Here is a 56,668-nt window from a genome sequence, read left to right as displayed (position 1 = left end):
GCAGGGCCGTCCCGTGCACCGCGCGCAGCTGGTCCGGGCGATCGATCCGCTCCGGCGGCGTACATCGGGGCCACGTCCACCGAGGTCAACGGGGGTCGTCTGGGCGGGACGCGAGGCGCGAACGGGCAGGTGGCGGAGGCTGACCACCACCTGCCCGCGGCGCCGGCGATGTCAGCGCCTGCCCGGCAGTTCCGGTGGGGCCGGATACGTGATGTCGAACGACGTGAAATGGGCTTGGTTGGTGGAGGGACGGCCGTTGGAGGTGGCGTAGAGGCCGAGCTGGATGCTGGTGAACAGCGGGGTCAGGAAGGTGGCTTCGACGGTGGTCAGGTCCTGCCAGGCTCCGTCGGGCGCCGCGTGGGCGAAGGCGTGGCTGAGCCCGCGGATGCGGACCCCCAGGCGAACGGGGCCCGGGGGGACCCGAACGCCGGCCAGGACCTCGGCCCCGCGGCGGAGGCTGAGTCCTTCCGCGGTGCGGAGGAAGAGGAGATGGGCGTCGTCGTCCAGGACCACGGCGAGGCCCGCCTGTTCCTCCGGTGCGGTGGGGGCGAAGCGCAGCTCGGTGGAGACGTCGCAGTCGGGCTGCTCCTGTGGGCGGACCAGGAGGGAAGGGGTGGTGCGCTCGCCCAGGCGTTCGGGGCGGAGCTGGAGGCGGAGCCCGTCGCCGGTGGTCCAGAACCGTTCCGGCGGCGTGCGCAGGCTGCTCCAGTCCGCGCCGAGCGTGGCGAAGTCGTCGTGGACGGGGCGGCGGAGGTCCGTGTGGGCGACGGGGGAGAAGACCGGCCAGCCCGCGTCCCAGGTGATCCGGCTGAGGAAGGTCTCGCGGCCGAGGGCGGAGCCGGGGCGGACGCCCAGGAGGACGGCCCGCCAGTCGCCGTTCGGGGTTTGGACGAGGTCGGCGTGCCCGGTGCAGGTGACCGGACCCTTGGCGGGCGGTAGCACCGGGTTGCCGGGGGCGCCCTCGTAGGGGCCGGTCACGCGGGTGGAGCGGGCGGCCACCACGCTGTGGTCCACATCGGTGCCGCCCTCGGCGGTGAGCAGAAGATAGCTGCCGTCGATCTTGTAGAGGTGCGGGGCTTCCGACCATCGGGCGCCGGGGTGGCTTCCCGACCACAGGACGTGCTCGGGTCCCGTCAGCCGCCGCTCCTGGGGAAGGTACTCGCGCATCCAGATCTCGGTGCGGCCCGCGGCTTCGTCCACGACTCGTGCGGCGGTGAACCAGGCCCGGCCGTCGCCGTCGCCGTCCCGGTCGCCGTCACCCTCCCCGTCCCCCTGCCCTTCGCCCTCGTCCGGTCCGTCGTCGAAGAAGAGCGAAGGGTCGAAGCCCTCGCCCTCCAACCATTGGGGTTCCGACCACGGCCCCGCCGGGTCGGTCGCCGTGACGACGAAATGTCCGGGGCCGTCCATCAGCGTGCAGACGAGGTGGAAGACCCCGTCATGGTGCCGGATCGTCGGCGCGAACAGACCCCGGGAGGGCTCGCACCCGTCGAGGTCGAGCTGGGAGGCCCGGTCGAGCGCGGAGCCGATGCGCCGCCAGTTCACGAGATCGTGGCTGTGGAACACGGGAAGGCCAGGGAACCATTCGAAGCTGGACGTCACCAGGTAGTAGTCCGCGCCCACTCGGCAGACGGACGGGTCGGGCCGGAACCCGGGCAGCACGGGATCACCGAAGACGGGATCATCGAACGACGTGGTCATGGAACCGGGACGATCTGGACCGGCACGGACAGCACCCGGTCGGCCGCCGGGTGACGTACGGGGCCCTCCAGAGTGAAGGAGCCCTTGAGCGGCAGATCGCCGCTGGACCGTCCGACGGCCACGCCGATCTCCCCGGGCTCCACTCTCCTGCGCAGGTCGAGCCCGGTGAAGGAGGTCCTGTCGGCATGGACGGAGAAGGTGATCCGGGCGGCCGCGTCCGGCCGCAGCTGGACCCGGCCGAATCCGGCGAGCCACCGCTGCGGCCGGACGACGGACGCCACGGGATCCGAGAGGTACAGCTGGACCACCTCGGTCCCCGCCACCTCGCCGACGTTGCGTACGGTGACCGAAACGGAGACGGCCCCGTCCGTCGCGGCAACGGGATCCACCGACAACTCCGAGTAGCTGAAGCTGGTCCAGCTCAGCCCGTGTCCGAAGGGGAACAGCGGGGTCGGGTCCACCGAACTCCAGTCGGTGTGCCCGCCGAGCCTGGCATGCAGGTAGGTGCCGGGCTGGCCGCCGACCTGGCGGGGGATGGAGACGGGCAGCCGCCCGGACGGTTCCGCGGCCCCGCTGATGATCCGGGCCAGCGCCGTCCCGCCCTCCTCGCCGGGGAAGAAGGCCTGCACCACGGCCGATGCGCGCTCGGCCAGTGTGCCGAGCGCGTAGGGCCGTCCGGAGACGAGGACCAGGACGGTCGGCACCCCGGAGTCCAGAACGGCGGAGGCGAGCGCGGCCTGGTCGCCGGGCAGGTCGAGGGTCTCGGCGTCGCAGCCCTCTCCGGAGGTGCCCCGGCCGAACATGCCGGCCCGGTCCCCGAGCACCGTGACGTTCACGTCCGGATCGTCCGCGGTGACCGTGAACCCGGCAGCGGTGAGCGCCTCGCCGAGCGTCGGGATGTGCAGTCCGAGATCGCCGGGCAGCGCGACGTGGTTGGGGAAGGAGTAGCAGCCGAGGAAGGACTGGGGGTCGTCGGCGTAGGGCCCGCTGATCGCCACGCGGCACGGCCGCAGCGGCAGGATGCCGTCGTTGGCGAGCAGCACGGTGGACCGTTCGGCCAGGAGCCTTGCCAGTGCCCGGTTCTCCGGCGGATCGAGGTCGACCGGCTCGGCCTTGACGGTTTCCCAGTCGGGGTCGAGAAGGCCGAGTTCGGCCTTCTGCAGCAGGACCCGTTCCGCGGCCCGGTCGATGAGCCCCTCGGACACGACGCCCGACCGGACGAGTTCGGTCAGCGGCTCGCCGTAGCAGCGGGCCGTGGGCAGCTCGACGTCGATTCCGGCGGTCAAGGCCAGCGCGCCGGCCGCGCCCCGCGATCCGGTGACGCCGTGCCGGGTCTCCAGAAAGGAGACGGCGTAGTAGTCGGCGACGACCACACCACCGAATCCGAGCTCACCCCTCAGCAGGTCGGTCAGCAGCCGCGCGTCGGCGGCCACCGGGACGCCGTCCACGTCGGTGTAACTGTTCATCACCGACCGGGCGCCTCCCTCGCGCAGTGCCCGTACGAAAGGCTCGACCAGTACGTCGGCGAACTCGCGCGGCCCCGAGGAGACGGGGGCCATGTTCCGGCCGCCGCGTGAGGCCGAGTACCCGGCGAAGTGCTTGAGCGTCGCCACGATTCCGGCGCCCTCCAAGCCCTGCACATAGGCGGTGCCGATGGCTCCGACGAGGTAGGGGTCCTCGGCGATGCACTCCTCGGTCCTGCCCCACCGGTAGTCGCGGACCACGTCGAGCACCGGAGCCAGCCCTTGGTGTACGCCGACCTGCCGCATCCCCGCGCCGATGGCGGCGGCCATCTGGCGCACGAGCCCGGGATCGAAGGAGGCGCCCCAGGCCAGCGGCCCGGGGAAGACCGTCGCCCCGAACGTCATGAACCCGGTCAGGCACTCCTCGTGAGCGACCGCCGGGATCCCGAACCGGCCGGATCCGGTCACTTGCCGCTGGAGCGAGGCGAGCCGCTCCATTCCGGCCTCCGCGGTGATCGGCGCGGTGCCGTACACCCGGGTGAGCTGGCCGAGGCCGTGGGCGACGATGTCGTCGAGGCCGGGCGCGGACTCGCCGGAATCGTCCTCCATCGGCGCGACCGGTGTCCCCGGATTCGAGGGCAGAGCCCAGAAGCCGGCGAGCTGACCCGCCTTCTCTTCCAGCGTCATCCGTTTCAGCAGATCGGCGACTCGTACGGATACGGGTATGAGGGGGTCACGCCAGGGCTCGGTCAAGGAGTTCTCCTAGGGACTTCGACGACACGACCTAGAGACGGGGCGGGGCGGTGGAGAGCCGGACCTTGAGCTCGGTCGAGAGCTCCATCCGGGGGCTGACCAGCGGCTGGCCGTCCAGGAGCTGGAAGAGCGTGCGGGCCGCGAGCCGGCCCATCTCCTCCAGCGGCTGGCGCACCGTCGTCAGCGGCGGTGACAGCCATTCGCACATCGGCAGGTCGTCGAAGCCGACCACGCTGAGGTCCTGCGGGATGCTCAGCCCACCCTGCCGGGCGGCCTCGTAGACGCCCATGGCCTGCTGGTCACTGCCGGCGAAGACGGCGGTCGGCGGATCGGGCAGGGCGAGCAGTTCCCGGGCGCGCTGGAACCCGCCCTCGTGCTGGAAGTCGCCGAACCGGATCAGGTCGCGGTCGACCTCGATCCCGGCCCGCTCCAGCGCGGCCCGGTACCCGTCGATGCGGGCCTGGCTGCAGAGCATCTCCTTGCGCCCGCCGATCGCGGCGATCCGGCGGTGCCCCAGCTCCAGCAGGTGCTCCGTGGCGGCGAGGCCGCCCGCCCAGTTGGTCGCGCCGATGCTCGGCACACCGTTGCCCGGCAGGTCGATCGGGTCGATGACCACCAGGGCCACCCCGGCCCGTTCGACCTGGGCACGCTGGGCTTGGGTGACCGACGCGGTGACGAGGATGACGCCGTCGCTGTGGTGCAGGACCGGCAGTGCGGCCCAGCTCGACGGCGTGGCCTCGCCCGGCGGGACGAGCGACACGACGGTGCCGACGCTCCGCTGGGCGCACTCGGCCTCGACGCCGCGCAGGATCTCCACCGCCCACGCGCTGTCCAGACCGCCGATGATCAGGTCGACCAGGCCTGACCTGCGGGCCCTGGCCTGCCCGCCGGGGTGGAGGTAGTTGTGGGAGCGCAGCAGGCCCTCGATCCGCTCGCGCGTCGAGGGTGCGACATCGGAGCGGCCGTTGACCACTTTCGACACGGTGGCCTGGGAAACCCCCGCCTCCGCGGCGATGAGGGCCAGGGTCGGACGCTGCTCGGTCAACTTCTCTCCTCTGTGCGGACGTTCTGGGTTGACGACGGGTATCGCAAACTTTCGAAGAGTTTCCGGTCGGCGCGACCAGGTTGTCAAGCTCCAAGTGCACTGAGGCAGAGGGGGATTCAGTAAGAAGACTTGACCGGGGAGCCGCGCGTTCCTAGTTTGTGGCAGCACCGAATCGAGAATGTTGCGAAACAGTTTCGAAACCGAACCGTATTCCCCACCCCGGAGGTCCCATGGCCAGCACACCCCCGAGCCGACGAAGCTTTTTGGCGCTCTCGGGCCTGACCGCTCTGTCCGTCGCGCTGACCGCGGCCTGCGGCGGCGGGGACACCGGCTCGGGGCCGGCGGCCGACGGCAAGGTGACCTTCGCGTGGTGGAACATCGCCACGACGGAGCCGGGCAAGTCCCTCTTCCCGCAGATCTCCTCGGCGTTCACGGCCACCCACCCGAACATCACTGTCAAGACGACCTCGTTGGAAAACGAGGCGTTCAAGTCCAAGCTGACCGCCACCACCTCTTCGGGAAAGCTCCCCGACGTCTTCCAGACCTGGGGCGGCGGCGTGCTGCAGCAGCAGGTCGACGCGGGACTGGTCGAGGACCTCACCGACGTGTTCGGCTGGTCGTCCGAGCTCACCCCGGTCTCGCTGCAGGCCTATCAGTTCGAGGGCCGGACCTACGGGGTGCCGTACGACGTCGGCATGGTCGGCTTCTGGTACAACAAGAAGCTCTTCGCCAAGGCCGGGATCACCGCTCCGCCGGCCACCTGGGCCGAGCTCCTCGAAGACGTCAAGAAGCTCAAGGCGGCGGGCGTCACTCCGATCGCCCTCGCGGGCAAGGAGAAATGGCCCGGCCACTACTACTGGGCCTACCTCGCGATGCGCGTCGCAGGCCTTCCCGCGCTGCAGCAGGCCGCGACCACCAAGGACTTCACCGGCGCCGGCTTCGTCCAAGCGGGCACCCACCTCAAGGAGCTGGTCGACCTCCAGCCGTTCCAGACGGGCTTCCTCGGCGCCGGCTACGCCACCCCCGGAGGCCAGGCCGCGACCATGGGCAACGGCAAGGCCGCCATGGAGCTGATGGGGCAGTGGGGGCCATCGGTGCAGAAGGACGCGGGCGCCGACCTCGGCGCGGACCTGGGCTTCTTCCCCTTCCCGACGGTCGACGGCGGGGTCGGTCAAGCCACCGACGTGTTCGGCGGTGGCGGTGGCTTCGCGCTGCGCAAGGGCGCGCCGAAGGAGGCGCTGGACTTCCTGAAGTTCTTCGTCCTGGATAACGAGTCCAAGCTGCTGGCCTCCAACGGCTACCTGCCTGTGGTCAAGGGTGCGGAGAGCCAGCTCACCGACCCCAACAGGAAGGTGGTGGCCGACAGCCTGGTCAAGGCGACGGGCTTCCAGCTCTTCCTCGACCAGGCCTACCCGCCGGCGGTCGGTCAGGAAGTCAACGACAGCGTCGCCGACCTCATCGCGGGCAAGAAGACGCCGGAGCAGGTCACCAAGTCGATAACCGAGGCTGCGAAGGGTGCCTAGCTCCGTGTCCACCCTGACCAAGGAGCGGACGCAGGCCGCCGGGCCGGTGGGCCCGCCCGCCCCGTCACGGTCGCGCCTGCGCGGTTTCGCGGGCTGGGCGTCGGTCGCCTGGTTCCTCGTCCCGGCTCTGGTCCTCTTCCTCGTCTTCGTCCTCGCCCCCATCGCGGTTGCCGTCTACACCGGCTTCTTCAAGTGGGGCGGGGTCGGCCCCCTGGAGGACTTCGTCGGTTTCGGGAACTACGCCAACCTCTTCCGGGACCAGGTCTTCCTCGGCGATCTGGAGCGCGGGCTGTACCTGATCACGCTGTCGATCACGGTGCAGTTGCCGTTCGCGCTGTTCACCGCCGTCCTGCTCAACCAGAGGCTGCGCGGCCGGGCCGTCTACCGGATGCTGTTCTTCGCGCCGTACATCCTGTCCGAAGTGGTCACGGCGGTCCTCTTCACGATGATCTTCCTTCCCGGTGGCGGCATGGCCGACCATCTCGCGGGCGCCCTCGGCCTGGAGGGGCTGCAGGGCAAATGGCTCGCGGACCCCTCGACGGTCATGCCGACCCTGTTCGTGGTCATGACCTGGAAGTACTTCGGGTTCCACATGATGCTCTTCCTCGCCGGGCTGCAAAGCATCCCGGGCGAGATCCTCGAGGCCGCCTCCATCGACGGCGCCGGCGCCTGGCAGCGCTTCCGGCACGTGACGCTGCCGTTGCTCGGCCCGACGATCCGGATCAGCGTCTTCCTTTCGGTCATCGGTGCCATCCAGCTCTTCGACCTCGTCTGGGTCATGACCTCGGGCGGGCCCAACCACTCCTCCGAGACGATGGCGATCTCGATGTTCCAGTTCGGGTTCAAGCGCTACCAGGTCGGCTACGCCAGTGCGATCAGCGTGGTGCTGTTCATGATCAGTCTGGTCTTCTCCCTCTTCTACCAGCGCTACGTACTGCGCCGTGACCTGAGCGGGGCCGTCACCTCGGGAGGTGGCCGATGAACGCACGCAGAACGGCACGCGGCCTGTCGCTGCACGCCGTGGTCTGGCTGATCGGCGCGTTCGTCGTCGTGCCGCTGGTCTACGCGGTGATCTCCGGGTTCAAGAGCACCGGCGAGCTGACGACCAACCCGTTCGGGCTGCCGGAGCACTGGAAGACCGGCAATTACGCCGGCATCCTCAGCGACGGAATGTTCTGGCGGCAGATCGCCAACAGCGCGGGCATCGCGATCGGCACGGCATGCTGCACGGTGATGGTCGCGGCGATGGCGGCGTTCGTACTGGCTCGCTACGCCTTCCGGGGCAGGGAGCTGTTCTACACGCTGTTCACGATCGGGCTGATGTTCCCGTTCGCGGTGGCCGTCCTGCCGCTGTTCCTGCTGCTGCGCAATTTCGACCTGCTCGACAACCCGCTCGGAGTGATCCTCCCGCAGGCGGCCTTCGGGCTCCCGATGACGATCATCATTCTGCGCGGCTTCTTCCGGACCATCCCGGCAGAGGTCGAGGAGGCGGCCGTCATGGACGGCTGCGGCAAGTTCCGCTTCTTCTGGAAGATCCTGCTGCCGATGGCACGTCCGGCGCTCGGCACGGTCTCGGTGCTCGCGATCGTCGCGAGCTGGAACAACTTCTTCCTGCCGCTGCTGGTGTTCAACGACCCCCAATGGCAGACGATCCCGGTCGGCGTCCAGCAGTTCCAGGGCCAGTACTCGACCGACTACGCGCTCGTCCTCGCCTACATCGTGCTCGCGATGGTCCCCGCCCTCGCCTTCTACGCCGTCGCCGAACGGCAGTTGATCGGCGGACTCACGGCGGGCGCCACCAAGGGCTGACCCGTCCCGCGCGACCTCCACCCCCGAGGAGACCCCCGTGAAACGCCTGGTCGCATCGACCGCAATATTGTTAGCGCTAACAACACAGGCGGTGGCCGCGCCCGCACCCCCGCTCGCGCGACCCGTCATCGATTTCCACGCCGAGCTCCAGCCCATAGACGGATTCGGCTTCTCGATGGCCTTCCAGCGGGCCGACCTGCTGCACGGCGCACGCGGCCTCAGCCCGGCCAAACAGCGCGAGGTGCTCGACCTGCTGCTCAGCAAGGACAAGGGCGCGGGCCTTTCGATCCTGCGCCTGGGCATCGGGTCGTCGACCGACAGGGTGTACGACCACATGCCGACGATCCTGCCGGCCGATCCCGGCGGGCCGCAGGCCACGCCGAAATACGTCTGGGACGGCTGGGACGGCGGCCAGGTCCGGCTCGCCAAGGAGGCCAAGGCCTACGGCGTCACGCGGTTCTTCGCCGACGCCTGGAGCGCCCCGGCCTTCATGAAGACCAACGGAAGCGAGAACGACGGCGGCGAGCTGCGGCCCGAATGGCGTCAGGCCTACGCGAACTACCTCGTGCAGTACGCGAAGTTCTACCGGCAGGAAGGCATCGGGATCACCGACCTCGGGTTCACCAACGAACCCGACTGGACGGCGACCTACGCCTCGATGCGGTTCACCCCGCAGCAGGCCGTCGACTTCCTCAAGGTGCTCGGGCCGACCGTCCGCGCGTCCGGACTGAAGACCGGGGTGGTCTGCTGCGACGTCGCGGGCTGGGACCGGCAGGTCGCCTACACCGAGGCCATCGAGGCGGACCCCGCGGCCGGCAAGGCCGTGCGGACCATCACCGGCCACCGCTACAGCGGTCCGACCGAGTTGGCACAGCCGACTGACAAGCACGTGTGGATGTCGGAGTGGTCGCCGGACGGCGCCACCTGGAACGAGAACTGGGACGACGGCAGCGGCTACGACGGTCTCACCGTCGCGGCCGACATCCAGAACACCCTGACCGTCGGCAACGCCAATGCCTACGTCTACTGGACCGGCGCGTCCCTCGGCGCGACCCGAGGGCTCATCCAGCTCGCCGACCCCGGTGACGACTACCGGGTGTCCAAGCGGTACTGGGCGCTGGCCGCCTTCAGCCGGTTCATCCGCCCCGGCGCCGTCCGCGTGCCGGTCACGAACGCCGGCCCGGCACTGCAGATCACGGCCTTCCGCAACACCGACGGCAGCCGCGTGATCGAGATCCTCAACACCGCGACCACCGAAAGCTCCGCCGAGTTCTCCCTCCGCGGCGGGCACGACCGTCGCCCCGACGGCTACGTCACCGACGGGACCCGCTCGATCACCCCGGCCGACATCGTCTCCACGCACGGCACGACCCTCAAGGCGACGCTCGCCCCACGCGCGCTGACCACGATCGTCCTCGACTGAACCGACCGTCACCGGAGGAGTAGTCCGTCATGCCCATTCCCAGGTCCACGTCCCGGATCCTCACCGCTCTGTCCGCCGCCGTCTGCCTCTCGGCCGGCCTCGCCACCGCACCCGCGGCCGCCGAGCCCCGTCCCAGCACGCTCGGCGAACTGGCCAAGAAGCACCACAAGTACTTCGGCTCCGCCACCGACAACCCCGAGTTCACCGACACCGCCTATCTGAAGCTCCTCGGCAGCGAATTCGGGCAAACCACCCCCGGCAACGCCATGAAGTGGTACGCCACCGAGCCCGAGCGCGGCGTCTTCGACTTCACCGACGCCGACGAGGTAGTCGCCTTCGCCAAGGCCCACCACCAGAAGGTCCGCGGCCACACCCTCATCTGGCACAACCAACTCCCCGCCTGGCTCACCGATCGCACCTGGACCGCCGACGAACTGCGCGCCGTCCTCAAGAACCACATCCAGACGGAAGTCCGGCACTTCAAGGGCCAGGTGATCCACTGGGACGTCGTCAACGAGGCCTTCAACGAGGACGGCACCTACCGCGAATCGCTCTTCTACAAGACGCTCGGCCCCGGCTACATCGCCGAGGCCCTGCGCTGGGCCCACGAGGCCGACCGGCACGCCAAGCTGTACCTCAACGACTACAACGTCGACGGGATCGGCCCCAAGAGCGATGCCTACTACGCCCTGATCAAGCAGTTGAAGGCCGACGGCGTCCCGGTGGAGGGCTTCGGCATCCAGGGTCATCTGGCGCTCCAGTACGGCTTCCCCACCGACGTCCGGCAGAACATGCAGCGCTTCGCCGACCTCGGGGTCGAGGTGGCGATCACCGAGCTCGACATCCGAATGGCCCTCCCCGCGACCCCTTCGATGCTCGCCACCCAGGCCACCTGGTACGCCGACTACGTCAAGGCCTGCCTGGCGGTCAAGAAGTGCGTCGGCGTCACCATCTGGGACTACACGGACAAGTACTCGTGGATCCCCTCCGTCTTCCCCGGCGAGGGCGCGGCGCTGCCCTACGACGAGAACCTGCTGCCCAAGCCCGCCTATCACTCGATCAGGAAGGTGCTGGGCGGATGATCAGGACGGCGATCGTCGGAACGGGCGGAATCGCGGGCATCTGCCACGTTCCCGCCCTGCGGGCACAGGAGCACCGGGCCGTGATCGTGGCCGCCGTCGACGTGGACGCCGCGCGCGCCGAGGCCTTCGCGGCCGAACACGGCATCCCCGCGGTCTACACCGATCTCCACACGATGCTCCGGGAGCAGAAGCCGGACCTCGTGCACCTGTGCACGCCTCCGTTCCTGCACGCCGACCAGGCCGTGGCCTGCCTGGAGTCGGGCGCGTGGGTCTGGTGCGAGAAGCCGGTGGCCCTGTCGCTGGCCGAGCTCGACCGCATCCGCGGCGCCGAGGGGCCCGCCGTCGCGGGCGCGGTGTTCCAGCACAGGTACGGCTCGGGGGCCCGGTACCTGCGCGACCGGATCGCGGCCGGGACGCTGGGTCGTCCGCTCGTCGCGCAGTGCGTCACGGCGTGGTACCGCGACGACGCCTACTACGACGTGCCCTGGCGCGGCACCTGGGAGGGCGAGGGCGGTGGCCCGACCCTGGGCCACGGCATCCACCAGATGGACCTGATGCTCGCTGTGCTCGGCGAGTGGGCCGAGGTGCGCGCGATGGCCGGCCGCCTCGAGCGCGACATTCAGACCGAGGACGTGTCCGCGGCCCTGGTCCGGTTCGACAACGGAGCCATCGCGACGGTCGTCAACAGCGTCCTTTCCCCGCGCGAGGAGAGCTACCTGCGGTTCGATCTCACCGACACCACGGTCGAGCTGCGGCATCTCTACGGCTACTCCAACGCGGACTGGACGTTCACCACCAGGTCGTCCGGCGCGAAGTGGGAGCCGCCGGACGACCTGCCCAGCTCGCACACCGCCCAGCTCGCGGCCTTCCTGGACGGCTACGAGGCGGGTACCCGGCCCGACCTCGGCAGGCTCACCATCGAGTTGGTCACCGCCTTGTACAAGGCCGCGATCACCGGCCTGCCGGTCCGGCGCGGAGAGATCGACGCAGCCGACCCGTTCTACGGTTCCCTCAACGGAGGGCGCCCGGGGGTGTTCCGATGACGTTCGAACTCCTCGAGAACGAGGACTCGCTGACCGTCCGGGCTCGCGACGTCGACCTCTTCCGGTACGTGCACCGGCCGGTCATGGCCCCCTTCGAGGCGCCGAAGCCCTACCTGCATCCGGTACGCACGCTCGCCGGCGACGTGGTCACCGGGTACCGGCCGCACGACCACCGCTGGCACAAGGGCATCCAGATCACGGCGTCGTGGGTGTCGGGGCAGAACTTCTGGGGCGGCGGCACGTACCTGCGCGGCCAGGGCTACGTGGACCTGCCGAACATCGGCACGATGCGCAGCCTCACCGTGTCCGCCGAAACGGGCCAAGGCCGCGCCGTGATCACCGAAGCCCTGGCCTGGCACACGCTGGCGGGGGAGCACTGGATCGACGAGCGTCGCACGCTGACCGGACACGACGTCGGGGCCGACTTCTGGACCCTGGACGTCACGACCTCGCTGACCAACGTCCGCGACACCGAGCTGGTGTTCGGCAGCCCCGGCACGCAGGGCAGAGAGCTCGCCGGATACTCCGGCCTGTTCTGGCGCGGCCCGCGCGAGTTCACCGGCGGCGAAGTGATCGGCCCCGCGATGGGCGAACAGGGCGACTGGCTGGCCTTCATCGGCGCGCACGACGAGGTCGACCGCTCCTCCACGCTCCTGTTCCTGGACGATCCCGAGGCCCCCTGCCACTGGTTCGTCCGCAGTGGACCCATCCCCGCCGTCAACCCGTCCCTGGCGTTCGACAAGGAACTGCCACTGGCCCCCGGCGACACCCTGTCGCGCCGCTACCGGATCGTCGTGGCCGACGGCGCATGGACCGCCGGGCGCCTGTCCCACCACATCGCGGAACACCCGTGGTGACCCCGCTCCCCGGCGGGGTGGGGATCTCCGGGTTGACCGTCTACGACTGGGAGGCCGCCGACGGGCTGTGCGGCGGCACGCCCCACATGCACCTCGTCTGCTCCGAGGCCTACGTCGTCACCGGCGGCGCGGGCAGCGTCCAGACCCTCACCACCTCCGGCTTCGCCGACACCCCGCTGCTCCCCGGCGACGTCGTCTGGTTCACCCCCGGCACGATCCACCGCCTCGTCAACGACGGTGGCCTGCGTCTCGTGGTGCTCATGCAGAACAGCGGACTCCCCGAGGCGGGCGACGCCGTCTTCACCTTCCCTGCTCCGGTGCTGGCCGATCCCCACGCCTACCGGAAGGCGGCCGCCCTGACCGGCGACCATTCCGCGGCAGCGCGCCGCCGCCGCGACCTGGCAGTCGAGGGTTTCCTGGCCTTGCGCGAAGGCGGGCTGCAGGAGTTCCACATCGCGGCCCACCGCCTGAAGAGCGCGCTCCTGGACGCCTGGTGGATCCGCTGGCGGGACGGCCCCCTGGCCGCAGCCGTCACGACAGGCCGTCAGCTGGAACGGCTGAAGGCCGGAGACCTCTCTCATCTGGACCACGGCGAAGTGTCACGCCTGGAGTGCCCGGAGCACCAACGCTTCGGCATGTGCGGCCGCCTTCACACCTATCCCGTCCCAGACCCCCTGACGCGGCCGCTCGGCGGTTCGCCGGGGTCGCCTCACCCCCGCCCCCCAAAGGAGCTCTTCTGATGTGGTTTCGCCATCCGCCTCGGGTCCTGAGACTCGTACTCGCGGTCCTTTCGTCCTTGCTGCTCGGGGCTGCTCTCCTCGGTACCCAGCCCGCCGTCGCCGCCGCCGCGGCGACCGTCGACCCCAACGCCTCGTACGCGCTGGTCAACCGCAGCAGCGGTAAGGCCCTGGACGTCTACAACCTGGCGACCAACGACGGCGCGCGCGTCACCCAGTGGACCAGGAACGACCAGAACCAGCAGCTGTGGCAGTTCGTCGACTCCGGAGACGGTTACTACCGCATCAAGTCCCGCCACTCCGGCAAGGTGCTGGACGTCTCCGGCCGGTCCACCGCCAACGGCGCCTCGATCGTCCAGTGGAGCGACGTGAACGGTACCAACCAGCAGTGGCGGCCGGCCGACAGCTCGGACGGCTACGTGAGGTTCATCGCGCGCCACAGCAACAAGGCCCTCGAAGTACAAGGCGCCTCCACCGCCGACAACGCGAACATCGTCCAGTACGACGACTGGGGCGGCGCCAACCAGCAGTGGCAGCTCGTCCCGGTCGGCGCCGGCAACCCCGGCACGTGCGATCTTCCGTCGACGTACCGCTGGACTTCCACGGGCGCGCTGGCGCAGCCCAAGGCCGGGTGGGCCTCGCTCAAGGACTTCACCGTCGCCCCCTACAACGGCAAGCACCTCGTCTATGGGACGACGCACGGCTCGGGACAGGACTCGGGCTGGGGCTCGATGAACTTCGGCCCGTTCACCAACTGGTCCGATATGGCCTCGGCCGGCCAGAACACGATGTCGAACTCCGCCGTCGCGCCCACGCTCTTCTACTTCGCGCCGAAGAACATCTGGGTGCTCGCCTACCAGTGGGGGGGTGGGGGCGCCTTCTCCTACCGGACGTCGAGCGACCCCTCCGACCCCAATGGCTGGTCATCGCAGCAGGTGCTCTTCTCCGGAAGCATCACCGGCTCCGGAACAGGTCCCATCGATCAGACGCTCATCGCTGACGGCACGAACATGTACCTGTTCTTCGCCGGTGACAACGGCAAGATCTACCGGGCCAGCATGCCGATCGGGAACTTCCCGGGCAGTTTCGGCTCGACCTACACAACGATCATGAGCGATACGACGAACAACCTGTTCGAAGCGCCTCAGGTCTACAAGCTCCAGGGCCAGGACCGCTACCTCATGATCGTAGAGGCGGTCGGGTCGCAGGGTCGCTACTTCCGCTCGTTCACGGCCACCAGTCTGAACGGCTCATGGACACCCCAGGCCGCGACCGAGAGCAACCCCTTCGCCGGCAAGGCCAACAGTGGCGCCACCTGGACCAACGACATCAGCCATGGCGAACTGATCCGCACCAGCGCCGATCAGACCTTCACCGTCGATCCCTGCAACCTGCAATTCCTCTACCAGGGACGCAACCCCAACATCGGCGGCGACTACGGCCAATGGCCCTACCGGCCGGCTCTGTTGACACGGCAGCGCTGACAACGTGACACCGCTCCGGCTCCGATGAGGAGCCGGCCCTGAGCACCGGGTTCACGGGGTGGCCGGCCCACCCCGTGAACCCGGTCTTCGATTCACCAAGGAGCGATCTTCATGCGCAGGAAACGCAACCGCACGCTGCTGACCAAGGCGGCCCTGGCCCTGGCCGTGGCCTCCACGCTCACCCCCGCCCCCCAGGCTCAAGCGCTCGACAACGGCGTGGGCCGCACCCCGCCGATGGGGTGGAACACCTGGAACACCTTCGGCTGCAACATCAACGAGACGCTGATCCGCCAGACTGCCGACTCGATGGTCAGCTCCGGCATGCGTGACCTCGGATATCAGTACGTCGTCGTCGACGACTGCTGGTTCGACCCCACTCGCGACTCCGCCGGCAACTTGCAGGCCAATCCGTCGAGATTCCCCAGCGGCATGAAGGCGCTCGGCGACTACCTGCACACCCGGGGCCTGAAGTTCGGCCTCTACCAAGCACCCCTGGACCGGACCTGCGCCCAGTACTTCGGCTCCTATCCGGGCGCCACCGGCAGTCTCAACCACGAGGTCCAGGACGCCCGGCAGTTCGCCGCCTGGGGCGTCGACTATCTCAAGTACGACTGGTGTTCCCCCACCGGCACCATCGACGACCAGGTCCGCACCTTCGCGAAGATGCGCGACGCGCTGGCGGCCACCGGCCGGCCGATCCTCTACAGCATCAACTCCAACAGCATCCACGAGAAGACCGGCCCGCAGCGCAACTGGGGCGACGTCGCCAACATCTGGCGCACGACCGAGGACATCACCAACGTCTGGAACTCAGGTCAGACCAACGGCTATCCGATGGGCGTCCAGAACATCGTCAACGTCAACGCGCCGCTGTCGGGCTACGCCAAGCCGGGGCAGTTCAACGACCCCGACATGATGGTGGTCGGCCGGGGCGGCATGACCGACACCGAGATGCGCAGCCACTTCGCCCTCTGGGCGATGATGGCCGCTCCACTGATCGCGGGCAACGACATGCGGAACATGGACGCCGCGACCGCCACGATCATGAAGAACCAGAACCTGATCGCCCTCAATCAGGACCCGCTCGGCCTCCAGGCCACCCAGGTCGGCAACGACGGCACCCGCCGCATCCTGGCCAAACGGCTGAGCAACGGCGACGTCGCGGTCGCGCTGTTCAACCAGGGCGGCAGCGCGACGACGATCAGCACCACCGCCTCGGCGATCGGCATGTCCGGAAACTCCTTCAGCCTGCGGGAGAGCTGGACGAACGCCGTCACCTCGACCACCGGAGCCATCTCGGCGAGCGTGCCGGCCCACGGCACCGTGGTGTTCCGGGTCAGCGGCGGAGCGCCCACCCCCGCGTCCACGATCCAGGGCGTGGGGTCGGGTAGATGCCTCGATGTCGCCGGAGCCTCCCAGGCGAACGGAACCCGGGTGGACATCTGGGACTGCCACGGTCAGAGCAACCAGCAGTGGACCTCCACGGCAGCCGGTGAATTGCGGGTCTACGGAAACAAATGCCTCGACGTGAACAACAAAGGCACCGCCGACGGCACCAGCGTGCTCCTTTGGGACTGCAACGGCCAGACCAACCAGAAGTGGCGTTTCAACACCGACGGAAGCATCACGGCCCTCGGTGCGAACAAGTGCCTGGACGTACCCAGCAACTCCACGGCCAACGGCGCCTACGTCCAGATCTGGACATGCAGCAATGCCGCCAACCAACGGTGGACGCGTCCGACCGTGGCGATCTCCTGAAGCGGGGGGTGGCTCAGATATCAGTCGTTGCGGCGTGCGGCGCGGCGTCGAGCGGCCCGGCCCAGCCCCGCAGCAGTGACAGCGGCCCGGGCGCGTACGCGCGGATCGCCGCCGCGGGGTCCTCCTGGTCCAGGGCCGCGGCGTGGGACACGACGGCCGGGTCGACCTGTGCGAGATCCGCGCCGCGCCGGACGGTGGCGAGCACTCTGGCCCCGCCCCAGCGAGCGAGCTGCGCGGCCAGGGAGCCGACCCCGCCCAGGACGCCGTGCACCAGCACGAGCTTGCCGTCGACCGGGCCGTCGGCGAACACGGCGCGGTGGGCGGTGATGCCGGGGATGCCCAGGGTTGCGCCGACCCGCCGTCCGACCCGGCGCTCGTCGACCCCCTCGCCCACGGCGTCGGCGACGCCGGCGGCGTCGCTGTGCGGGATCACCCGTGGGTAGGGCATCGACGAGCCGAGCCGGCCGCGCCGCTTCTTGGTGTCGCCGGGGGTGTATCCGTCACTGCCCGGTCCGGTTGGTGAGGGGCTGTTGAGAGGCGGTCGGTGGTGTGAACAGTGCCTGGACGGTTTCGGTGGCGAGGTCTCGCAGCCAGGTGTGGGCGCGGTCGTTGTCGTAGCGCTGGTGCCACAGCAGGTACAGGGGTACGTCGGGCAGCGGGAGCGGCGGCGGCAGTGTGGCCAGGCCGAGTTGGTCCCGGGCCGTGCGGGTGACCGCGTCGGGGAGGGTGACGACCAGGTCGGTGTCGTGGGCGAGTTGCAGGGCGAAGGCGGCGGTGGGTCCGGCGGCGACGACGCGTCGTTCGAGGCCGCGTGAGGTCAGGGCGTCGTCGATCGGGTCGCGCAGGCTTCCGCGCCGCGAAACGGTGAGGTGTTCGGCGGCTGCGTAGCGCTCCAGGCTCAGCGGGCCTTCGGTGAGCGGGTGGCCCGGACGGACGGCGACGATCAGCCGGTCCCTGCCGACGAGGCGGTGGCGGATGTCGGGGAGCGTCGGAGCGCTCGAGCTCGATTCGAGGTCGACCTCACCCCGGCGCAGCTCGGCGTCGTCCGTCCCGGGCTCGGCGGACAGGCGCAGCCGGACGCCGGGGGCCTGATGGTGGACGGCGGCGACCAAGGCCGTGCCGGAGGACGCGGTCAGGGCGTCGTGCCAGCGCACGGTGAACACCCGGTCCAGAGCAGCCAGGTCGAGTTCCTGCTGCGCGGACAGAAGCTGGTGGGCCTGCTGCACCAGAGCATGGACCTCGGCGCGCATGGCCAGCGCGCGGGTGGTGGGGACCATGCTGCGGCCGGTGCGGACCAGGATCTCGTCGCCGGTGGCCTTGCGGATGCGGCCCAGGGAGCGGCTCATCGCCGGTGAGGTGACGTGGAGACGTGCTGCCGCGCCGGCGACGCTCCCCTCTTCCAGCAGGGCGTCCAGGGCCGTGAGCAGGTTCAGATCCAGTTGCATGACAGTAACTCTACAAGTGCAAAGCATGCACTTGTTGTTAATGATCGGGCGGCCTACCTTCGAAGTGCGGGGGCGAGACAACCGCCCCGCTCAGACCGATCCCAGGGAGCCCGCCATGAGCACAGCCATGCCTTTCGCCGCCGGTACGACGCTCCTGTCCGAGGTGACCGCCGCGGTGCAGACCGCCGGCGCCACACTGCGCGACCGCTACACCTCGCACCCCCGGGGCGTGAGCCTGGACGAGGTCGTCGGCGAGATCCACGCCAACGACGACGCGGTGCTGGCCGTGCTGCGGGAACCACTGCTGCGGGCCCGGCCGGGGTCGCAGTGGGCCGAGGACGAGCTGGCCGGCGGCGCGCTCCCGCCCGGGGAGTGGTGGGTCGTCGACCCCGCCGAGGGCAACATCAACCACGTCCACGGCCTGGACGACTGGGCCGTCACCGCCACCCTCGTCCGCGACAACCAGCCCGTACTCACCGTCGTCCACCTGCCGCTGTCCGGCGACGCCTACACCGCGGTCGCCGGCGCCGGTGCCCACCTCAACGGCCGGCCCCTGAAGGTGTCCGCCAAGAACGACCTGGGCGCCGCGCTCATCGGCACCGGCCAGGCCAAGCCCGGCGAGGACGAGCGCACCTTCCGGCGGATCGGCGACTCCGTCACCGCCATGCTCATCAACGGCCTGGTCGTGCGCGTGTCCGTACCCGCCACCATGCAGCTCATCCACGTCGCCGCCGGACGCACGGACGCGTTCTGGCAGTACTCCGACGTCCGCTCCGGTCTGGTCGCCGGCGCCCTACTGGTCTCCGAAGCCGGCGGCACCGTCACCGACCTGACGGGCGAACCCTGGAACACCGCCAGCCGCGACTTCCTGGCCGCCGCCCCCGGCATCCACGCCGCCGCCCTCAAGGTCCTCTCGCCGATCGCCTGACCGGCAGCCCCCGCTCTTCCCCACCCGATACCCCGAGGAGCATCACCCCATGACCAGCATCGGCATCCTGGGCGCCGGCCGCGTCGGCACCCACCTCGCCCGCAAGCTCTCCGCAGCCGGACACCACATCACCCTCGGCAGCCAGAACCCCGAGGACACCGCCACCCGCACCATCGAGCTCGCCCCGCACGTCGCCTTCGCCGACCAGCGCACCACCGCCCGCACCACGGACATCGTGATCAACGCGACGCCCGGCGACAGCTCCCTGGACCGCCTCACCGACCTGCGCACCGAACTCGCCGGAAAGATCCTCATCGACGTCTCCAACGCCACCCGCGACACCGCTGACGGCCTGCCCGGCGACCTCTGCTATCCCGGCAGCAGCCTCGCCGAGAAGCTCCAGGCCGCGCTCCCCGAAACCCGGGTGGTCAAGACCCTCAACACCATGCTGTTCATGGTCATGACCGCTCCCGAAACCCTGACCACCCCACCGACCGCCTATCTCTCGGGCGACGACGCCCACGCGAAGAAGACCGTCACCGGCCTGCTCGGCGACTTGGGCTGGCAGCCCGAACGGATCGAGGACCTCGGCGACATCACCACAGCACGCGCCACCGAGGCCATGATCCTGGTCGTGCCCCACATCCTGCGCCGACACGGCTTCAAGCCCTTCGCCGTCTCCCTCGCCCGCTGACCCACCAAGACCGGGTTCAGACCAAAACCAGCCAGCGGGCTCGGGCTCGTGAGAGGCGGCCGGCTGCCGGCAGGGACAACGCCCACCGGGTTGTGTTCGCCCCGATGCCGACGTGGAGCTTCGATGGGTGACTACTCAGACGGGTTGTGGGGGTAGAGGATCCCGTGGACGGCGAGCGCCCGTGCCTTGAGGGGCTCGGGGAGGTTGCCGAAGGCGCAGTCGTCGTACGGGTAGTTGGCGAAGACTGCGGCGAGGACGACCTCGAGGGCGTCTTCCGCCCTCTCATCGGACCATCCGGTCCCGCTCGCCACCGATGTACCGACCTGATGCCAGACGCTCATCCGATCGCCTGCGGAGGGCTTGCTCCTGCCGTTCGTGACGATTCGGCCGCGCCAAATCGGTGCTGCAAGGCGCGACTGCATGGTGGCCGAGCGCATCACTGGGCCACGGGTCTGTAGGAACACGGTGGTGCACGTGGCTGCGCAGTTCATGGACGTAAAGTCGACTGCGGAATACCTCAATATGTCTGTTCAGTGGGTGTACCGGGAAGCGTCGAGGCTGGGTCTGACGGCTTGTCTCGGTCAGCTCGAGTTCTCGATGCGCGCGAGCCACTCGACGAGGAGAGCGCGCAGGAGTTCGGGCTTCTCGTGGGGAAGGGCGTGCCCCGCGTCGTCGACCACGGAGAGAGATGCGTGTGGGTAGTGGTCGACGAGGTCGGCTGCCGTGGCGTACCCGACCGTGGAGTCCAGCCGCCCCGCGACGACCAGGGTTGGACCCGCAAAGGCCGGCGCGCGAATGGGGGTGAGCACCCACCGTTCGCCGATTCGCTCGAGTGCTGACTCGTCGACGAGCGCCGCGGCGGGGGCGACGTAACGCTCGTACCGTTCGAGCATCTCCGGGGTCTGGACCACGAAGTAGCTCCGGAAGACGTCATCGCCGATCTCACCCGATCCGGTCGCGACGCGGTGTTCAGGCACGTCGCGAAGTCCAGGCAGCAACGGACACACGAGCGCCAGACCGGCGACCTGCGCCGGGCGCCTCGCGGCCATCGCCTGCGCGAAGTACGCGCCTGCCGAGTGACCGACGAGGAGGAACGCCGTCCCGCCGGTGACCTCTTCCGCGAACGCGAGCAGGGTGTCGAGGACGTCGTCGGCGCTGCGCAGCGATTCTGGAGCGATGGTCAGGCCCATGCCGGGGAGATCCGGATAGATCCGCCGCAGCCCCACCACACCGTTGAACACCGGCTCGAAGCAGGCCTCTGCCTCGTGGTGGTCGACGCCGGCGCCGTGAAGCACCAGCACGGGCCGACCGGTCCCGTGCTCGACGTAGTGGACCACGACCCTGCCCACACGGATTTCCATCCGCGCATGCTAACCGTGCCGGCGGCGCGACAAAGCAAACCTGACCGGGTAGGGCTGTTGGCCAACACGTTGGAGAGTCGCCACGTTGGCTACCGGCTGCGCAGCGGCCTTCAGCGTGAGGTGCCGACCGGTCCGAGCCGCGGGCCGTGAACAGCGCGGGCGGCCGAGCTGCGCAAGGCCTCGCTGCGACTGCTGAGGCGTCATGACCATCTTGCCCGTAGCCCCACAGCACGATCCGCTCCGTGCCGGCGGGGCCGGGGCGCCATCAGGAACTGCCGCGGCCAGAGCACCGAGGAGCCGGATCAATGCTGCGGGGACGACGCGCACCCCGGCGAACAGGCCGGCGGCCCCCCATAGCACCCCGCATGCGCAGAGTCCGGCCCGATTGCAGTCACCTGGCCGGGCTCAGTGGTGCCTTCAGCGCCGCACCGCGCGGGCAAGCGGTCCAAGGACCGGTGCAGGCCTTCGACCAGGCGGGCCCTGCCCTGTGCGTACGGGAGGACGCCGAGTCCCGATGACGTCACCGACAGGTGCCGGCCCGCTTCGGCCAGGGCGCATGCCAGCAGTTCGCCGAGCTCGGCCCCTGCCGACAGTCCGGCGGCCCGGGCCTGAAGCTCCTCCCGGATGACCCGGGCGTGGCCCGTCAGTTCGAGTGCTGCCAGGTCGATGTCTCGTACCGGCGGGGCTGTCGCCGAGGCCCAGGTGAGTACCTGGGCCGCCAGCGTCAGGTGCACCTCTCGGTCAAGGGGCAGGCCGTGACCCACCTTTCCGTCCGGATCCTCCACGAACCGCGCACCGGCCACGACAACGCCTCCTCGCATCCACACCCAACGCCTCATCCGAGCCCGGCCGACGGCACCACGCGCTGGGCTCGTGCATCCTTCGGATCAGGGCAGCCGAACGGATGCATCCGTGGTCCAGTGCGGCACCGTGGAGTGGTGGAGGACGGCGTGGGCGACCGCCGTGCCGGCCGCCATGCCGTCCCGTACCTCGGGGGCGACCAGCGCCGGGTCGAAGGTGAAGGCGGGCGGCACCGCGACGACCTTGCGTGACCTGGTGTTTCCTCCAGGACCGTGAATGACGGAGCGACACCTGGCCCGAACGGTAAGGACCGGCGGTCCCACTCCGTCGGAATCGGCCTCGCTTCGGCCGGCCTTCTCGGTCCGGCGTGGCGTTCAACGGCATTGCTTCGAGGGACGTTCGGCCGCGCGGTGCGGGCCGTTCGCCCCCGGGGCACACCGTCCTGCGGGCGGGGACAGTGGCGAAGGGCAGGTACACGGCCTGCCGTGAGGGAAGGCTTCGACGTCATGGCTCTCCACCAGCACCGCCAGCCCGGGACGTCCTTCGCGGGGTGGCGGAAGGTCACCTCGGCCACCACATCGTCCGACAGCACGACCGACGAGCTCGCCGCGCCTCTGGCCGTCGCGCGCATCGCGGCGACGACCCGCCTGTTGACCTCGCTCACGTTCCTCTGGGCTTTCGGTGACAAGGCGTTCGGCTGGGGGTACGCGACGCCGGCGGGCAAGGGGTGGATCGACGGCGGTTCTCCCACCAAGGGCTTCTTGAGCCATGTCGCCGCCGGGCCGCTGGAGGGTACCTTCCATGCCTGGGCCGGGGCAGCCTGGGTCGACTGGGCCTTCATGCTGGGGCTGCTCGGCATCGGCCTCGCTTTGGCCAGTGGCGTCGCCCTGCGGGCCGCGGCTGCCGCGGGCACCGTGATGATGGCGCTCATGTGGGCCGCCGAGTGGCCTCCGGCACGGCACCTCTCGGACGGCAGCCTCAGCATGTCGACGAATCCGCTGGTGGACTATCACGTCCTGTACGCGGCCGTCCTGGTGATGCTGGCGGTGATCGGTGCCGGTCGCGTCTGGGGGCTGGGCACCGTCTGGCGGAGCCTGCCCCTCGTCCGCCGCAACGGGTGGCTCCTGTAGCGGAAGCGTCGCGGCGTCTCTGTGACGGGCGACGACCTCGCTCGAGCCTTGCGATGACGACCACTGGACCACCGAGCAGGAATGAGGCGGCAGGCCTACCGGACTTCGAGGACGTCGGCCGCCGGACGGCGGGGCGTCTCGGGGCCCTGAGGGCCGTAGCCGAGGCGCAGGACCATGTGGACGTGGCCCATCGCGGCGACCGGGTCGCGGACGGCCCAGCGCAGTTCGGGCCATTCGAGGGGCTGCGATGTCATCGATGCGACGAGCCCGTCGGACGTGGCCTGGAGCAGCACGCGCTGCAGTGCCTGGCCGGCGATCAGCCAGTCCGCCGGGGTGTCTTCCGGCGTGCCCAGCAGCGCGATGCGGGGGTGCTCTTCGAACACGGCCGACTCACGCCCCGGAACGGGGCGCCAGCTGCCGAAGTCGCGTACCGGAGCGCGGGATCCCGTCTGGCTGGGGCCGAACGCGTACCCGGGGATGCCCGCGTCGCGCGGTCCGCCGGGCGCCGTATCGGAGTGCGTCCAGCGCGCGGTCTCCTCCCGTGCCGCAGGATCCACGGCCTCGCGGTGTTCGGAGTCGTGTACGAGGTCCAGTACGGCCTCGGTGTGCCAGGTGTCGGGCAGGACCAGCCTGGCTCCTTCGAGGAGGGCCGCCGCGCAGAGTCCGTCCTGCACGGCGGACGGGATCTCCTCGCCGGTGAAGGGGAAGCGGCTGGTGTGGCGGCGTCGGACAGCGGGGTGCAGGGCTGCGAGGTCGCGGTCCGCGGTCTGGGTCTCCCGTAGCACCACCTCTGCCAGGTACAACGGTCGTTCCTTCTCGGGCAGGAGCGTGACGGCCGTCGCCCAGCCGGCTGCCGCCGCGGCCACCCGGAGGGTGAACAGAGCCGCGGCGCACCCCAGATGGAGGGCCCGAAGGTCCGGGTCGGTGTGGGGCATGGCGCGTTCGGGGTCGCCGTGCAGCTCGATGGTGAGGTCGTCGGGCCGCAGGACGAAGCGCCACGGCTGGGCGTTGTGCATGGACGGGGCGGTGACGGCGTCCTCGACGAGGGCGAGGACGGTGCTGCGGTCGAGGCGGGCTGGGGACACGGTGTGATCCTGTCTGTGCGGGCGCGTCAGTCGTGCGCCACGACGGCTACCGGCACCGTGCAGTGGTGTACGACCGCGTGTGCGACCGATCCGATGTGGGCGCCGAAGGCAGAGCTGCGGATACGGCGGCCGATGACGACGAGCGCCGAGTCGTGGGCCGCCTCCAGGACGTGGACGGCTGCCTGGCCGACCGGTGTGCTCCTGTCGACTTCGACAGCGGGGTACTTGTCGCACCAGGGCGCGACCATGTCGTCCAGGGCGACGGCGACAGCGCGGCTCATTTCCTGGAGGAGGGCAGGGTCGAGGTCGGGGGCGTAGCTGAGGACCGGAGGAGGGGTCCAGGCGTGCACCACGCGCAAGCGGTGCCCACGTCGCGAGGCCGCGTCGAACGCGAAGCCCAGCAGCTCGCCGCACGGACGCCGGGCGTCCACGCCCGCGACGACCGCGCCGTCCGCCGCGATGACCGCGCTGTCCGCCGCGACGACGGCGCCGTCCGCCGTGATGACCGCGCCGTCCGCCGGGGCGTCGGCCGAAGCCCGGACGAGGACCACCGGGCGTCGAGCTCGGGCGACGGTTCCCGACGCGACCGATCCCATGACGAAGCCGGCCATGCCGCCGAGTCCGCGCGAGCCGAGGACGAGCATCGACGAGGTGTCGGCCGCCCGCGCGAGTGCCTCTGGGGGAAGGCCGCCCCGGCGGTGCGTGGTGATCTCCAGCCCGGGATGCAGCGCGAGGAGCGCGCCCGCGGTCTCCTCCAGCAGGGCGTCCGCCCACCGCCGGGTGATCTCGCCGGTCGAGGCCGTGTGCGGAGGGTGCTCCAGCCACTCCTCTACGTGGACGATCTCCAGCGGTACTCCTCGCAGGAGGGCTTCGCCGGCAGCCCACTGCGCGGCGGCGGTGCTCTCGGCGGAGCCGTCCAAGCCCACCGCGACATGGTCCGTCATGCAGCTCATCTCCCTCGGATGGGGTCGGGTGCCGCCTTTCAAGCGTCCACCTCCCGGACCCGCGGCGCAGGCGGTGACGCGCAGTAGCCGTCAGTCGTGAGCGAGCACGGCGACGGGGGCGGCCGTGCGGTGCAGCACGGCGTGGGTCACGGGGCCACGCTTCGTGCCCGACGGGGAGCGCCGTAGGCGCCTGCCCATGACGACCGGATCCGCGCTCGTCGTGGTGTGAACGCACGTTCGACATCGGGATCGAGGAAGGTTGTAGCCGAAGACCACCGCAGGCGGCTCGGACCCGGGCACTGGCGGGCTCAGTACGGCCAGGACCAGTCCGCGACCTCCGGCAGGTCGGTGCCGTGCTCGCGGATCCAGCTGTGGTGGCGGATGCGCTGGTCGGCCATGGTCTGGCGCAGCCCTTCCGCGCGGCCGGCGAGGCCGGGGACGCGGTCGAGGACGTCCATGACGAGCCGGTAGCGGTCGAGGTCGTTGCGCACGACCATGTCGAAGGGTGTGGTCGTGGTTCCGGACTCCTTGTAGCCGCGGACGTGCAGGTGGGCGTGGCCGGTCCGGCGGTAGGCGAGGCGGTGGATCAGCCACGGATAGCCGTGGTACGCGAAGACCACCGGCTTGTCGGTGGTGAAGAGGGCGTTGTACTCGGTGTCGGTCATGCCGTGCGGGTGTTCCTCGTGGGGCATCAGTCGGGCGATGTCGACGACGTTGACGACCCGGACGGCCAGCGAGGGGAGGTGCTCGCGGAGCAGGGCCGAGGCGGCCAAGACCTCCATGGTGGGCACGTCCCCGGCGCAGCCGAGCACGACGTCCGGCGTGCGGGAGCCGTGGTCGGTTCCCGCCCACTCCCAGATGCCGGCGCCCCGCGTGACGTGGACACGGGCCTCTTCGATGGACAGCCAGTCGAAGGAGGGCTGTTTCCCGGCGACGATCACGTTGACCTGGTCGCGGCTGCGCAGGGCGTGATCGGCCACGGCGAGGAGGGTGTTGGCGTCCGGCGGGAAGTAGGCGCGTACGACTTCGGGGCTCTTGTTGAGGACGTGGTCGACGAACCCGGGGTCCTGGTGGGAGAAGCCGTTGTTGTCCTGGCGCCAGACGTGCGAGGTGAGCAGGTAGTTGAGGGAGGCGATGGGTGCGCGCCACGGCAGGTCGCGCGAGGTCTTCAGCCATTTGATGTGCTGGCCGACCATGGAGTCGACGATGTGGGCGAAGGCCTCGTAGGTGGAGAAGAGTCCGTGGCGGCCGGTGAGGAGGTACCCCTCCAGCCAACCCTGGCAGACGTGTTCGGACAGGATCTCCATGACGCGGCCGTCCCGGGACAGGTTCCTGTCCGTGGCCTCCGTCAGCCCCTGCCAGGCCTTGCCGGTGACGTCGTACAGGTCGTCCAGCCGGTTGGAGGCGGTCTCGTCCGGACCGACGACCCGGAAGTCCCGCCGCTCAACCGTGTCTCGCATGATCCGGGTGAGGAGGTGGCCGAGGACCCGGGTCGGTTCGTGGAGGCTGCTGCCCGGCTTGCCGACGGGAACGGCATACGCGTCGAGCGCGGGCAGCGGCAGCGGTCGCAGCAGCCGGCCGCCGTTCGCGTACGGGACGGCGCCCAGGCGGCGCCCGCCCTGCGGGACACAAGCGAGAACCTGCTCGGAGGGTCGCCCGTCGGCATCGAAGAGCTCCTCCGGCCGGTACGAGCGCAGCCAGTCCTCCAACTGCTCGAGGTGTGCAGGGTTCTCGCGCACCCCGGCGAGCGGGACCTGGTGCGCCCGCCAGGTGCCTTCGACCTGCCGGCCGTCGACGGTCGCGGGTCCGGTCCAGCCCTTCGGGGTGCGTAGGACGATCATCGGCCAGCGTGCGTACTCCCGGCCCGGATCGGTGCCCGCCGCGCGCGCCTCCTGCTGGATGGCGGAGATGCGGTCCACGGCGTGATCCATCGCGCGAGCCATGGCCCGGTGCACCAGGGCGGGGTCGCTGCCGGTCACGTACAGCGGCTCGTGCCCGTATCCCCTGAGCAGCGAGTCGAGTTCGGCTTCGGGGATGCGTGACAGCACGGTCGGGTTGGCGATCTTGTACCCGTTGAGGTGCAGGATCGGCAGGACCGCGCCGTCGTGGACCGGGTCGAGGAACTTGTTGGAGTGCCAGGACGCGGCCAGCGGCCCGGTTTCGGCCTCGCCGTCGCCGATGACGCAGGCGACCAGCAGGCCGGGGTGGTCGAAGGCGGCTCCGTAGGCGTGGGCGAGGGAGTACCCGAGCTCGCCGCCTTCGTGGATGGAGCCGGGTGTCTCGGGCGCCACGTGGCTCGGCACGCCTCCGGGGAACGAGAACTGCCGGAACAGCATGTCCATGCCGGCCGCGTCGCGCGTGATGTCCGGGTAGGTCTCGGTGTACGTGCCCTCCAGCCAGGAGTTGGCGAGCACGGCGGGACCTCCGTGGCCCGGACCCCAGACGCACAGGGCGTTCAGCGACCGGTCCTTGATCACGCGGTTGAGATGGGTGTGGACGAGGTTCAGGCCGGGGGAGGTGCCCCAGTGGCCGAGCAGCCGCGGCTTGATGTGCTCCGGCCGCAGCGGCTCGGTGAGCAGGGGGTTGTCCATGAGGTAGATCTGGCCGACTGTCAGGTAGTTGGCGGCGCGCCAGTGCGCGTCGAGGTCCGAGATGGGGTGCGCGGTCATGCCCGCTCCTGCATACGACGGTCCGGGACGTTCGTCGACTGAGCCGATACCGACACTTTGCGCGCCTTCGGCGGTCGCCGGGAGGGGAGGACCGGCCCTCGGAGAGGGACTGTCGGCCCCTGTGTGCCGAGGCGCCCGGCGGCGAAGGTGAGTTCAGCGGCGCCGGTCCCCCCGGCCGGTGCCGCTCCCCTGCCGACCGACCCCGATGCTCCGGCATCAGTACGGAGGACAGACTCGTGAAGCGCACCCTGGTGGTCGGAGTGGACGGATCCCCCCAGAGCCGGGCCGCGGCGGACTGGGCAGCACGAGAGGCCGTACGGCGTGACGTTCCCCTGCACGTGGTCCACGCCTGGCTGTGGCAGCCGCTCGCAGTCCCGATCGTCCAGGACCGCGACACCGAAGCCCACCCACCGCGCCGATGACGTCCTGAAGGAGGTCGAGGGCGAGCTCACCCACCGGTACCCGGAGCTGGCCCTCACCGCGGAAGTGCTCTCCGACGCGCCCGTGCCGGCCCTCCTGCACGCCGCCAAGGGCGCGGAGTTGCTGGTGCTCGGCACGCGCGGGCACGGAGCCCTGGTCGGGTTCCTGCTGGGCTCCTACGGTCGGCAGGTGATCGCCGCCGCCGGGTGCCCCGTCGTCTCCGTACGCTCCGCGCACGGCAGGCCGTTGGCCGTACCGGAGGAGGGTGAGGTCGTGGTCGGGCAGCAGGGCGGCGTGGCGGAGTCCGCGGAGGTGCTGCGCGTCGCCTTCGAGGCTGCCGCGGCAAGGAAGGTACCGCTCCGTGCGGTCCGCGCCTGGAGTCTGCCCCCGGTCTACGGCTACAGCCCCGGGTCGATGTGGATCGCCGACCAGTTCGGTGGCCTGGAGCCGTACGAGAAGGCCGCGCTGGAGCAGGCACTGGAGCCGTGGCGGCTGAAGTACCCGGAAGTCGAGGTCGTCGCCCAGGTGGAGCAAGGCAGTGGCGGCCACGTGTTGCTGAGCGCAGCGTCGGACGCTCAGCTGCTCGTCGTCGGCCGCCGGGTCCGCGAATCGGCGGTGGGGGCGCACATCGGGTCCGTGGCCCATGCCGTCCTGCACCACGCGGTCTGTCCTGTCGCCGTGGTCCCGCACGCCTGACCCGGCCCGGGTCAGGAGGAGGCCGGGTGCCCGGCCGTCGCGTGCCCGGCCGTCGCGTGCCCGGTCGCCGACTATTCGGCGGACGGGAAGGGGTGCCGGCTCGGCGGGATCAGCGTGTGGCTGGCGATCACCGCTGCCTGGACGCGACGCTCCACCCCCAGCTTGGTGAACAGGCGGGAGATGATGTTCTTGACGGTCTTTTCGGCGAGGTACAGCCGCTTGCCGATCTCCCGGTTGGTGAGTCCCTCGCTGACCATGACGAGGATCTCCTTCTCCCGGTCGGTGAAGCCCGGAAGACCGGGGACCTGGTCCTCCTTGGGCACGTCGCCGCGCATGCGAGCCATCAGCCGGGTCGTGGCTCCGGGATCGAGCATGGACTGGCCGGCCGCGACCGTACGGACGGCGGTGACCAGGTCGGTGCCGGTGATCTGCTTCAGCACATAACCGGAGGCGCCCGCCATCACCGCGTCCAGCAGGGCCTCCTCGTCGTCGAACGAGGTGAGCATCAGGCAGGCCAGCTCGGGCATCCGCGAGCGCAGCTCGCGGCACACGCTCACGCCGTCGCCGTCCTGGAGCCGTACGTCGAGGATCGCCACCTGGGGGCGCAGTGCGGGGATGCGGATCAGGGCCTGCTCCGCCGTGCCCGCCTCGCCGATCACGTTCAGGTCCGGTTCCGCGTCCAGCAGATCGTGCACGCCGCGGCGTACGACTTCGTGGTCGTCGAGGAGGAAGACCGTGATCGGCGACTTGACGGGGGAGGGGGCACCGCTGTCGGTCATGAGGCAACTCCTTCGCCTGGTTTCGTCCGGTGCGCCCGAACTCCAGCATCCTGCCCGCCGAAGGGGCCGAACGGACAGGGCCGATGGGCCCTCATCCACCCGGTTCTCCGCGGGGTGGGCACCACGGGAAAGGGACCTTCGGCCCCTCGCGGGGGGCACATGGGCCTTCCCGGGGCCGGTCTGCGTCCGGTGAGCTGGTGCCGCACGGGGAAGGGCGCGGCTCGACCGCCGAGCCGCACACAGTGTGGAGGTTCCATGACGACCACCCTGATCGACCTGAAGGCCGCGGTGAGGAACGACGGCGACGTGCGCGTCACGTTGGCCGGAGAACTCGACGTCCACACGGCGGGGCAGGTGGAGCCCCGCCTCACCGATCTCGCCGCATCGGGTCACCGCAGCCTCGTCCTGGACCTCTCCGGGATTTCCTTCTGCGACAGCTCTGGAATCGACCTCTTCATGCGTGTGCACCACCGCTGCCGCTTGGCCGGAACCCGGCTCCGGCTGTGCGGCGTGCCGCCCCTGGTGGCCAAGTCGATGCGGGTGCTCGGCGCCGACCGCGTGCTGCGGCTCGCGGCGGCCTGATCAGGGCGGCAGTCGAAACCGGTCCCCGGGTCGGGACCATTCGGCCCTGGTTCGTGTGGTGGTCCCGAGGGAGGCTGATGGCCCGGAAGCCACAAGGACCGATCGATACCGGATGAAGGCGCGCAGCATGGACGAGGACGGCGGCATACGGCGCACCGATGGCCAGGATGGCGATGTGACGGCCACTCGGCGCATGCGGGAGCTCGACAGGGCAGAGGCGCTCGGACTGGTGGCGACGGTGTCCCTGGGGCGCATCGTCTTCACGCAGCACGCTCTGCCGGCAGTCCGTCCGGTCAACCACCTCGTCGAGGGCGAGGACATCATCGTGCGTGTCCACGACGACGGGGTGCTCGCCTCCCTGGTGGCCCCGGCCGATGTCCCCGGCGTGGTGGTCGCCTACGAAGCGGACGCCATCGATCCCGTCACCCACCTCGGCTGGAGCGTCGTCGTCACCGGCTACGCGTGCCCGGTGACCGATGCCGATGAGGCGGCCCGGTTCGCTTCCCTGCTGCGGCCCTGGGTGGGACACCCCATGACCGGAGCCCTGAGGATCCGCCCCGACCTCGTCACCGGATTCCGGCTGGAGGCGGAGCGGACGCTGCCGGAGCCGACCGGCTTGGGGTGATCGCGTCGGGGTCGTCAGCTCCCGGTGGGGAGCGGAGCCCGCCAGACGAGTCGGCTGCCCCCCTCGTCGGGGGTGTCCACGGTGAAGGATCCGCCGAGGCTCCGCGCCCGGTCGTCGAGGTTGCGCAGACCGCTTCTGCGGCCCTGGGCCGGGATGCCCCTGCCGTTGTCGGAGACCGTCAGCACGATCTCGCCCGGTTCGGCCTTGAGGGCCACGGCCACCCTGGTCGCTCCCGCGTGGCGCGCGGCGTTGCTCAGGAGCTCGCCCAGCGCCGCCATGGCGTGGTCGGCCACCTCGGACGGGACGTCCGTGTCGAGGAGTCCCTCCATGCTCAGGCGGGGCGGATGGCCGAGGGTGGTGGCCGCTTCGCCGACGGCCCGGGCCGCGCGGGCCCGTAGACCCGGTCCGCTCTCGCGGTCCTTGGTGCGCAGACCGAAGATCGTCGAGCGGATGATCTTGATCGTTTCGTCCAGGTCTTCGACGGCGCGGCTGACGCGTTCGGCGGCCCCTTCGTGCTCGACGAGCCGTGCCGCGCTCTGGAGGGTCATTCCGGTGGCGAAGAGCCGCTGGATGGCCAGGTCGTGCAGGTCCCGTGCGATCCGGTCGCGCTCCTCCAGCAGTGCTATCTGTTCCGCGTCCCGGCGCCGCTCCGCCAGCTCCAAGGCGATCGCCGCCTGACCGGCGAAGGCTACGAGCGGCTCGAGCTCGTTCTCGCCGAAGACGGGCTCTCCGGCCGGGCGCGCGAGCAGCAGTACGCCCCTGCTCTCCCCGCCGGCGGTGCCCAGCGGGACCGCGACGGCGGGACCCAGACCGCCCTGTATCTGGGCATCGGCCGGGTAGCGGTCGTCGTCCGAGGCGTGCACGACCGTGACGGGTTGCCCGGTCCGGTGCGCGGTCCCCGAGAGGGTTCCCGCGAAGGGGACGACGAGTCCCTGCCTGGCCTTGCTGTCCGCACCGGCCGCGAACTCCACGAACAACCCCTCCGCACCGGGCACCGGCATGGAGATGTCCGCGATCCGGGCCCCCGTGATCTCCTGGGCCCGCTGGGCGATGAGCTCCAGCACCGTCGGACGGGAACTGCCCGACAGCAGGCTCTCGGTGATCTCCGCGTTGGCCTTCAGCCACCGCTGCTGACGCTGCGACCCCTCGTAGAGCCGGGCGTTGTCGATCGCCACGCCCGCCGCCACCGAGAGGGTGGAGATCACCGTCTCGTCCTCGGTGTCGAAATCGAAACCGCCCCGCTTGTCGGTCAGGTAGAGATTCCCGAACACCTCGTCCCGCACCCGGATCGGTACGCCGAGGAACGTGCGCATGGGCGGGTGGTGCGGCGGAAACCCGTACGACGAGGAGTGGGCACCGAGATCGGTGAGGCGCAAGGGCTCCGGGTGGTGGATGACCTCCCCGAGCAGGCCGTGACCGGCAGGCAGGGGACCGATCTCGGCGATGGCCTCCTCGTCGAGCCCCACGGTCAGGAACTGCGACAGGGTGCGGCCGTCGGGGCCGATGACCCCGAGCGCCCCGTAGTCGGCGTCGACGAGCTGGGCCGCGGCCTCCACGATCCGCCGCAGCACCTGGGCCAGATCCAGCTCCCGGCCCACCGAGACGACGGCCTCCAGCAGACTGTGCACCCGGTCCCGGGTGCCGCGCACGGCGTCGATGCGTGCTTGGAGCTCGTCGAGCAGCTCGTCCAGCCGCATCCGAGGCACTTGCGTCAACGGATCCCCCACACCCACGTGATTCCCCCCAGCCGCCCGCCCCGTCCGGAGCCAGCGTATCGGCACAGACGGGCCCGAAGGGGGCATCTGCTGCCGGCACTACGAACGGGGGAGCGAATATCTTCGAGGGCCGTGACGCCCGCGTTCGGCCTGACCGCCTCGGTGGGCGCCGAGCGGATCTACCCGGGGTCTCCTCACGGGCTTCCCGGATCACCCCCTCGACCATGGTCTCGCCGGGGTCGAGGTGCCCGGACGGGAGGCGCCACAGCCCCGTCGCGTACACCGGTCCGGCGCGGCGGGACAGCAGCACCTCGGGGCCGTTCTCGGCGTCGCGGCGCAGGATGAGGTGGACGTCGACCGGCACCGTGTGCCGGGCGCCGCCGCTCACCGCGCCGCCCCGGGCCGGCGGCCGGTTCTGGGGCGCGCCGCGGAGTTCACGAGTGCTCCTCCGCCCGGGTGTCAGCGGCGGGGGCACGCTGGGCGGGCACGGATTCCGCGAACGCGGACGCCTGGATCAGGTAGGAATCCCTGAAGTCCCCTGTGCCGGTGGCTTCGTCCATGAGCTCCGAGAACGTTCCGGACTCGGCGAGCCGGCCGTCTTTCATGACGTGGATGACGTCGGCGTGCCGGCCGTCTTTCATGACGTGGATGACGTCGGCGTGCCGCACCGAATGCAGTCGGTGGGTGATGAAGATGATCGTCTGGCCGGTCGCGGCGAGCGCGCGGATCTGATCGAAGATCAGCACGCGCAGGCCGCGCCCCTGGTTGGCGGGGTCGTTGGGCAGGGCTATCTCGGCCCGGTCGGGGAGGTCCGCGAGCTGCTTGTGCTTGCTGGAGTAGAGGCCGAGGGGGACCACCGTGGTCGCGGCGATGGAGGCGATGTCGGTCTTGTTCTCGGTGTTCGACTGGGCGAGGAAGACCAGGTGCTGGAAGGCGTTGAGCTCGATGTCGCCCGCGCTGAGGGCCTTGTTGGGCAGCGAGTAGTCGTCGAACACCACCGTCTGTTCAATTCACGAATTTGAGATGAATGGAAGGGAGGTGTGGACTCGCGCGAGCGCTCGTAGGTGGTCTGCTTCAGCTCGTCAAGAACTGCCCGCCGGGCGAGTCGGGCCCCTTCCCGTTCCGGAGGGGGCGGCAGCCAAGGGGCGCGCATCTTTCGGTCGTCGCGGGCCAGAAGGCATCCATGAAGCGAAGCTGCGGTTCCTCCGTGCGCGGTGTCAGACCGCTCCTGCTCCTTCCCGTGCAGGCGGCCCTGATGATCGGCCTGGGACGGCTGGTCACCGGACCGGCGGCCGGACACTGGCCGCTGTCGGCGGAGGCCTCGATCGAGAGGGACCTGGCGGAGGGCCGGGACCCGGCCGTGTCCGGAGTCACGGAGCTGTTCTCCGTACTTGCCGGCACGCGGGCCGTCGTCGGCGCGACCTTGGTCTGCATCGTCGTCCTGCTCGTCCTTCCCCGCGCCGCACTGCGCACCGAGGCGCTGTTCCTCGGCGTCTCGGTGGCCGCGCAGTCGGCGGTGTTCGTGGTGGTGACGGCCTTCGTGGACCGCCCGCGGCCCGCGGTCCTCCACGAGGACGCCGCGCCGCCCACGTCGAGCTTCCCCTCCGGACACGTCGGCGCTTCCCTCGCGCTCTACGGGGGACTGGCCGTCATCGCCGCGCTGCGCATGCGCGGGTCGTGGCGCTACGCGGTGACGGGCATCCTGCTGTTGATCCCGCCGGCCGTCGGACTGTCGCGGATGTACCGCGGCATGCACTATCCCAGCGATGTGGCAGGCGGCCTGCTGAACGGCACGTTGACCCTGCTGATCACCGGGTTCGCGCTGCTGTACGGGTGGCAGCCCGCTGCGGAGCCCGACCGGACGGAGCGATCCGACCGGGAGGTGCCGGCCCCGCGCAGCACCGGTGGTCCTGTCCTCGGTGTGCGCCACCCGCACGGCTGCCCGGACGAGCTCGCAGATCGGCTGGCGGCCGTCCTGCGCGAGCACGGCCACCGGGACCTCCGGTGGATCCTGACCTCCGCCGAGCTCCCCTGCGGCACCCTGGCGGAGGAGCTCCGCACCGTCCGCCCCGCCCTCGTGGTGGTCTGCGGGGGCGACGGTACCTTGCGCGCCTGCGCCGAAATCCTGGCGGGCACACGGATCCCGCTGGCCGTCGTACCCTGCGGCACCGGAAACCTCCTCGCCCGCAACCTCGGCCTCCCGATGGATCCGACCGCCGCCCTGGCCGAGGCCCTGTCCGGCGAGAGCTTCGGCATCGACGTCGGCCGGGTCCGCGGCGACGGGCTCGAGCCGATGCGGTTCACCGTCATGGCCGGCGCCGGATTCGACGCCGCGATGGTCCGGGACGCCTCTACGCGGCTCAAGTCACGGATGGGCTGGGCCGCGTACCTCCTGTCGGCCCTGCGGCACCTGCGCGATCCCGGCGTCCGCCTCACCGTCCGCGTCGACGGGGGCCGCCGGCTGCGGCGCAGGGCCCGCATGGTCGTCATCGGGAACGTCGGCACCCTGCAGGGCGGCCTGCCGCTCCTGCCGGCGGCGCGGCCGGACAGCGGACGCCTGGAAGTGGTGCTCTTCGACCCGCGCGGCCCCGCCGGATGGCTCACCGCGGCCGGGCACCTGACGGCCCGCCTGCTGCGCCGGCGCCCGTCGGCAGCCCCCGGCCCGGCCGTCCCGGACGGGCACAGCGAGGCCGGGGGAGCGCTGGAGTACTTCAGCGCCACCCGGATCGACGTCCGCTGCGCCGTACCGCAGCCGCGCGAGCTCGACGGTGATGCCGTGAGCGATGGTGTCCGCCTCACCGCCGAGATCGAACCGGGAGCCCTGCGGGTGTACCTGCCCCGCGCGCCCGGGGCGCCGCAGGCCCCACCCGCCGAGCAGCTTCCGGCGGCGGCCCCCGGCGCACCGTCCTGAAGTCCGACGGCGCACGCACGCCCTCCGCAACACCGGCCGACCGCAAGCCCCGTAGGTCCGCGGACTCCACACGACACCGGAAAGCAGGAACACGATGGGCACGGCGAGACGGGTACCGCAATGCCATGACGTGAGCGGCGAGGAGCTCTCCGCCGACGAGGCGTGGACCGCCCTGCGCCGCTACGGCGGCTGGAGCCTGGCGCGCGACTCCTTCGTGCGCTTCCGCTACGCCGACGGCTTCAGCCACGCCCGCGCGCTCGCCCTGCAGACCGTCCTGTCGATAGTCCCGCTGGCCATCGCCGCCGTCGGCCTGTCCGGGGTGCTCCACACCGAGGACGTGGGCCGGGTCGCCGAGCTCACCATCCGCGGGCTCACCAGCGGCCCGGGCCAGGCCGTCGTGGACGACGCGCTCAGCGAGAGCAAACGCCACGCCGGCGACGGCGGCCAGGCCGCGCTGTGGCTGGGCCTACTGTTCTCCCTGGCCAACGTCACCACCGCCCTCTGCCAGGTCGAACGGGGCGCGAACCGCATCTACGGCAACGAGCGGGACCGGCCCTTCCTCGCCAAGTACAGCCGGGGCCTGGTGATGGCGGCCCTCGCGGGGCTCCCGCTGGGACTCAGCTTCATCCTCACCGTGCTGGGCACCCACCTGACCCGTGCGCTGGCCGAGGTGTACCGGCTCCCTCCCGACACCGTGCGGGCCTGGGAACTCCTGCGCTGGCCGCTGGGCATCCTGCTCGCCGTCCTCGCCACCAGTTCGATCTTTCGCCTCTCCCCGCGCCGGCGCCAACCCGGCTACACCTGGCTGGCCTTCGGGGCCGTCGTCCACCTGGTGCTGTGGAACCTCGCGACCTGGGCGCTGAGTCTCTACATCGGCGAGAGCAGCTCCTTCACCAGCGTCTACGGGCCCCTGAGCGCCATCGTGTCCCTGCTGCTCTGGTCCTACCTCACCTCGATGGCGCTCTTCCTCGGCCTCTCCTTCGCCGCCCAGCTGGAAGCCGTACGGGCGGGGGTGAGGGAGCCGGTCATGGACGACCCCGGGGTCTGACCGAACCGGCCACCTGCGGCCGGACGCCCGCCACCGCACGCACACACGAGGGAGCAGCCGGCCATGGAACGGCGCACGGAAGGTGCTCGACGCGTTCAGCGACATCCGCGAGGACCCGGGCATCCGCACGGACCGCGTCATCCGCGGGGTCCGCTACGGAGACTGCTCGCGCGGCACTCCGGACCCGACGCCACCTTCGGCGTGAGACTCCTGCTCACCGCGGCAGCGACGGCCGTGGCCGCCGTACCTTTCGCCCTCGCCCTGGTACTGGTGGAGTCCCGGTGGGCGCCACTGCACCGCCTGGACCAGGGCGCGGCCGCACGCCTCCACGCCGGCGCGCTCGCCCACCCGGACCGGGTGGCCCTCCTGCGCGTGCTCTCGGACTGGGTCTGGGACCCGGTCACCATGCGGCTGCTGGTCGCCGTACTCGTGGCCTGGCTCGTAAGCCGGGGCGCCTGGCGGCTGGCGGCCTGGGCCGGCGTCACGGCGGTCGCGGGCGGTCTGATCGGGCTCCTGGTCAAGAGCGCGGTGGAGCGGGCCCGGCCGCACCTGCCGGACCCCGTCGCCCACGCCCCCGGCTACTCGTTCCCCTCCGGCCACGCCATGACGGCGACCACCTCGTGCGCCGTCCTGCTGCTGGCCCTGCTGCCCGTGATTCCGCGGGCCTGGCGTCCGCTGCCCTGGGTGGTCGCGCTGGTCACCGTGGTGGGCGTGGGCTACACACGGGTCGCGCTCGGGGTCCACTGGGTCAGCGACGTCGTGGGCGGCTGGTTGCTGGGCCTCGGGGTGGTCACCGCGACGGCACTGGTCTTCGAGGCCTGGCGGTCCGACACCGGACGGCGCCGCAGCGCGGTGGCCGACGGCCTGGAGCCGGAACTCACCGGACCCGAACCGGAAGCGGCCCCGACCGACCCGCCCGTTCCCGCCCCACCTGCCGACTGTCGGCCAGGCACCGACGAGTTCGAGCCGTTGACCTCGCGGGGCGGGCCCGGCGGGGGAGCGGCGCCCGATCAGGGGCAGGCGAGTCCACCGACAGCTTCGACATCCGAAGGAGAACGGCCATGCTGATCACTGTCAGTCGCTCCGGGGGTTTCACCGGCGTGGACAAGGTGCGGAAGATCGACACCTCCGTCCGGCGGGACGCCGCGGAATGGGAGGGCCTCGCGCGGCGCGCCGTACGACCGGTCGCGGACGGCTTCCACTACCGGATCACGATCGACGGCCAGGCGGTCGACCTCGACGAGGCGGGCCTGACCGGCGACCAGCGGGAACTGATCCGTGCGGTCCTCGGCGAAGGGGCCTGACCCGCCCCACCGGCCCGGAAGAAGTTTGCGATCCGACCGTTTGGGTTCCCGGAGACCGGCCATAAGAAGGGACACGGGGGTCCGCGGCGGTGAGCGGCGCGGGGCCCCCAGCGGGCCCGAGCCGCGTGGTGGCATCCCCCCCCCGCCATCACGCGGCCGGGGCCCCGTGGCCGCGGCGGCCGGTCAGCCGCTCGCTGCGCCGAACAGCGGTCGTGACGGGCCGGGAGCGCACGCGGGGCACAGACCGCGGTAGGTGACTTCGGCCTCGGACACGGTGAATCCGAACCGCTCCTCGGCCGGAAGTCCGGCCAGGGGGTCGCCGGTCGGGTGGACGTCGCGGATGATGCCGCAGCCGGAGCACACCAGGTGCTGGTGGGGATGGCGCGCGTTGGGGTCGTAGCGCTTCGCGCGGCCGTGGGCGGACACCTCCACCACCTCGCCGAGGGAGACCAGTTCGCCCAGGGTGTTGTAGACGGTGGCCCGGGAGATCTCGGGCAGCCGCCGCGCCGCACGGGCGTGAACCTCGTCGGCCGTGAGATGCACGTGCTCGCCATCGAGGGCTTCTGCGACGACGCGCCGCTGGGACGTCATGCGCCAATTGCGCTCTCTCAGCCTTTCCAGCAGCTCACTCATTGGGGTTCGCCTCTCCATTGCGTGCCGGGCCGGTCGTCAATTCCGCTTCCGATCCTCATATCAGCGAGGGGAGATCGCAATGATCGGAAGATGTCACCTTTGGGCTTCGGCTGTTTGTTGAGTGGGGGTGCCCTGCGTGTTCTCGTAGCCGTGCGGTCTGCGGTGCGCGACCATACGGACGCCGATACGTGCTCGATCATCGGCGTCGTCCGTGAGCATATGTTCTCGCCGGCGGCGTGGGTCGCCGTGCTCGACTCGTAAAGCGCACAAGGTCGTCAGTGAAATACGTCAAGGGCGGCAGCGCGGCCGGCAGAGGAAACCACCGAGACAGGAAGAAGGGCTGACGTGTCCGGCAGCGAAAGCGAGAACCCGGTAATCCCCTCCCCGGCCCCCGCGCCGACCCGCCCCAGGACGAACCGGGACTGGTGGCCGAACCAGCTGGACCTCCAGGTTCTTCACCAGCATTCGCCCGGGTCCAATCCGATGGGAGAGGACTTCGACTACGCGACGGAGTTCGCGTCCCTCGACGTCGACGCGCTCAAGCAGGACGTCTTCGAGGTGATGACCGCCTCGCAGGAGTGGTGGCCCGCCGACTACGGCCACTACGGGCCGCTCTTCATCCGGATGAGCTGGCATGCCGCGGGCACGTACCGAATCGCCGACGGCCGTGGCGGCGGCGGATCCGGCGCGCAGCGCTTCGCGCCCCTCAACAGCTGGCCCGACAATGCGAGCCTCGACAAGGCGCGCCGGCTGCTCTGGCCGGTGAAGCAGAAGTACGGCAGGCAGATCTCCTGGGCCGACCTGTTGGTCTTCGCCGGCAACTGCGCCATGGAATCCATGGGGTTCAAGACGTTCGGGTTCGGATTCGGGCGGGAGGACATCTGGGAACCGGAGGAGATCTTCTGGGGGACGGAGGACACCTGGCTCGGAGATGAGCGCTACAGCGGCGACAGGGAACTCACCGGCCCCTTCGGCGCCGTGCAGATGGGACTGATCTACGTCAATCCCGAGGGGCCCAACGGGAATCCGGATCCGCTCGCCGCGGCCCGGGACATTCGCGAGACGTTCGGGCGCATGGCGATGAACGACGAGGAGACGGCCGCGCTCATCATCGGCGGCCACACCTTCGGCAAGTGCCACGGTGCGGTCGGACCCGAATACATCGGTCCGGAGCCCGAGGGATGCCCCATCGAGCAGCAAGCCCTCGGATGGAAGAACGCGTACGGCAGCGGGGCGGGAGTCGACTCGCTCACCAGTGGGCTCGAGGGCGCGTGGACCTCGGAGCCGACGAAGTGGGACAACGGGTACCTGGACAACCTGTTCCGGTACGACTGGGAGCTCACGACGAGCCCGGCCGGTGCCAAGCAGTGGACACCCACGGATCCTTCGGCCCAGGGCACGGTGCCCGACGCCCACGATCCGTCGAAGCGGCACGCGCCCATGATGCTGACGACGGACCTCTCGATGAAACTGGATCCGGTCTACGGGCCGATCTCGAAGGGCTTCCACGAGAACCCGGACCGTCTCGCGGACGCGTTCGCCAAGGCCTGGTACAAGCTGCTGCACCGCGACATGGGGCCGCTCTCGCGCTACCTCGGGCCGTGGATCCCCGCGCCGCAGCTGTGGCAGGACCCCGTTCCCGCGGTCGATCACAGTCTGATCGGGGACGCGGAGATCGCCGACCTCAAGGGCCGGATCCTTGCGACGGGACTGTCCGTACCCCAACTGGTCACCACCGCCTGGGCATCGGCGGCGAGCTTCCGCGGCACCGACATGCGAGGCGGGGCGAACGGGGCGCGGATCCGGCTCGCGCCGCAGAAGGACTGGGAGGCCAACGACCTGCCCGAGGTGGCCGAGGTGGTGCAGGCCCTCGAGGGGATCCGGCAGGACTTCAATGCCTCCCAGGCTGCCGGCGGGACGAAGGTCTCGCTCGCCGACCTGATCGTGCTGGGCGGGTGCGCGGCCGTCGAGCGGGCCGCGAAGAATGCCGGGCACGCCGTCACGGTCCCGTTCGCACCGGGGCGCACGGACGCCTCGCAGGAGCAGACCGACGTCGAGTCCTTCTCCGTGCTCGAACCCAGGGCGGACGGGTTCCGCAACTACCTCCGGACGGGAGAGAAGCTGCCCCCGGAGACCCTCCTGCTCGACCGCGCCAGTCTGTTGAACCTGACCGCACCCGAGATGACGGTGCTGATCGGTGGCATGCGGGCCCTGAACACCGGCTTCGGCCGGTCCCCGCACGGGCTCTTCACCGACCGGCCGGAGACGCTGACCAACGACTTCTTCGTCAACCTGCTCGACATGGGTACCGAGTGGAAGGCGTCGGCCTCTGCCGAGAACGTGTTCGAAGGCAGGGACGTCGCGACGGGCGAGGTCAAGTGGACGGCCACCGCCGTCGACCTCGTCTTCGGTTCGCACTCCCAGCTCCGGGCCATCGCGGAGGTCTACGGCTCGAAGGACGCGGGAGCCCCGTTCGTGCGTGATTTCGTGGCAGCGTGGAACAAGGTGATGAACCTCGACCGGTTCGACCTCGCCTGACCACGAGGTCCCGGTCGGCCGCCCACCGGCCGGCCGGGACGTCCCGGCAGCAGCACCACGGCCCCGGGATCAGGCCGTGGTGCTCGCGCCGGTGATGAGGCTGAGCACTCCGGGCAACCCGCCTTCGGCCAGTGCCCGGCGTTGACGGTCGGCGGGGGTGCCTTCCTGCAGGAGCCGGTGGACGAGGGCGCTGACCTCCCTGAGGTCCCCTGCGTCCTCGAGGGCCGGCGTGATGTGGCGCAGGAGGGAGCAGAGCACGTCGCCGCTGCTGTGCGGGCGGCCGTACGGGTCCACCAGGGTTCCGTTCAGACCGTGCCGGGCCGCGTGCCAGTTCGCGGCCTGCAGGAGTTCCGGATCGATCGCTGCCAGGGGTGCTCCCGCCTTCTCCTCGGCGATCGCCGTGGTGACCAGCGCCCGGACGATGCCGGCGAGCATGACGGCGTCATCGGGCCGGAGTTGGACGTCCAGGCAGCGCACTTCGACGGTGGGGTAGCGGTCGGAGAGCCGGGCCTGCCAGTACGCCTGATGGCGATCCGCGATCATCCCGGACACCACCAGAGCCTCCAGGCGCTGTTCGTAGCCGGTGAAGCCGTCGAAGACGGGCGGCGGGCCGCTCACCGGCCAGCGTCCGAAGACAATGGTGCGCCAGCTGGCGAAGCCCGTATCGCGGCCCTCCCACAGCGGAGAGTTGCCGGACATGGCCACGAGCGTCGGCAGCCAGCCGCGGATGCGGTTCAGCACGGCGACGCCCGTCCCGGCGTCGGGGATCGCCACGTGGACATGCATCCCACAGATCAGATGCTCGTCGACCAGTTGCCGGGCCTCACCCTCCATCCGCAGGTAGCGCTGGGTCGGGGTCACGGGCACGGGCAGGGACCCCCGTAGAGGCGCCGCGCCCGTGGCGGCGATGCGGCAGCCGTTCGCCTCCGCGGCGGAGGTCACCGCATGGCGCAAGCGCAGCAGGTGGCCGCCGACCTCGTCCAGGCTGGAGCAGACGGGAGTGGCCACCTCGATCTGGGCCTGGAGCAGCTCGTCCTGCACCTCGCCCCGCTCGGCGAGCGGTCCGATCCCCGCGGTTCGGCGGACGTCCTCCACCCGGGGCGTCGGCAGCCCGGTCCCCGGGTCTACCAGCAAGTACTCTTCTTCGACGCCGACCGTGATCACGTCCAGCGGCTACCCCGTCGTGCCTGGATCACGCGCTCGGGAGCGGGCTGCTTTCACACGCGAGGCCGGTCGGCCATCGGTGGCGGTCCCGTCGCCCGACCAGGACACCGCCCGCTACGCCCCGGACGTGGGTTTCCGCCCCGGGGAGCACTCCGCTGTGGGGTTCAACCGGAACCGGCCGGGTAGGCGACGGCCACATGATCGATCCGCTGTCGAAAGGCGCCTACCGATGCTGATGGCTCATCCGGCCGTGCTCCCCGGCCTCGTCGACCGTTACTGGGCTCTGTCCGTACTCGATGCCGCAGAGGACGCCTCGCCGGTGCGCAAGGAGATCGAGGACGTCGAGCGAGCCCTGTGCGTGGCCACCGGCACGGCGGACGTGCACGCGGCCCTGATCGCGGCCCGTCACCACCTGCCCGGCACGGGCATCCTCGACGACTCCGCGCTCGCCTCCAGCCGACCGGATTCGCCCCGACAGCCGTGACTTCCACGCCCCACTGAGCGCCCCCGGAATCCCTGAAGGGACACTCGCGCCCGGAGCGAGGGGGACCGCCGCCGGATGGAACCGTAGAACGCTCGTCAGGGCGCGCGGGATGGACCTGCGGCCGCCGTAGCGCGTAGCGCCGTCCCCGCTACGGCTACGGCGGGCTGTCACCGGCCGGGATATCCGGGCCCGGCTCAGATCGTGGTGGGGAACCTGTTCCAAGCGCGGTGTTCCGCGAGGGCGGCGGCGACGTGCTTGAGGGCAGCGGCGGGGGTGCCGGCCAACGCTACGCCCGGATCGTCCTCCCCGATGCCGGCGGCTTCGAGGGCCGCGGAGGAGTCGTTCCATCCGCCGATGGCCTTGCCGTGGCGGTAGGCCTCGGCGAGAAGCAGCAGCACCCGAGGATCGCAGTCGCCCGGCCGGGGCGTGCCGGCCTTCGCGTCCCGGGCGCCGCGGGCATCGGCCGCGACCGCGGGCGTACCGGCGAGCAGCAGGGCGTCGAACTCGATGGAACGCGCGGCCGCGAACGTCCGCTGGACGGCGATCGGACTCTTCGCGGTCCCGAGGGAGCCCCCGGTCGGAGCGATGACCAAGGGGACCATACCGGCCTTCGCGATGGCGGCCCGTACGGCTTTCACTCCCCTCAGGTCGGAGTCGGGGCCGGCGACGATGCCGATGACCCGTCCGTCGAGGGGCCAGGTGCCGCGGATCTGGGACAGGGCGGGGCTCGGGGCCGGTTCCGTGAGCTGCCGCGTGGCAGCCGGGGCGGGAAGCCCGAGTCCGGCGGCGACTTCTCCGCACAGGTGCGGGTCGATGTTGGCGAGGACTGCGAGGACGCGTTCCCTGATGGCCTGTTCCTCGCACTTGGTGAGTTCGAAGGTGTAGGCGGCGATGATGTGCTCGCGTTCCACGGCGCTCATGCTCAGCCAGAACAGACGGGGCTGGCTGAAGTGGTCGTCGAACGAGGCGGAAGCGTCGCGGACCTTCGCGGCCGTGGGCAGTTCGACGGGTGCCTCGATGAAGGCACCGGTGTCGGCTCCCGCGAGGAAGGGGCAGCCGCCGTCCAGGCTGTTGGGCCGGTACGGTGCGATCCCGGTGTGGACGGCGCTCTGGTGCATGCCGTCGCGGAGCATGTCGTTGACGGGGGCGTGCGGCCGGTTGATCGGGATCTGCCCGAAGTTCGGGCCACCGAGCCTGCTGATCTGCGTATCGAGGTACGAGAAGAGCCGTCCTGCGAGCAGCGGATCGTCGGTGACGTCGATCCCGGGGACCAGGTGGCCGGGGTGGAAGGCGACCTGCTCGGTCTCGGCGAAGTAGTTGGCCGGGTTGGCGTTCAGCGTCATCAGCCCGATGGGCCGTACGGGGGCCAGCTCCTCCGGGACGATCTTGGTGGGGTCGAGCAGGTCGATGCCCTCGAAGGTCTGTTCCGGAGTGTCGGGGAAGGTTTGGATGCCCAGCTCCCACTGGGGGAACGCGCCCGCCTCGATCGCGTCGGCAAGGTCCCGGCGGTGGAAGTCGGGGTCCATGCCGTTGGTGATCTGTGCCTCCTCCCAGACCAGGGAGTGCACGCCGAGCTTCGGCTTCCAGTGGAACTTCACCAGCGTCGTGGCGCCCTTGGCGTTGACGAGGCGGAAGGTGTGGACGCCGAAGCCCTCCATCATCCGGAACGAACGCGGGATCGCCCGGTCGGACATGTTCCAGAGCGTGTGGTGGGTGGCCTCGGTGTGCAGGGACACGAAGTCCCAGAACGTGTCGTGCGCGCTCTGGGCCTGCGGGATCTCCCGATCGGGGTGCGGCTTCCCGGCATGGATGACGTCGGGGAACTTGACGGCGTCCTGGATGAAGAACACCGGGATGTTGTTGCCCACCAGGTCGAAGGTGCCTTCCCCGGTGTAGAACTTCGTCGCGAACCCGCGCGTGTCACGCACGGTGTCCGCCGATCCCCGCGATCCGAGGACGGTGGAGAAGCGGACGAACACCGGCGTCTCCACACCCTTGGCCAAAAATGCGGCCTTGGTGACCTTCCCCGCGGTGCCGTAGCCCTGGAAGACCCCGTGGGCGGCCGCGCCACGGGCGTGCACCACGCGCTCGGGAATGCGCTCGTGATCGAAGTGGGTGATCTTCTCCCGCAGGTGGTGGTCCTGCAGGAGCACCGGCCCCCGTGCTCCGGCCTTCAGCGAATGGTCGCTCTCGTACAGCCGGGCCCCCTGCGCGGTCGTCAGGTAAGCACCGGCCTGTGCCACTGCGGCGGGGGCCGCGCCGGTGGGCCGGCCCGTCGGGGTGAGGGTTTCCGGACCCTGCTGGTCCGGCTTCGGCGGAAGGGGCTCACGGGGCACGGCCGGCTCGGCAGCCGCCGCCGGCTCCGGCGTGGGCCGGCCGGGGGCGGCAGCCCTACCGGCCCGCTTCTTCGGACCGGTCTTCTCGGCCGCGGCCTTGGTCGCCTTCTTCTGAACCATCTGTGATGTCTCCTCTTGACAGACTTCGTGCCCTGCGCGATCGACTGCCGCTCAACCCGAGGGCGGCCTGATGCCCCCGAGTGCAACCCTTCCGTTCGTGGTCGACAACGGCATCCTGGGTACGCCCAAACCGGCTCCGACCGCTGAGGGAGATTTCGCTCGCCGGAACCGTCAGCCTCCGTCGGCCGCCGTGCGGGCCCGTACCTGCTCCGGGGTGAGGTAGTGGTCCGTGTACTCGAAGTCGCGCAGCGTCCCCGGCTTGTACGTCTGGAAGCCCGTCCGGACGAAGTCGTCGCCGGCCACGGCGTTCAGGAGCCAGTTCGTCATCACCCGGGTCTTCGCTGCCCCGGTGCGCAGCGCCGCCCAGTGGTAGCCGCGGGCCACGGCCTGGGCGGGCATCCCGCGCAGGTCGATGCCGAGCGGCCGGGAGACACCGTCGCGGCCGCCGAGGTCCACGACCAGCCCGAGGTCCTTGTGGACGTAGGGACGCAGCGGTGTGCCCCGCAGCGTGGCGACGACGTTGTCCGCGGCGACCTTGCCCTGGCGTTCGGCGTGCTGCGCGGTGGGCGGACACACCGCCCCGGCTCCGCCGCCGGCGAGGTCGGGCACGGCGGCCGCGTCACCGAGCGCGAACGCGCCGTCCGCCCCCGGTACCCGCAGGTCCGGAGCGACGACGAGCCGGCCGCTCTTCGCGGTTTCGGCGCCCAGCGTGGCGATGAGCGGGCTCGCGGCGACGCCGGCCGTCCAGATGAGGGTGCGGCAGGGCAGCACGCGCCCATCGGTGAGGGTGACCTCCTCGGGGCCCGCCTTGGCGACGGAGGCACCGAGCGAGACCTCGATGCCACGGCGGCGCAGCACGTCGAGGGCGGCCCGGCCCAGCCGGTCGCCGAGCTCCGGCATCAGTTTCGGGGCCACGTCGACCAGGTGCCAGCTGATCTCGCGCCGGTCCAGCCGTGGGTAGCGGCCCACGGCGTTCGTGGTGAGCCGCTCCAGGGAAGCGGCCGTCTCGGTGCCCGCGTAACCGCCTCCCACCACGACGAAGCCGAGCCGTGAGGCCCGTTCCGCCGAGCCCGGGGCGGCGGCGTCGGCCAGGTCGAGCTGGGCGATCACGTGATCGCGCAGGTGGGCCGCTTCGGCCAGCGTCTTCATGCCGCGGCCGTGCTCCGCCAAGCCCGGGATGTCGAAGGTGCGGGTCACGCTCCCCGGGGCGAGGACCAGATGGTCGTACGGCTGGTCCACCAGCTCCCCGGTGATCTTCCGGATGACGCAGATCTTGGCCCGGGTGTCGACGCCCACCGCTCCGCCGGGCACGATCCGGGTCCGGTGGCGGCGGCTGCGGCGCAGGGACACCGCCACGGACTGGGGGGTGAGCACCCCGGAGGCCACCTGCGGGAGCAGGGGCAGGTAGAGCTGGTAGGAGAGCGGAGTGACCAGCAGGATCTCCGCCTCCCCGGGTGACAGCGTCCGCTCCAGGCGGCGTACGCAGGCGACGCCGGCGAAGCCCGCGCCGACGACCACGATCCTCGGTCGTGCCATGGTGTCCGTCCCTCCTCAGGTGTACGGGTCCCCGGCGCGTCTTCCCCGACAGGCCGTTTCCTCACCCAGGTCCCGGCGACGGGCCGGCTCCTTGCGCGCATTCGGTCGGTCGACCTCGTGCGGGGCAGCCGACGACCGCTGCGAGAACGGCCGGAGTGGCCGAGCACCCTATCCCTGGGGTCCCGGAGACGGCGTCATACTGGGACGCGATGTCCCGGAGGGCCACGCCGAGTCGTGGGGGAGAGGGAGCAGACGGGTGAAGAGCCTGCTTTTCGACAGCGGAGACCTTGAGGCCACGCAGGAGTTCTTGTCCTCGGCCTACACCCCCATGCGGATCGGCGGCCGCCCCGCGGACACACGGGCGCGGATCTCCCGCACAGCGGTGGGCGCGCTGAGCGTGGACCGGCTGGCGTTCGGATACACCATGGCCTACGACGCGGGCTGTCTCGGCAAAGTGTGCCTGGTGACCATGCACGCCGGCACGATCGTGGACACCACCGGCGGCCGGGAGGAGGTGTTCGGCCCGGGCGAGACGTTCCTCCTGGCCCCCCACGACCGGCCGTACGCGGGAGAGGTCCACGAGGCCCGGTACACGATCACGATGTTCGATCCCCGGCTACTGGGCCGGGTCTCCTCGCTGCCGGCGGGCCAAGGGGTGCGGATCACCGGAGCCCGGCCGTTCGCACCGGCCGCGAACCGGCAGCTCGGTGCGGCCGTCGCCTATTTGCGCGACCAAGTGCTGGACCAAGCCTCCGCGTTCGGCGACGGCAACCGGCTGGTGGTCTCCACGGCTGCCCAGCACTTGGCGGCGACGGTCCTGGCGACGCTGCCGAACACCACGCACGCCGAGCGGAGGGACCCGAGGGACACCCGCGACGCCGGCAGTGGCACACTGCGCCGCGCCATCGAGTTCATCGAGGCCAACGCACACCGCGACATCACCCTCGCTGACATCGCGGCGTCCATCCCCGTCACGCCGCGCGCGGTCCAGTACGCCTTCACCCGCCACGCCGGCACCACGCCCCTCGGTCACCTGCGCCGCGTCCGGCTGGCCCGTGCGCATGCGGAACTCCTCGCAGCGGACCCTGCGGCCGGGACGACCGTTTCCGGTGTGGCCGCCCGCTGGGGCTTCGCCCACCAGGGCCGTTTCGCCGCTGCGTACCGGCAGGTGTACGGGGTGGCACCGTCGGTCACCCTCGGTACGAGATGATCCCGATGGGCCGTGTCAGAACGCGGTCACGGAGCGGTCCGGGCCCTCGCCCACCGGCTCGGTGATGTCGAAGACGGTATCGGCGCCCGTGATGCTCAACAGGCGAGAGATCTGCGGGCCCGGGCCGGCGAGGGTCAGCGCGCGCCCGCTCTCCGTGCACATCAAGCGTGCCTGCAGCAGCGCGTTGAGCCCGGTGGAGTCGCAGAAGGTGAGCCCGGCGAGGTCGATGACGACGCGGGCGGGGGCGTTGACGTCGGTGCAGGCCACCGACGACACCGCGCGGAAGGCGTCGACGTGGTCGAGGTCCATGACACCGATGAGCGTGATGACGGTGGCATCGGGCCGCGTACGGACGGTGACGCTCTGGGGGCCTGGGGCGTCCGTGGGGTTCACGCCACTCCTCACTTCGGATGCGGTCACGAAACCGTCCGCGGCAGCGGGTGCGACCGGCCCGGCTTCGCTCGTCTGCGTGTTTCGACCGTAGCCGCGGCAGGCGGAATCGACAGCCCCGCAAACGACGAGAACACCTTCTTCGTTTAACGGACCACGGTGTTGCGTGCGCAGGACGGCGGAGACGGCGGGCGGGTGCCGGCTCGGGGCGGCGATGTGGCAGCGATCAGGGCCGGTCCGCTCCTGAGGCCGGCGAAGCGATTCGGATGGCGAAGAGCACGGTGTCGTCCTCGGAGCGGGTGGGAGCGACGGTGTCGGCCAGGTGTCTCAGGACATCGGCCAAGGGAGCGTCGGGATGGGCTGCGGCCAAGAGGCGTGCCGCCTCGTCCGTGGCGGTGCCGAGGTCCTGGCCGCGGTGCTCGACGAGCCCGTCGGTGTAGAGGAGCAGGGTGCTGCCCGGGGCCAGGAGTCGGGTACGGGTGGTGCGGGGCACCGGTGGCAGCGCGGGGTGCAGCAGGACGTCGTGAGCCCGGAGCTGTTCGGCCGGCTCGGCGGGTGCGTCCGGATGGGTGAGGAGCGGGGGCGGGTGACCGGCATTGGTCCAGGCGAGCTGCCAGTGGCCGTCGGAGCGGGGAGTCAGATGAGCGTGGACGAGGGTGCCGCCGGCCGGGAGATCGAGTGTCTGGCAGGCCTGGACCAGGGCCTCGACGGCCTGGTGCGGGGGCCGTTCCGGGTGGTCGATGTCGGCTTGCCGGAGCATGCTGCGGACCTGCCCCATGAGAGCCGCGGCGTGCACGTCGTGGCCGGTGATGTCCCCCACCGTCAGGGCCCATGCGCCGTGCGGGCCGGGCAGCGGATAGAGGTCGTACCAGTCACCGCCGACCATGTCCTGCTGGGCCGCCGGCCGGTACAGGGCGGCGGTCTCCAGTCCCGGAACCTCGACGAGATCGGTGAGCATGGCCTCCTGCAGCCGTAGCGCGATGGAGACGCGCTCGTCCAGATATGTGGCCCGCTCCACGGCCCGGGCCGTGTAGTCGGCCAGTACGACGAGCACCGCCCGCTCCGCCGAATCGACCACGTGCGGGATGTCCCAGCCGAGTTCCAGCACGCCGAGAACGGCTTCGGTCCCCGGCAGCGGTACGCACGCCAACGTGTGCAGACCCAGTGCGTCGAATTCCGCCACTGCTTCAGGCGCGTATCCGCTCGCCAGCGTCTGCCGGTCGGCGACGACGACCGTCCGGCGCTCTCGTACCGCCCGCGCGCCGGGTCGGCCCGCATCGAGCTCGTACCCCGCGTCCGTTGCCTTCCAGGGTGCTTGTCCCACCTCCGCCCCGGCCACCTGCCGCAGCAATCCGTCCTCACCTGCCAACACCAGGCCCACATGGGAGGGCTTGAGGTCACTGCCCGCGAGGTCACTCACCCGTGCCCAGACCTCGCCCAGCCCACTGGTGTCCCCCAGATCCTCCGCGGCCCGCAGCAACAGCTGCGCCCGGTTCAGCAGGGTCTCCATCCGGTCGGCTTGAGCCTCCGCGAGCGCGGCGGCCTCATCGGCGGCTTCTCCGGCGCGCAGTACCTCGTCGGAGCGCAGGCGCAACCGCATCTGGGCACTGCACGCCGCGCCGAGGTCGCCGAGGTCCCGCAGGTCGTCCTCGCTCCACGTACGCGGCCCTGTGTCGGTGGCCGCCAGCACACCGAGCAGCTCACCCTCGGGGCCGACCAGGGGGACGCCCGCGAAGGCGAGCCGATCGTCATCGCTCCCCGTCAGGGCCAAGGGCCCACCGAGCTCCGCCACGCAACGGCACAACCTCGCGGTCTCGGCGTCGGCGGAGCCGGTCGGCCAGCTTTCGACCGCGGCAGAACCGTCGCCCGTCACCCACACGAGGGCCCTGGGCGCGGCCAGAAGGCGGGTGGCCAGGCGCGCGAAGCGGTTCACCGTCAGCCCCTCACGCGTAAGCCTGCCCCTCCGGCAGAACTCGGGACGACCAGCTTATCGACCGGCACACCGTTCCTCGCCCGGAATCGTGCAGCTCAGGGAAGCGCCAAGAGCTGACCGTCCGGTCCTCCGAACTCAGGTCGGGGACACGGCGGGGTGTCGGGTCAGCTCGCCGGATAGGCGGCGGCCTTGAGGCAGCGGGCGAGGTGGGCGGTGTTGGCGGCGAGGGTGGCCGTCGTGGCGGCGGTCTTCTCGGGCGTCTTGTCGAGGTCTTGGTAGTCGGTGCCCTGCATGGCTTCTCCGACCCAGTAGGTGACGGCGTTCGGGGCCAGGGAGAAGCCGACGTCGTTCAGGCCCTGGAAGAGGTCGGCGCTGACCTTGTGGGCGCCGTCCTCGTTGCCGACCACGCAGACTGCCGCGACCTTGCCGTAGGTGAGCATGCGGCCCTCTTCGTCGGTCTGGGAGATCTCCGCGTCGAGGCGTTCCAGCACCCGCTGGGCGATGCTCGAGGCGTGACCCAGCCAGATGGGCGTGGACAGGAGCAGGATGTCGCAGCCCAGGATCGTGTCGCGGATCTCCGGCCAGGCGTCTCCGTCGCCCATGTCGGTCTTCACGCCGGGCTTCACGTCGTGGTCGGCGATCCGGATGGTCTTGCCCGTGACTCCGTGATCGGCGAGTGCGGCCATGGTCTGCTCGGCCAGCAGCTGTGAGCTGGAGGGCGTGGGGGAGGGGGAGAGGGTGCAGACGAGCGCGACGGCACGCAGCGGGGTGGTTGCAGTGGTGTCCATGGTTCCCCGGCTACCCGCGCATCCGGCTTTGATGTGGCGAGTGATTCCGTTCGTCCCCTTCGAGGACGTTCTTGCTGCTGCCGGGGAGTGATCCGGCCCAGGCCCGGCCCCGCAGCGCCCGGGGCCGGGCGATTCACCCCTGCGGTGCCAGGATCGTGAACAGGCCCCCCTCGGGGTCTCGAAGGGTGATCCACCGGTCGGCCGCGGAGGTTTCCACGGGGGAGACGGACCTCCCGCCCGCGCTGGTCGCGGCTTCGACGGCGGCCTCCAGATCGGGCACCCGGAAATGGACGTGCCACCGGGGGCGGACGTGCGGGTCGGGGTCCTCGTCCACCGCGCCGCCGCTGATCCGTGCGACCGTGTCGCTGCCGTGCCGCAGGACGACGTGGTCGTGTTCGTACGCCGCCACGCAGGCTCCGGGTGCTTCGCCGGCCCAGTCCAGCACCTCCCCGTAGAAGATGGCGGCCGCGAAGGCGTCGCGCGTACGGAGTTCCAGCCAGGCGGGAGCGGGGCCGTGGCCCACCCGCCAGTCCCTGAGGACCGCGCCCTGCCAGAGCCCGAAGACCGCTCCGGCGGGGTCGGCGGCCAGCACGGCCCGCCCCGTACCGAAGGCCACCGGACCGATCGCCACGGTCGCACCGCGCTCGCGGATGCGGGCGGCGGCGAGGTCGGCGTCGTCGGCGGCGAAGTACGGCGTCCAGGCGGCGGGCAGTGAAAGATCGTCGGCGAGCATCCCGAAGCCGGCGACCGGAGCGCCGTCGCGGTAGGCGAGCGAGAACCGGTCCCCGAGGTGGGTGCCGCGGAAGGTCCAGCCCAGCACGGCGCCGTAGAACCGCCGGGCGGAATCGAGATCTTGGGTCATCAGGCTCACCCAGCAGGGCGCGCCGAGGACCTCATGACTGGACGTGGACACAGCTCCGGGCCGCATCATGGCGCTCACCTCGCAGGGGACTCCTCCACCGTATCCCCGGCGTCCGCCGCCCGGGCGCGCGCCGGCCCGTGTTGCGACGACGCGCCGGGCCGCCGGCCCCCGATCGGTGGCGGAGGCCTTCGCCACCCCCGGTTCAGGAGGACGCCGCGGGGCAGGCGCGAGGGTGTCCAGTACGTACCCGACGATTCGGAGCCGTGTCGTGACCCCCTCCGCACAGCCCCGGCAGCAGCAGGACCGGAGCCCTTACACAAGGGCTGCCGACTACGTGGCGGCGGCCTTGATCTTCCTCCAGGACAACGTCCTGCTGACGGAGCCGCTGCGGCCGGAACACGTCAAACCGCGGCTGCTCGGCCACTGGGGCACCTGTCCGGGCATCACCGCCGTGTACTCCGCGCTCAACACCCTGATCCGGGAGCGAGGCGCCGACGTCCTCCTGGTCACGGGGCCGGGCCACGGGGCGCCCGCGGTGCACGCCAACCTGTGGCTCGAAGGCACACACGGGGACCAGGATCCGGAGCTGGCCAGGACAGCGTCCGGCCTGCGTGAACTGGCGCGGCGCTACTGCGCGCCGGACGGCTTCCCGAGTCACCTCTCCCCGGCGCTGCCGGGCACGCTCCACGAGGGCGGCGAACTCGGCTATGCCCTGGCGACGGCGTTCGGCGCCGCCCTGGACGCCCCGGACCGGATCGTCGCCTGCATCGTGGGTGACGGCGAGGCGGAGACCGGTCCCACGGCCGGGGCCTGGCACTCCAACAAGTACCTCGACCCGGTGACCGGGGGAGCGGTCCTGCCCTTCCTGCACCTCAACGGGTTCAAGATCTCCTCGCCGACGGTCTTCGCGACGATGTCGGACGGGGAACTGCAAGCGCTCTTCCGGGGATACGGCTGGGACCCGCGGATCGTGGACATCACCGGCGACCCGCCGGGTGAACCCCTGGCGGCCGCGGTCCTCGACGCGCACGACGCCGTCCGCAACCTCCAACACCGTGCCCGCACCGGTGACCGGCCGGTCCGCCCCGCCTGGCCCATGATCGTCTTGCGGAGCCTCAAGGGCCGGGGCGCCCCCGCGGAGGTCGAGGGCACGGCGATCGAGGGGACCTTCCACGCCCACCAGGTGCCCCTGCCCGAGGCGCGCGAGGACCCCGTACAGCTACGGGCCCTCGAACAGTGGCTGCGTTCCTACCGGCCGCAGGAACTGTTCGACGCGCAGGGGCGGCCCACGGCCGGAGTGCTCGCCGGGCTCCCCGAGGGGGACGCCCGCATCGGAGCCCAGCCCGCCGCGAACGGCGGCAACCTGCGCCGACCGCTCGACCTGCCGCCGCTCGAACCGCACGCCGTCCAAGTCGGCGAGGGCCCCGGGACGGTGACGGCGAGCCCCACCCGGGTCCTCGGCGGCTGGCTGGCCGACCTCATGCGGAACACCGCGGTCAGTCGCGACTTCCGCATCGTCTCGCCGGATGAGCTGGCCTCCAACAAGCTCGACGCCGTCCTCGCCACGAGCGGGCGCGCGTACCAATGGCCGGTCGAGGAGTACTCCGAGGACCTGACCCGGTCGGGCAGAGTGATGGAAATGCTGTCCGAGCACAACTGCCAGGGCTGGCTCCAGGGCTATCTGCTCACCGGTCGGCACGGCCTCTTCCCCACCTACGAAGCCTTCGCAGCCATCGTCGACAGCATGGCCAACCAGCACGCGAAGTGGCTGAAGACGTCCCGGGAGGTCCCCTGGCGCGCCCCGGTCAGCAGCCTCACCTACCTCCTCAGCAGCGAGGGCTGGCGACAGGAGCACAACGGGTACAGCCACCAGGGCCCGGGATTCATCAGCAACCTGCTGAACAGGAAGAGCACCGTCACCGGCGTCTACCTGCCGCCCGACGCCAACACCCTCCTCGTCACCATGGAACGGCTCCTGGACGAGACCGGAAAGATCAACGCCGTGGTGGCGGGAAAGCACGAGGCCGCCCAGTGGCTCGACCTCGACGCCGCCCGCGCCCACTGCCGGGCCGGTGCGTCCGCCTGGGACTGGGCGGGCACCGACGGCGGCGCGGACCCGGAGGTCGTCCTCGCCTGCGCCGGAGGCATCCCCACCGTCGAGTCGCTGGCCGCCGCAGACCTCCTGCGGCGCGACCTCCCCGACGCCCGGATCCGCTTCGTCAACGTCGTCGACCTGTGCACCCTCGCGCCACCGGACAAGCACCCCCACGGCATGCCGGACGAGAAGTTCCACGCCCTGTTCGGCTCGACGACCCCCGTCGTCTTCGACTTCCACGGCTACCCGTCCGCCGTCCACCAACTGCTCCACGGGCGGCCGCATCCGGAGCGCTTCCACGTCCGCGGATACATCGAAGAGGGCACCACGACCACCCCGTACGACCTGCTCGCGCTCAACGGAACGACCCGCCAGGACATCGCCGCCACGGTCCTGGAGCACCTGCCCGCCCACGCGGGCGACTCCCGCCGACTCGCCGCGCAGTACGTGGGCCACCGCGACCGGCTCCTCAAGGAGCTGCGCAGCACCGGTGTGGACCCGGCGGAGATCACCGAATGGACGTGGACGGCGTGACCGGCCCCGTCCTCACCGGGGAGATTCCCCAGATCGCCCCTGAGACCCGGATGTGCGTGGCCGGGGACTCCTGACAGGAGTCGATCCACCGCAGGCCGTGCACCGCCTTCGACTGCAAGGAGACCTGTCATGCGAAGCGCCCCGTCGGAGCCCGAGCTCCCGGACCGTGTGCCGGAGAAACGTGACGCCGTCACCCCCGACCTGCCGCCCTTCGGTCCGGGAGCCCCCGACCTGCCGGACGCAGGGCACGCACCGGCCCGGCGCGAAGGCTCCCATGGGGACGACGGCATGGAGGACGACGGCGAGGAGAGCGGGAGCGAGGGGAGCGGGAGCGAGGGGAGCGCCGGTCCGCAGGGCGAGCGGCCGACCGCCGGCCCGGGCAACGCCAAGCCCCAAGAGCCGACCGACTGACGAGCACAAGGGCGCCCCGCCACGGAGGGGCGGGACGCACAGGGTGGCCCTCAAGTCCCCCTGCTCGTCCTGCGCCTTCCGCTGCAAGGGATCGGTACACGGGCGAGACCTTGGCGTGTGATCCAGGAGATTCCGGGGAGGCGCCAGGAGAGCAGGGTTGCGCCGCACCCGTGCCGTGACGACGAGAGGACGAACCCATGAGCGAGCAAGAGGCACGGGGAGACGAGGTCTACCAGCCTCAGCCCGGGTCCGAGCCCTCCGAGCTCCAGCCCGATATGGACGACGGTCTCGGGACGCCCGACACGGACGAACAGCTCGACGCCGGCTACTCCCCGCCCGAGCGCCCCTACGCGAGCGAACGGACCGACACCACGGCCGCAGGGCAGCACAGGGGCGAGAGCCTCGACGACCGCCTGGCCCGGGAACAGCCCGAGGAGGGACCCCCGGTCGGAGACGGGATCGGGGACGTGGCAGGCGGAGAGGGCGAGCCCGTCGACCCGGAGGCGGGCGCCGACCGAGCAGGGCGGCTGGCCCCGGCCACGGCCTCCCCCCACCGGAACGACATCATCGCGCACGACGTCGGCATCGACGGGGGAGCGGCTTCTGCCGAGGAGGCGGCCGTGCACGTCCTCCGGGACGCCGATGATGCCGAGTCATGAGGCAACACCGGACACAAGGCTCCCCAAGCCAGGGACGGTACGTCGCGTGGGCGGGCTGAAATGCGAAGACGCCAGGCGGATCGCCCGGGAGGTCCTCTCGGCCCATTCCGTGGGGGAGCGTCTGGTGGACGACGTCCTGCTGGTGGTCTCGGAACTCGTCTCCAACGCGGTTCGCCACGCGGGCGGGGTGACCGCTTTCAGGGTGCGCTGCCTGCCGGATTCGGTGGCCGTCGAGGTTTCGGACGGCTCTCCCGCCGCTCCCCGCACGCCGGGGACGCCGGCAGCAGCTCCAGGAGGGTTCGGCTGGCTACTGGTCAACAAGATCGCGCAGCGTACCGAGATCCGATCCGGCCGCGACGGCAAGACCATCACCGCGTTCGTGGCCGCGGGAGCCACCGCCACGTGAACCCGCACCCTTCGGAGCCGGGCGGCGCCGACTCCATGGGGGCACCGCAGGCAGGCCCCTGCCGGCCGCGGCGCAGGTTTCACGCCGCCGCGACGACCTGGGGCGGGGTGGCCGAGAGCGCGGCGAAGGCCGAAGGACGGGTGGCGTGGACGGCCGGCCCCCCTTTGCCCGCTGTCAAGGCCCGGCGCGCTTCGGCTCGCGCCGCGACGACGGCCAGCGATGCACCTGCGGAGCGGCACATGTGGTGGGCCCGTACGACCGTGCTCATCGCGGCGGCAGTCAGTGGCGCATCCGACAGTTCCAGCACCACCGGCGCGGACCGGTGGGCGGCGAGACAACCGTCGATCGCCCAGGCGGCGGCCGCGCGGCCGGAGATGTCCAGGTCGGCTCGCAGTCGGATGATCAGCACACCGCTATCGGTCACCTTGAAGGGCAGCACCGGCACTCCTCGTCTCCACGGCTACATCGTCGGGTACGGCGCTGATGCCCGCGTCGGGGGCAGACATGCGCGGCAGGGCGTCCAGGGACCGCTGAAGTGGTCCCCGTCACTCTCGGAGTGCGGGTCGAGCCTGGACTGCCCGGGTGGCGGGCTCGAAGGTGGGACAGGGTCCGGGAGTCCAGGCCTGTACCGATGCGCGCAGTTGGGCCCCCAAAACGGGCGTTAGGGCCCCACACCGCGGCAACTCACGCCGGGGCCCCCCCCAACCGGCCCCCCGCCCCCGAAAACAGTCCCAGATACACGCGGTTGCCCGCGGCC

The 56,668-nt window shown here is 70.9% G+C and carries 48 protein-coding genes and 4 pseudogenes; 28 read left to right on the top strand and 24 right to left on the bottom strand.

Annotation, left to right across the window (positions count from 1 at the left end; translation table 11 throughout):
* Positions 1–171: 171 nt before the first annotated feature.
* The 3 genes from ACFVX6_RS17335 to ACFVX6_RS17325 are packed head-to-tail and all read right to left on the bottom strand — an operon-like array spanning position 172 to position 4,959.
* Positions 172–1,698 carry a glycoside hydrolase family 43 protein gene (locus ACFVX6_RS17335; protein ID WP_389692264.1) on the bottom strand — a complete coding sequence of 509 codons (1,527 nt, stop codon included), beginning with the start codon at positions 1,696–1,698 and terminating at the stop codon, positions 172–174.
* Positions 1,695–3,914 (bottom strand): glycoside hydrolase family 3 N-terminal domain-containing protein, encoded by a 2,220-nt coding sequence (locus ACFVX6_RS17330; RefSeq protein ID WP_389692262.1) that lies wholly within the window; start codon positions 3,912–3,914, stop codon positions 1,695–1,697. Before ACFVX6_RS17330 ends, ACFVX6_RS17335 begins: the two co-directional genes overlap by 4 nt.
* A gap of 31 nt (positions 3,915–3,945) precedes the next feature.
* Positions 3,946–4,959 (bottom strand): LacI family DNA-binding transcriptional regulator, encoded by a 1,014-nt coding sequence (locus ACFVX6_RS17325; RefSeq protein WP_389692260.1) that lies wholly within the window; start codon positions 4,957–4,959, stop codon positions 3,946–3,948.
* A gap of 230 nt (positions 4,960–5,189) precedes the next feature.
* Between ACFVX6_RS17325 and ACFVX6_RS17320 the strand changes: the two genes are divergently transcribed.
* The 10 genes from ACFVX6_RS17320 to ACFVX6_RS17275 all read left to right on the top strand — a co-directional run bounded on the left by ACFVX6_RS17320 (position 5,190) and on the right by ACFVX6_RS17275 (position 16,675).
* Positions 5,190–6,482 (top strand): extracellular solute-binding protein, encoded by a 1,293-nt coding sequence (locus ACFVX6_RS17320; RefSeq protein ID WP_389692258.1) that lies wholly within the window; start codon positions 5,190–5,192, stop codon positions 6,480–6,482.
* Positions 6,475–7,464 (top strand): carbohydrate ABC transporter permease, encoded by a 990-nt coding sequence (locus tag ACFVX6_RS17315; RefSeq protein WP_389692256.1) that lies wholly within the window; start codon positions 6,475–6,477, stop codon positions 7,462–7,464. The genes ACFVX6_RS17320 and ACFVX6_RS17315 overlap by 8 nt, the downstream gene beginning before the upstream one ends.
* Positions 7,461–8,291: a carbohydrate ABC transporter permease gene (locus ACFVX6_RS17310; protein ID WP_389692254.1), complete on the top strand. Its 831-nt coding sequence runs from the start codon at positions 7,461–7,463 to the stop codon at positions 8,289–8,291. The genes ACFVX6_RS17315 and ACFVX6_RS17310 overlap by 4 nt, the downstream gene beginning before the upstream one ends.
* Before the next feature lie 91 nt (positions 8,292–8,382).
* Entirely contained in the window at positions 8,383–9,714 is a 1,332-nt protein-coding gene (locus ACFVX6_RS17305) for a glycoside hydrolase (RefSeq protein WP_389692252.1), read from the top strand.
* 29 nt (positions 9,715–9,743) lie between these two features.
* On the top strand, positions 9,744–10,796 hold the full coding sequence (locus ACFVX6_RS17300) for an endo-1,4-beta-xylanase (protein ID WP_389692250.1): 1,053 nt from the start codon (positions 9,744–9,746) through the stop codon (positions 10,794–10,796).
* Positions 10,793–11,839, top strand: a complete 1,047-nt coding sequence (locus ACFVX6_RS17295) for a Gfo/Idh/MocA family protein (protein ID WP_389692248.1) — start codon at positions 10,793–10,795, stop codon at positions 11,837–11,839. The genes ACFVX6_RS17300 and ACFVX6_RS17295 overlap by 4 nt, the downstream gene beginning before the upstream one ends.
* The gene (locus tag ACFVX6_RS17290) at positions 11,836–12,696 is read left to right on the top strand and encodes a PmoA family protein (protein ID WP_389692246.1); all 861 of its coding nucleotides are present in this window, start codon (positions 11,836–11,838) and stop codon (positions 12,694–12,696) included. Before ACFVX6_RS17295 ends, ACFVX6_RS17290 begins: the two co-directional genes overlap by 4 nt.
* Positions 12,648–13,436: a cupin domain-containing protein gene (locus ACFVX6_RS17285; protein ID WP_389692244.1), complete on the top strand. Its 789-nt coding sequence runs from the start codon at positions 12,648–12,650 to the stop codon at positions 13,434–13,436. The genes ACFVX6_RS17290 and ACFVX6_RS17285 overlap by 49 nt, the downstream gene beginning before the upstream one ends.
* Positions 13,436–14,917 (top strand): non-reducing end alpha-L-arabinofuranosidase family hydrolase, encoded by a 1,482-nt coding sequence (locus ACFVX6_RS17280; RefSeq protein ID WP_389692242.1) that lies wholly within the window; start codon positions 13,436–13,438, stop codon positions 14,915–14,917. The genes ACFVX6_RS17285 and ACFVX6_RS17280 overlap by 1 nt, the downstream gene beginning before the upstream one ends.
* A gap of 111 nt (positions 14,918–15,028) precedes the next feature.
* Positions 15,029–16,675 carry a glycoside hydrolase family 27 protein gene (locus ACFVX6_RS17275; protein ID WP_389692240.1) on the top strand — a complete coding sequence of 549 codons (1,647 nt, stop codon included), beginning with the start codon at positions 15,029–15,031 and terminating at the stop codon, positions 16,673–16,675.
* A gap of 88 nt (positions 16,676–16,763) precedes the next feature.
* On the opposite strand, the pseudogene ACFVX6_RS17270 reads toward ACFVX6_RS17275, so the two are convergent.
* A pseudogene (locus ACFVX6_RS17270) lies at positions 16,764–17,210 on the bottom strand (NADPH:quinone reductase); the annotation flags it as partial.
* The gene (locus ACFVX6_RS17265; protein ID WP_389692238.1) at positions 17,176–18,120 is read right to left on the bottom strand and encodes a LysR substrate-binding domain-containing protein; all 945 of its coding nucleotides are present in this window, start codon (positions 18,118–18,120) and stop codon (positions 17,176–17,178) included. The pseudogene ACFVX6_RS17270 and the gene ACFVX6_RS17265, both read right to left, overlap by 35 nt.
* A 115-nt stretch (positions 18,121–18,235) precedes the next feature.
* Between ACFVX6_RS17265 and ACFVX6_RS17260 the strand changes: the two genes are divergently transcribed.
* Both ACFVX6_RS17260 and ACFVX6_RS17255 read left to right on the top strand, forming a co-directional pair.
* Positions 18,236–19,048, top strand: a complete 813-nt coding sequence (locus ACFVX6_RS17260) for an inositol monophosphatase family protein (RefSeq protein WP_389692236.1) — start codon at positions 18,236–18,238, stop codon at positions 19,046–19,048.
* A 49-nt stretch (positions 19,049–19,097) separates the two neighbouring features.
* Entirely contained in the window at positions 19,098–19,742 is a 645-nt protein-coding gene (locus tag ACFVX6_RS17255) for an NADPH-dependent F420 reductase (RefSeq protein ID WP_389692234.1), read from the top strand.
* A 131-nt stretch (positions 19,743–19,873) separates the two neighbouring features.
* Here ACFVX6_RS17255 and ACFVX6_RS17250 read toward each other — a convergent pair whose 3' ends face one another.
* The 3 genes from ACFVX6_RS17250 to ACFVX6_RS17240 form a co-directional block, all read right to left on the bottom strand.
* Entirely contained in the window at positions 19,874–20,083 is a 210-nt protein-coding gene (locus tag ACFVX6_RS17250) for a hypothetical protein (protein ID WP_389692232.1), read from the bottom strand.
* Between the two features lie 240 nt (positions 20,084–20,323).
* Positions 20,324–21,103: an alpha/beta fold hydrolase gene (locus ACFVX6_RS17245; RefSeq protein WP_389692230.1), complete on the bottom strand. Its 780-nt coding sequence runs from the start codon at positions 21,101–21,103 to the stop codon at positions 20,324–20,326.
* Between the two features lie 887 nt (positions 21,104–21,990).
* Positions 21,991–22,137, bottom strand: coding sequence for a hypothetical protein (locus ACFVX6_RS17240; RefSeq protein ID WP_389692228.1), 147 nt, complete (start codon positions 22,135–22,137; stop codon positions 21,991–21,993).
* A 273-nt stretch (positions 22,138–22,410) separates the two neighbouring features.
* On the opposite strand from ACFVX6_RS17240, the gene ACFVX6_RS17235 reads away from it, so the two are divergent.
* On the top strand, positions 22,411–23,034 hold the full coding sequence (locus ACFVX6_RS17235; protein WP_389692226.1) for a hypothetical protein: 624 nt from the start codon (positions 22,411–22,413) through the stop codon (positions 23,032–23,034).
* Positions 23,035–23,129: 95 nt separating this feature from the next.
* Here ACFVX6_RS17235 and ACFVX6_RS17230 read toward each other — a convergent pair whose 3' ends face one another.
* The 3 genes from ACFVX6_RS17230 to ACFVX6_RS17220 form a co-directional block, all read right to left on the bottom strand.
* Positions 23,130–24,119: an Acg family FMN-binding oxidoreductase gene (locus tag ACFVX6_RS17230; RefSeq protein WP_389692224.1), complete on the bottom strand. Its 990-nt coding sequence runs from the start codon at positions 24,117–24,119 to the stop codon at positions 23,130–23,132.
* Between the two features lie 26 nt (positions 24,120–24,145).
* Positions 24,146–25,063, bottom strand: coding sequence for a universal stress protein (locus tag ACFVX6_RS17225; RefSeq protein WP_389692222.1), 918 nt, complete (start codon positions 25,061–25,063; stop codon positions 24,146–24,148).
* A 308-nt stretch (positions 25,064–25,371) separates the two neighbouring features.
* Positions 25,372–27,732 carry a phosphoketolase gene (locus ACFVX6_RS17220; protein WP_389692220.1) on the bottom strand — a complete coding sequence of 787 codons (2,361 nt, stop codon included), beginning with the start codon at positions 27,730–27,732 and terminating at the stop codon, positions 25,372–25,374.
* Between the two features lie 236 nt (positions 27,733–27,968).
* Here ACFVX6_RS17220 and ACFVX6_RS17215 point away from each other — a divergent pair.
* Positions 27,969–28,848: pseudogene (locus ACFVX6_RS17215) on the top strand (universal stress protein).
* 71 nt (positions 28,849–28,919) lie between these two features.
* On the opposite strand, the gene ACFVX6_RS17210 reads toward ACFVX6_RS17215, so the two are convergent.
* On the bottom strand, positions 28,920–29,627 hold the full coding sequence (locus tag ACFVX6_RS17210) for a response regulator (RefSeq protein WP_389692218.1): 708 nt from the start codon (positions 29,625–29,627) through the stop codon (positions 28,920–28,922).
* Between the two features lie 255 nt (positions 29,628–29,882).
* Here ACFVX6_RS17210 and ACFVX6_RS17205 point away from each other — a divergent pair, with 255 nt between their 5' ends.
* Positions 29,883–30,209 (top strand): STAS domain-containing protein, encoded by a 327-nt coding sequence (locus ACFVX6_RS17205; RefSeq protein WP_389692216.1) that lies wholly within the window; start codon positions 29,883–29,885, stop codon positions 30,207–30,209.
* Between the two features lie 127 nt (positions 30,210–30,336).
* On the top strand, positions 30,337–30,834 hold the full coding sequence (locus tag ACFVX6_RS17200; protein ID WP_389692302.1) for a pyridoxamine 5'-phosphate oxidase family protein: 498 nt from the start codon (positions 30,337–30,339) through the stop codon (positions 30,832–30,834).
* 14 nt (positions 30,835–30,848) lie between these two features.
* On the opposite strand, the gene ACFVX6_RS17195 is transcribed toward ACFVX6_RS17200, so the two are convergent.
* The 3 genes and pseudogenes from ACFVX6_RS17195 to ACFVX6_RS17185 all read right to left on the bottom strand — a co-directional run bounded on the left by ACFVX6_RS17195 (position 30,849) and on the right by ACFVX6_RS17185 (position 33,547).
* Positions 30,849–32,531 (bottom strand): GAF domain-containing protein, encoded by a 1,683-nt coding sequence (locus ACFVX6_RS17195; RefSeq protein WP_389692300.1) that lies wholly within the window; start codon positions 32,529–32,531, stop codon positions 30,849–30,851.
* Between the two features lie 217 nt (positions 32,532–32,748).
* A pseudogene (locus ACFVX6_RS17190) lies at positions 32,749–32,913 on the bottom strand (NUDIX domain-containing protein); the annotation flags it as partial.
* Between the two features lie 70 nt (positions 32,914–32,983).
* Positions 32,984–33,547, bottom strand: a complete 564-nt coding sequence (locus ACFVX6_RS17185; RefSeq protein ID WP_389692214.1) for a MetQ/NlpA family ABC transporter substrate-binding protein — start codon at positions 33,545–33,547, stop codon at positions 32,984–32,986.
* 185 nt (positions 33,548–33,732) lie between these two features.
* On the opposite strand from ACFVX6_RS17185, the gene ACFVX6_RS17180 reads away from it, so the two are divergent.
* From ACFVX6_RS17180 to ACFVX6_RS17160, 5 genes and pseudogenes are all read left to right on the top strand, one after another.
* Complete coding sequence (locus ACFVX6_RS17180; protein ID WP_389692212.1) at positions 33,733–35,460, top strand: diacylglycerol kinase family protein; 1,728 nt, start codon at positions 33,733–33,735, stop codon at positions 35,458–35,460.
* A 94-nt stretch (positions 35,461–35,554) separates the two neighbouring features.
* Positions 35,555–36,508, top strand: coding sequence for a YihY/virulence factor BrkB family protein (locus ACFVX6_RS17175; RefSeq protein WP_389692210.1), 954 nt, complete (start codon positions 35,555–35,557; stop codon positions 36,506–36,508).
* Between the two features lie 82 nt (positions 36,509–36,590).
* A complete protein-coding gene (locus tag ACFVX6_RS17170; RefSeq protein WP_389692304.1) occupies positions 36,591–36,713 on the top strand; it encodes a hypothetical protein in 123 nt (40 codons plus the stop codon).
* Positions 36,671–37,414: pseudogene (locus ACFVX6_RS17165) on the top strand (phosphatase PAP2 family protein); the annotation flags it as partial. The gene ACFVX6_RS17170 and the pseudogene ACFVX6_RS17165, both read left to right, overlap by 43 nt.
* A gap of 155 nt (positions 37,415–37,569) precedes the next feature.
* A complete protein-coding gene (locus ACFVX6_RS17160) occupies positions 37,570–37,812 on the top strand; it encodes a protealysin inhibitor emfourin (protein WP_389692208.1) in 243 nt (80 codons plus the stop codon).
* A 183-nt stretch (positions 37,813–37,995) separates the two neighbouring features.
* Here ACFVX6_RS17160 and ACFVX6_RS17155 read toward each other — a convergent pair whose 3' ends face one another.
* Positions 37,996–38,445 (bottom strand): Fur family transcriptional regulator, encoded by a 450-nt coding sequence (locus ACFVX6_RS17155; RefSeq protein ID WP_389692206.1) that lies wholly within the window; start codon positions 38,443–38,445, stop codon positions 37,996–37,998.
* A gap of 345 nt (positions 38,446–38,790) precedes the next feature.
* On the opposite strand from ACFVX6_RS17155, the gene katG reads away from it, so the two are divergent.
* Positions 38,791–40,983, top strand: a complete 2,193-nt coding sequence (katG, locus tag ACFVX6_RS17150; RefSeq protein WP_389692204.1) for a catalase/peroxidase HPI — start codon at positions 38,791–38,793, stop codon at positions 40,981–40,983.
* 69 nt (positions 40,984–41,052) lie between these two features.
* Here katG and ACFVX6_RS17145 read toward each other — a convergent pair whose 3' ends face one another.
* Positions 41,053–42,147, bottom strand: coding sequence for a glutamate--cysteine ligase (locus tag ACFVX6_RS17145; protein ID WP_389692202.1), 1,095 nt, complete (start codon positions 42,145–42,147; stop codon positions 41,053–41,055).
* Positions 42,148–42,376: 229 nt separating this feature from the next.
* Between ACFVX6_RS17145 and ACFVX6_RS17140 the strand changes: the two genes are divergently transcribed.
* Entirely contained in the window at positions 42,377–42,631 is a 255-nt protein-coding gene (locus tag ACFVX6_RS17140; protein ID WP_389692200.1) for a DUF5133 domain-containing protein, read from the top strand.
* 194 nt (positions 42,632–42,825) lie between these two features.
* Here the strand turns inward: ACFVX6_RS17140 and ACFVX6_RS17135 are convergent, their stop codons facing one another.
* Both ACFVX6_RS17135 and ACFVX6_RS17130 read right to left on the bottom strand, forming a co-directional pair.
* A complete protein-coding gene (locus ACFVX6_RS17135; RefSeq protein ID WP_389692198.1) occupies positions 42,826–45,087 on the bottom strand; it encodes a catalase in 2,262 nt (753 codons plus the stop codon).
* 171 nt (positions 45,088–45,258) lie between these two features.
* Positions 45,259–46,623: an NAD(P)/FAD-dependent oxidoreductase gene (locus ACFVX6_RS17130; RefSeq protein WP_389692196.1), complete on the bottom strand. Its 1,365-nt coding sequence runs from the start codon at positions 46,621–46,623 to the stop codon at positions 45,259–45,261.
* A 256-nt stretch (positions 46,624–46,879) separates the two neighbouring features.
* Between ACFVX6_RS17130 and ACFVX6_RS17125 the strand changes: the two genes are divergently transcribed.
* Positions 46,880–47,833, top strand: coding sequence for an AraC family transcriptional regulator (locus ACFVX6_RS17125; RefSeq protein ID WP_389692194.1), 954 nt, complete (start codon positions 46,880–46,882; stop codon positions 47,831–47,833).
* 15 nt (positions 47,834–47,848) lie between these two features.
* Here ACFVX6_RS17125 and ACFVX6_RS17120 read toward each other — a convergent pair whose 3' ends face one another.
* The 4 genes from ACFVX6_RS17120 to ACFVX6_RS17105 all read right to left on the bottom strand — a co-directional run bounded on the left by ACFVX6_RS17120 (position 47,849) and on the right by ACFVX6_RS17105 (position 51,875).
* Complete coding sequence (locus tag ACFVX6_RS17120; RefSeq protein ID WP_389692192.1) at positions 47,849–48,226, bottom strand: STAS domain-containing protein; 378 nt, start codon at positions 48,224–48,226, stop codon at positions 47,849–47,851.
* Positions 48,227–48,449: 223 nt separating this feature from the next.
* A complete protein-coding gene (locus tag ACFVX6_RS17115; protein WP_389692190.1) occupies positions 48,450–50,156 on the bottom strand; it encodes a PP2C family protein-serine/threonine phosphatase in 1,707 nt (568 codons plus the stop codon).
* Between the two features lie 164 nt (positions 50,157–50,320).
* On the bottom strand, positions 50,321–50,944 hold the full coding sequence (locus ACFVX6_RS17110) for a flavodoxin family protein (RefSeq protein WP_389692188.1): 624 nt from the start codon (positions 50,942–50,944) through the stop codon (positions 50,321–50,323).
* A gap of 133 nt (positions 50,945–51,077) precedes the next feature.
* The gene (locus ACFVX6_RS17105) at positions 51,078–51,875 is read right to left on the bottom strand and encodes a VOC family protein (RefSeq protein ID WP_389692298.1); all 798 of its coding nucleotides are present in this window, start codon (positions 51,873–51,875) and stop codon (positions 51,078–51,080) included.
* Between the two features lie 199 nt (positions 51,876–52,074).
* Here ACFVX6_RS17105 and ACFVX6_RS17100 point away from each other — a divergent pair, with 199 nt between their 5' ends.
* The 4 genes from ACFVX6_RS17100 (at position 52,075) to ACFVX6_RS17085 (ending at position 55,911) form a co-directional block, all read left to right on the top strand.
* Positions 52,075–54,435: a phosphoketolase gene (locus ACFVX6_RS17100; RefSeq protein WP_389692186.1), complete on the top strand. Its 2,361-nt coding sequence runs from the start codon at positions 52,075–52,077 to the stop codon at positions 54,433–54,435.
* A gap of 129 nt (positions 54,436–54,564) precedes the next feature.
* On the top strand, positions 54,565–54,846 hold the full coding sequence (locus tag ACFVX6_RS17095; RefSeq protein WP_389692184.1) for a hypothetical protein: 282 nt from the start codon (positions 54,565–54,567) through the stop codon (positions 54,844–54,846).
* Positions 54,847–55,043: 197 nt separating this feature from the next.
* A complete protein-coding gene (locus ACFVX6_RS17090; RefSeq protein ID WP_389692182.1) occupies positions 55,044–55,505 on the top strand; it encodes a DUF5709 domain-containing protein in 462 nt (153 codons plus the stop codon).
* A 46-nt stretch (positions 55,506–55,551) separates the two neighbouring features.
* Positions 55,552–55,911 (top strand): ATP-binding protein, encoded by a 360-nt coding sequence (locus ACFVX6_RS17085; RefSeq protein WP_389692180.1) that lies wholly within the window; start codon positions 55,552–55,554, stop codon positions 55,909–55,911.
* A 79-nt stretch (positions 55,912–55,990) separates the two neighbouring features.
* On the opposite strand, the gene ACFVX6_RS17080 is transcribed toward ACFVX6_RS17085, so the two are convergent.
* Positions 55,991–56,350 carry an STAS domain-containing protein gene (locus ACFVX6_RS17080; RefSeq protein ID WP_389692178.1) on the bottom strand — a complete coding sequence of 120 codons (360 nt, stop codon included), beginning with the start codon at positions 56,348–56,350 and terminating at the stop codon, positions 55,991–55,993.
* Positions 56,351–56,668 lie beyond the last annotated feature (318 nt).

Origin of the sequence: Streptomyces sp. NPDC058289 (assembly GCF_042880975.1) — a bacterium.
Classification (GTDB): domain Bacteria; phylum Actinomycetota; class Actinomycetes; order Streptomycetales; family Streptomycetaceae; genus Streptomyces; species Streptomyces stoeckheimensis.
This window is presented reverse-complemented; position numbering and strand designations above follow the sequence as displayed.

Excerpts from the sequence above, each read along its gene's own strand:
- ACFVX6_RS17335 (WP_389692264.1), bottom strand. The coding sequence starts at position 1,698 with ATGACCACGTCGTTCGATGATCCCGTCTTCGGTGATCCCGTGCTGCCC.
- ACFVX6_RS17320 (WP_389692258.1), top strand. The coding sequence starts at position 5,190 with ATGGCCAGCACACCCCCGAGCCGACGAAGCTTTTTGGCGCTCTCGGGC.
- ACFVX6_RS17310 (WP_389692254.1), top strand. The coding sequence starts at position 7,461 with ATGAACGCACGCAGAACGGCACGCGGCCTGTCGCTGCACGCCGTGGTC.
- ACFVX6_RS17300 (WP_389692250.1), top strand. The coding sequence starts at position 9,744 with ATGCCCATTCCCAGGTCCACGTCCCGGATCCTCACCGCTCTGTCCGCC.
- ACFVX6_RS17295 (WP_389692248.1), top strand. The coding sequence starts at position 10,793 with ATGATCAGGACGGCGATCGTCGGAACGGGCGGAATCGCGGGCATCTGC.
- ACFVX6_RS17290 (WP_389692246.1), top strand. The coding sequence starts at position 11,836 with ATGACGTTCGAACTCCTCGAGAACGAGGACTCGCTGACCGTCCGGGCT.
- ACFVX6_RS17285 (WP_389692244.1), top strand. The coding sequence starts at position 12,648 with ATGGACCGCCGGGCGCCTGTCCCACCACATCGCGGAACACCCGTGGTG.
- ACFVX6_RS17280 (WP_389692242.1), top strand. The coding sequence starts at position 13,436 with ATGTGGTTTCGCCATCCGCCTCGGGTCCTGAGACTCGTACTCGCGGTC.
- ACFVX6_RS17275 (WP_389692240.1), top strand. The coding sequence starts at position 15,029 with ATGCGCAGGAAACGCAACCGCACGCTGCTGACCAAGGCGGCCCTGGCC.
- ACFVX6_RS17265 (WP_389692238.1), bottom strand. The coding sequence starts at position 18,120 with ATGCAACTGGATCTGAACCTGCTCACGGCCCTGGACGCCCTGCTGGAA.
- ACFVX6_RS17260 (WP_389692236.1), top strand. The coding sequence starts at position 18,236 with ATGAGCACAGCCATGCCTTTCGCCGCCGGTACGACGCTCCTGTCCGAG.
- ACFVX6_RS17255 (WP_389692234.1), top strand. The coding sequence starts at position 19,098 with ATGACCAGCATCGGCATCCTGGGCGCCGGCCGCGTCGGCACCCACCTC.
- ACFVX6_RS17250 (WP_389692232.1), bottom strand. The coding sequence starts at position 20,083 with ATGAGCGTCTGGCATCAGGTCGGTACATCGGTGGCGAGCGGGACCGGA.
- ACFVX6_RS17245 (WP_389692230.1), bottom strand. The coding sequence starts at position 21,103 with ATGGAAATCCGTGTGGGCAGGGTCGTGGTCCACTACGTCGAGCACGGG.
- ACFVX6_RS17235 (WP_389692226.1), top strand. The coding sequence starts at position 22,411 with ATGGCTCTCCACCAGCACCGCCAGCCCGGGACGTCCTTCGCGGGGTGG.
- ACFVX6_RS17225 (WP_389692222.1), bottom strand. The coding sequence starts at position 25,063 with ATGACGGACCATGTCGCGGTGGGCTTGGACGGCTCCGCCGAGAGCACC.
- ACFVX6_RS17220 (WP_389692220.1), bottom strand. The coding sequence starts at position 27,732 with ATGACCGCGCACCCCATCTCGGACCTCGACGCGCACTGGCGCGCCGCC.
- ACFVX6_RS17210 (WP_389692218.1), bottom strand. The coding sequence starts at position 29,627 with ATGACCGACAGCGGTGCCCCCTCCCCCGTCAAGTCGCCGATCACGGTC.
- ACFVX6_RS17205 (WP_389692216.1), top strand. The coding sequence starts at position 29,883 with ATGACGACCACCCTGATCGACCTGAAGGCCGCGGTGAGGAACGACGGC.
- ACFVX6_RS17200 (WP_389692302.1), top strand. The coding sequence starts at position 30,337 with ATGGACGAGGACGGCGGCATACGGCGCACCGATGGCCAGGATGGCGAT.
- ACFVX6_RS17195 (WP_389692300.1), bottom strand. The coding sequence starts at position 32,531 with ATGCGGCTGGACGAGCTGCTCGACGAGCTCCAAGCACGCATCGACGCC.
- ACFVX6_RS17180 (WP_389692212.1), top strand. The coding sequence starts at position 33,733 with ATGAAGCGAAGCTGCGGTTCCTCCGTGCGCGGTGTCAGACCGCTCCTG.
- ACFVX6_RS17175 (WP_389692210.1), top strand. The coding sequence starts at position 35,555 with ATGGGCACGGCGAGACGGGTACCGCAATGCCATGACGTGAGCGGCGAG.
- ACFVX6_RS17160 (WP_389692208.1), top strand. The coding sequence starts at position 37,570 with ATGCTGATCACTGTCAGTCGCTCCGGGGGTTTCACCGGCGTGGACAAG.
- ACFVX6_RS17155 (WP_389692206.1), bottom strand. The coding sequence starts at position 38,445 with ATGAGTGAGCTGCTGGAAAGGCTGAGAGAGCGCAATTGGCGCATGACG.
- ACFVX6_RS17140 (WP_389692200.1), top strand. The coding sequence starts at position 42,377 with ATGCTGATGGCTCATCCGGCCGTGCTCCCCGGCCTCGTCGACCGTTAC.
- ACFVX6_RS17135 (WP_389692198.1), bottom strand. The coding sequence starts at position 45,087 with ATGGTTCAGAAGAAGGCGACCAAGGCCGCGGCCGAGAAGACCGGTCCG.
- ACFVX6_RS17130 (WP_389692196.1), bottom strand. The coding sequence starts at position 46,623 with ATGGCACGACCGAGGATCGTGGTCGTCGGCGCGGGCTTCGCCGGCGTC.
- ACFVX6_RS17110 (WP_389692188.1), bottom strand. The coding sequence starts at position 50,944 with ATGGACACCACTGCAACCACCCCGCTGCGTGCCGTCGCGCTCGTCTGC.
- ACFVX6_RS17105 (WP_389692298.1), bottom strand. The coding sequence starts at position 51,875 with ATGATGCGGCCCGGAGCTGTGTCCACGTCCAGTCATGAGGTCCTCGGC.
- ACFVX6_RS17095 (WP_389692184.1), top strand. The coding sequence starts at position 54,565 with ATGCGAAGCGCCCCGTCGGAGCCCGAGCTCCCGGACCGTGTGCCGGAG.
- ACFVX6_RS17090 (WP_389692182.1), top strand. The coding sequence starts at position 55,044 with ATGAGCGAGCAAGAGGCACGGGGAGACGAGGTCTACCAGCCTCAGCCC.